The 56,066-nt window shown below is 72.4% G+C and carries 51 protein-coding genes (1 of these 51 cut by a window edge); 27 read left to right on the top strand and 24 right to left on the bottom strand.

Going from position 1 to position 56,066, the window contains the following annotated elements; all coding sequences use genetic code 11:
• Positions 1-280 precede the first annotated feature (280 nt).
• Positions 281-466 (bottom strand): hypothetical protein, encoded by a 186-nt coding sequence (locus LXM90_RS18160; RefSeq protein ID WP_042672044.1) that lies wholly within the window; start codon positions 464-466, stop codon positions 281-283.
• A gap of 223 nt (positions 467-689) precedes the next feature.
• Here LXM90_RS18160 and LXM90_RS18165 point away from each other — a divergent pair, with 223 nt between their 5' ends.
• The 5 genes from LXM90_RS18165 to fdhE all read left to right on the top strand — a co-directional run bounded on the left by LXM90_RS18165 (position 690) and on the right by fdhE (position 7,084).
• The gene (locus LXM90_RS18165; RefSeq protein WP_091682271.1) at positions 690-1,031 is read left to right on the top strand and encodes a hypothetical protein; all 342 of its coding nucleotides are present in this window, start codon (positions 690-692) and stop codon (positions 1,029-1,031) included.
• 153 nt (positions 1,032-1,184) lie between these two features.
• A complete protein-coding gene (gene fdnG / locus LXM90_RS18170; protein ID WP_091682269.1) occupies positions 1,185-4,265 on the top strand; it encodes a formate dehydrogenase-N subunit alpha in 3,081 nt (1,026 codons plus the stop codon).
• A gap of 15 nt (positions 4,266-4,280) precedes the next feature.
• Positions 4,281-5,213 carry a formate dehydrogenase subunit beta gene (fdxH, locus tag LXM90_RS18175; protein ID WP_020092426.1) on the top strand — a complete coding sequence of 311 codons (933 nt, stop codon included), beginning with the start codon at positions 4,281-4,283 and terminating at the stop codon, positions 5,211-5,213.
• 148 nt (positions 5,214-5,361) lie between these two features.
• Positions 5,362-6,084: a formate dehydrogenase subunit gamma gene (locus LXM90_RS18180; RefSeq protein ID WP_205833410.1), complete on the top strand. Its 723-nt coding sequence runs from the start codon at positions 5,362-5,364 to the stop codon at positions 6,082-6,084.
• Between the two features lie 4 nt (positions 6,085-6,088).
• Positions 6,089-7,084 (top strand): formate dehydrogenase accessory protein FdhE, encoded by a 996-nt coding sequence (gene fdhE, locus LXM90_RS18185; protein ID WP_103985473.1) that lies wholly within the window; start codon positions 6,089-6,091, stop codon positions 7,082-7,084.
• Between the two features lie 190 nt (positions 7,085-7,274).
• On the opposite strand, the gene LXM90_RS18190 is transcribed toward fdhE, so the two are convergent.
• The 4 genes from LXM90_RS18190 to LXM90_RS18205 all read right to left on the bottom strand — a co-directional run bounded on the left by LXM90_RS18190 (position 7,275) and on the right by LXM90_RS18205 (position 10,287).
• Positions 7,275-7,619, bottom strand: a complete 345-nt coding sequence (locus LXM90_RS18190) for a hypothetical protein (protein ID WP_103985472.1) — start codon at positions 7,617-7,619, stop codon at positions 7,275-7,277.
• Between the two features lie 199 nt (positions 7,620-7,818).
• On the bottom strand, positions 7,819-8,304 hold the full coding sequence (locus LXM90_RS18195; protein WP_234080989.1) for an SRPBCC family protein: 486 nt from the start codon (positions 8,302-8,304) through the stop codon (positions 7,819-7,821).
• A gap of 212 nt (positions 8,305-8,516) precedes the next feature.
• Complete coding sequence (locus tag LXM90_RS18200; protein ID WP_234080990.1) at positions 8,517-9,155, bottom strand: L,D-transpeptidase; 639 nt, start codon at positions 9,153-9,155, stop codon at positions 8,517-8,519.
• 145 nt (positions 9,156-9,300) lie between these two features.
• On the bottom strand, positions 9,301-10,287 hold the full coding sequence (locus LXM90_RS18205; protein WP_103985470.1) for an NAD(P)H-dependent flavin oxidoreductase: 987 nt from the start codon (positions 10,285-10,287) through the stop codon (positions 9,301-9,303).
• Between the two features lie 117 nt (positions 10,288-10,404).
• Here LXM90_RS18205 and LXM90_RS18210 point away from each other — a divergent pair, with 117 nt between their 5' ends.
• Together LXM90_RS18210 and LXM90_RS18215 are read left to right on the top strand one after the other, a co-directional pair.
• Positions 10,405-11,295: a LysR family transcriptional regulator gene (locus LXM90_RS18210; protein WP_103985469.1), complete on the top strand. Its 891-nt coding sequence runs from the start codon at positions 10,405-10,407 to the stop codon at positions 11,293-11,295.
• A 99-nt stretch (positions 11,296-11,394) separates the two neighbouring features.
• On the top strand, positions 11,395-12,687 hold the full coding sequence (locus LXM90_RS18215; RefSeq protein ID WP_234080991.1) for an ArgE/DapE family deacylase: 1,293 nt from the start codon (positions 11,395-11,397) through the stop codon (positions 12,685-12,687).
• A gap of 110 nt (positions 12,688-12,797) precedes the next feature.
• Here LXM90_RS18215 and LXM90_RS18220 read toward each other — a convergent pair whose 3' ends face one another.
• Together LXM90_RS18220 and LXM90_RS18225 are read right to left on the bottom strand one after the other, a co-directional pair.
• On the bottom strand, positions 12,798-13,859 hold the full coding sequence (locus LXM90_RS18220) for an SDR family oxidoreductase (RefSeq protein ID WP_103985467.1): 1,062 nt from the start codon (positions 13,857-13,859) through the stop codon (positions 12,798-12,800).
• 226 nt (positions 13,860-14,085) lie between these two features.
• Complete coding sequence (locus LXM90_RS18225; RefSeq protein WP_103985466.1) at positions 14,086-15,420, bottom strand: aspartate aminotransferase family protein; 1,335 nt, start codon at positions 15,418-15,420, stop codon at positions 14,086-14,088.
• 165 nt (positions 15,421-15,585) lie between these two features.
• Between LXM90_RS18225 and LXM90_RS18230 the strand changes: the two genes are divergently transcribed.
• From LXM90_RS18230 to LXM90_RS18240, 3 genes are all read left to right on the top strand, one after another.
• Complete coding sequence (locus LXM90_RS18230) at positions 15,586-16,146, top strand: cupin domain-containing protein (RefSeq protein ID WP_020092415.1); 561 nt, start codon at positions 15,586-15,588, stop codon at positions 16,144-16,146.
• 118 nt (positions 16,147-16,264) lie between these two features.
• Positions 16,265-17,584 carry an MFS transporter gene (locus tag LXM90_RS18235; protein WP_020092414.1) on the top strand — a complete coding sequence of 440 codons (1,320 nt, stop codon included), beginning with the start codon at positions 16,265-16,267 and terminating at the stop codon, positions 17,582-17,584.
• Between the two features lie 68 nt (positions 17,585-17,652).
• Positions 17,653-17,850 carry a hypothetical protein gene (locus LXM90_RS18240; protein ID WP_020092413.1) on the top strand — a complete coding sequence of 66 codons (198 nt, stop codon included), beginning with the start codon at positions 17,653-17,655 and terminating at the stop codon, positions 17,848-17,850.
• A 102-nt stretch (positions 17,851-17,952) separates the two neighbouring features.
• Here the strand turns inward: LXM90_RS18240 and LXM90_RS18245 are convergent, their stop codons facing one another.
• The 3 genes from LXM90_RS18245 to LXM90_RS18255 form a co-directional block, all read right to left on the bottom strand.
• A complete protein-coding gene (locus LXM90_RS18245) occupies positions 17,953-18,822 on the bottom strand; it encodes an amidohydrolase family protein (protein ID WP_234080992.1) in 870 nt (289 codons plus the stop codon).
• 2 nt (positions 18,823-18,824) lie between these two features.
• On the bottom strand, positions 18,825-20,129 hold the full coding sequence (locus LXM90_RS18250) for an MFS transporter (protein WP_026604804.1): 1,305 nt from the start codon (positions 20,127-20,129) through the stop codon (positions 18,825-18,827).
• A gap of 139 nt (positions 20,130-20,268) precedes the next feature.
• Positions 20,269-20,793: a hypothetical protein gene (locus LXM90_RS18255; protein ID WP_020092410.1), complete on the bottom strand. Its 525-nt coding sequence runs from the start codon at positions 20,791-20,793 to the stop codon at positions 20,269-20,271.
• Between the two features lie 223 nt (positions 20,794-21,016).
• Here LXM90_RS18255 and LXM90_RS18260 point away from each other — a divergent pair, with 223 nt between their 5' ends.
• On the top strand, positions 21,017-21,766 hold the full coding sequence (locus LXM90_RS18260) for a phosphodiester glycosidase family protein (protein ID WP_103985541.1): 750 nt from the start codon (positions 21,017-21,019) through the stop codon (positions 21,764-21,766).
• A 9-nt stretch (positions 21,767-21,775) separates the two neighbouring features.
• On the opposite strand, the gene LXM90_RS18265 is transcribed toward LXM90_RS18260, so the two are convergent.
• Positions 21,776-22,894 (bottom strand): NADH:flavin oxidoreductase/NADH oxidase, encoded by a 1,119-nt coding sequence (locus LXM90_RS18265; RefSeq protein ID WP_205833408.1) that lies wholly within the window; start codon positions 22,892-22,894, stop codon positions 21,776-21,778.
• Positions 22,895-23,081: 187 nt separating this feature from the next.
• On the opposite strand from LXM90_RS18265, the gene LXM90_RS18270 reads away from it, so the two are divergent.
• A complete protein-coding gene (locus LXM90_RS18270; protein WP_020092407.1) occupies positions 23,082-23,555 on the top strand; it encodes a hypothetical protein in 474 nt (157 codons plus the stop codon).
• A gap of 58 nt (positions 23,556-23,613) precedes the next feature.
• Here the strand turns inward: LXM90_RS18270 and LXM90_RS18275 are convergent, their stop codons facing one another.
• Entirely contained in the window at positions 23,614-25,542 is a 1,929-nt protein-coding gene (locus tag LXM90_RS18275) for a propionyl-CoA synthetase (RefSeq protein ID WP_234080993.1), read from the bottom strand.
• Between the two features lie 209 nt (positions 25,543-25,751).
• Positions 25,752-25,934, bottom strand: coding sequence for a YdcH family protein (locus LXM90_RS18280; protein ID WP_012318068.1), 183 nt, complete (start codon positions 25,932-25,934; stop codon positions 25,752-25,754).
• Between the two features lie 131 nt (positions 25,935-26,065).
• Between LXM90_RS18280 and LXM90_RS18285 the strand changes: the two genes are divergently transcribed.
• The 4 genes from LXM90_RS18285 (at position 26,066) to LXM90_RS18300 (ending at position 29,219) form a co-directional block, all read left to right on the top strand.
• Positions 26,066-26,326, top strand: coding sequence for a YdcH family protein (locus LXM90_RS18285; protein ID WP_081636461.1), 261 nt, complete (start codon positions 26,066-26,068; stop codon positions 26,324-26,326).
• A gap of 78 nt (positions 26,327-26,404) precedes the next feature.
• On the top strand, positions 26,405-26,905 hold the full coding sequence (gene purE / locus LXM90_RS18290; protein ID WP_020092404.1) for a 5-(carboxyamino)imidazole ribonucleotide mutase: 501 nt from the start codon (positions 26,405-26,407) through the stop codon (positions 26,903-26,905).
• On the top strand, positions 26,902-28,014 hold the full coding sequence (locus LXM90_RS18295) for a 5-(carboxyamino)imidazole ribonucleotide synthase (protein ID WP_020092403.1): 1,113 nt from the start codon (positions 26,902-26,904) through the stop codon (positions 28,012-28,014). The genes purE and LXM90_RS18295 overlap by 4 nt, the downstream gene beginning before the upstream one ends.
• 332 nt (positions 28,015-28,346) lie before the next feature.
• Positions 28,347-29,219 (top strand): tetratricopeptide repeat protein, encoded by an 873-nt coding sequence (locus LXM90_RS18300; protein WP_020092402.1) that lies wholly within the window; start codon positions 28,347-28,349, stop codon positions 29,217-29,219.
• Between the two features lie 114 nt (positions 29,220-29,333).
• On the opposite strand, the gene LXM90_RS18305 is transcribed toward LXM90_RS18300, so the two are convergent.
• The 4 genes from LXM90_RS18305 to LXM90_RS18320 form a co-directional block, all read right to left on the bottom strand.
• Positions 29,334-30,488 (bottom strand): acyl-CoA dehydrogenase family protein, encoded by a 1,155-nt coding sequence (locus tag LXM90_RS18305; RefSeq protein ID WP_020092401.1) that lies wholly within the window; start codon positions 30,486-30,488, stop codon positions 29,334-29,336.
• Between the two features lie 74 nt (positions 30,489-30,562).
• Positions 30,563-31,759: an acyl-CoA dehydrogenase family protein gene (locus tag LXM90_RS18310; RefSeq protein WP_020092400.1), complete on the bottom strand. Its 1,197-nt coding sequence runs from the start codon at positions 31,757-31,759 to the stop codon at positions 30,563-30,565.
• A gap of 2 nt (positions 31,760-31,761) precedes the next feature.
• Positions 31,762-32,946, bottom strand: a complete 1,185-nt coding sequence (locus LXM90_RS18315) for an acetyl-CoA C-acyltransferase (protein WP_234080994.1) — start codon at positions 32,944-32,946, stop codon at positions 31,762-31,764.
• A 14-nt stretch (positions 32,947-32,960) separates the two neighbouring features.
• On the bottom strand, positions 32,961-35,030 hold the full coding sequence (locus LXM90_RS18320; RefSeq protein WP_205833407.1) for a 3-hydroxyacyl-CoA dehydrogenase NAD-binding domain-containing protein: 2,070 nt from the start codon (positions 35,028-35,030) through the stop codon (positions 32,961-32,963).
• A 337-nt stretch (positions 35,031-35,367) separates the two neighbouring features.
• Between LXM90_RS18320 and LXM90_RS18325 the strand changes: the two genes are divergently transcribed.
• Genes LXM90_RS18325 through LXM90_RS18340 form a run of 4 tightly spaced genes read left to right on the top strand, consistent with a single transcriptional unit; the run spans position 35,368 to position 39,201 of the window.
• Complete coding sequence (locus LXM90_RS18325) at positions 35,368-36,396, top strand: NAD(P)H-dependent flavin oxidoreductase (protein ID WP_181049179.1); 1,029 nt, start codon at positions 35,368-35,370, stop codon at positions 36,394-36,396.
• On the top strand, positions 36,393-37,130 hold the full coding sequence (locus tag LXM90_RS18330) for an enoyl-CoA hydratase-related protein (protein WP_020092396.1): 738 nt from the start codon (positions 36,393-36,395) through the stop codon (positions 37,128-37,130). The genes LXM90_RS18325 and LXM90_RS18330 overlap by 4 nt, the downstream gene beginning before the upstream one ends.
• Complete coding sequence (locus LXM90_RS18335) at positions 37,127-37,981, top strand: IclR family transcriptional regulator (protein ID WP_234080995.1); 855 nt, start codon at positions 37,127-37,129, stop codon at positions 37,979-37,981. The genes LXM90_RS18330 and LXM90_RS18335 overlap by 4 nt, the downstream gene beginning before the upstream one ends.
• 11 nt (positions 37,982-37,992) lie before the next feature.
• A complete protein-coding gene (locus LXM90_RS18340) occupies positions 37,993-39,201 on the top strand; it encodes a CaiB/BaiF CoA transferase family protein (protein WP_042669979.1) in 1,209 nt (402 codons plus the stop codon).
• Positions 39,202-39,233: 32 nt separating this feature from the next.
• On the opposite strand, the gene LXM90_RS18345 is transcribed toward LXM90_RS18340, so the two are convergent.
• The gene (locus tag LXM90_RS18345) at positions 39,234-39,611 is read right to left on the bottom strand and encodes a PH domain-containing protein (RefSeq protein WP_020092393.1); all 378 of its coding nucleotides are present in this window, start codon (positions 39,609-39,611) and stop codon (positions 39,234-39,236) included.
• A gap of 74 nt (positions 39,612-39,685) precedes the next feature.
• On the bottom strand, positions 39,686-40,141 hold the full coding sequence (locus tag LXM90_RS18350) for an Rrf2 family transcriptional regulator (protein WP_020092392.1): 456 nt from the start codon (positions 40,139-40,141) through the stop codon (positions 39,686-39,688).
• 88 nt (positions 40,142-40,229) lie between these two features.
• Between LXM90_RS18350 and LXM90_RS18355 the strand changes: the two genes are divergently transcribed.
• Positions 40,230-41,009 (top strand): class I SAM-dependent methyltransferase, encoded by a 780-nt coding sequence (locus LXM90_RS18355; RefSeq protein ID WP_020092391.1) that lies wholly within the window; start codon positions 40,230-40,232, stop codon positions 41,007-41,009.
• A 27-nt stretch (positions 41,010-41,036) separates the two neighbouring features.
• Here LXM90_RS18355 and LXM90_RS18360 read toward each other — a convergent pair whose 3' ends face one another.
• Positions 41,037-42,065 carry an NAD-dependent epimerase/dehydratase family protein gene (locus LXM90_RS18360; protein ID WP_020092390.1) on the bottom strand — a complete coding sequence of 343 codons (1,029 nt, stop codon included), beginning with the start codon at positions 42,063-42,065 and terminating at the stop codon, positions 41,037-41,039.
• 26 nt (positions 42,066-42,091) lie between these two features.
• Positions 42,092-43,330: a complex I NDUFA9 subunit family protein gene (locus LXM90_RS18365; RefSeq protein ID WP_020092389.1), complete on the bottom strand. Its 1,239-nt coding sequence runs from the start codon at positions 43,328-43,330 to the stop codon at positions 42,092-42,094.
• Between the two features lie 271 nt (positions 43,331-43,601).
• Here LXM90_RS18365 and LXM90_RS18370 point away from each other — a divergent pair, with 271 nt between their 5' ends.
• Positions 43,602-43,784 carry a hypothetical protein gene (locus LXM90_RS18370; RefSeq protein WP_020092388.1) on the top strand — a complete coding sequence of 61 codons (183 nt, stop codon included), beginning with the start codon at positions 43,602-43,604 and terminating at the stop codon, positions 43,782-43,784.
• Positions 43,785-43,793: 9 nt separating this feature from the next.
• Here LXM90_RS18370 and LXM90_RS18375 read toward each other — a convergent pair whose 3' ends face one another.
• From LXM90_RS18375 to LXM90_RS18385, 3 genes are all read right to left on the bottom strand, one after another.
• On the bottom strand, positions 43,794-44,735 hold the full coding sequence (locus LXM90_RS18375) for an MBL fold metallo-hydrolase (RefSeq protein WP_020092387.1): 942 nt from the start codon (positions 44,733-44,735) through the stop codon (positions 43,794-43,796).
• 205 nt (positions 44,736-44,940) lie between these two features.
• Positions 44,941-46,134 (bottom strand): L,D-transpeptidase family protein, encoded by a 1,194-nt coding sequence (locus LXM90_RS18380; RefSeq protein ID WP_020092386.1) that lies wholly within the window; start codon positions 46,132-46,134, stop codon positions 44,941-44,943.
• A gap of 170 nt (positions 46,135-46,304) precedes the next feature.
• Positions 46,305-48,890, bottom strand: coding sequence for an ABC transporter ATP-binding protein/permease (locus tag LXM90_RS18385; RefSeq protein ID WP_205833406.1), 2,586 nt, complete (start codon positions 48,888-48,890; stop codon positions 46,305-46,307).
• Between the two features lie 354 nt (positions 48,891-49,244).
• On the opposite strand from LXM90_RS18385, the gene LXM90_RS18390 reads away from it, so the two are divergent.
• The 5 genes in view from LXM90_RS18390 to LXM90_RS18410 are tightly spaced (at most 2 nt apart) and all read left to right on the top strand, a layout consistent with a single transcriptional unit that may run on beyond the window.
• Positions 49,245-49,904: a cytochrome c3 family protein gene (locus LXM90_RS18390; protein ID WP_020092384.1), complete on the top strand. Its 660-nt coding sequence runs from the start codon at positions 49,245-49,247 to the stop codon at positions 49,902-49,904.
• Positions 49,901-52,873, top strand: coding sequence for a TAT-variant-translocated molybdopterin oxidoreductase (locus LXM90_RS18395; RefSeq protein ID WP_020092383.1), 2,973 nt, complete (start codon positions 49,901-49,903; stop codon positions 52,871-52,873). The genes LXM90_RS18390 and LXM90_RS18395 overlap by 4 nt, the downstream gene beginning before the upstream one ends.
• Positions 52,874-52,875: 2 nt before the next feature.
• Positions 52,876-54,873, top strand: a complete 1,998-nt coding sequence (locus LXM90_RS18400; protein WP_020092382.1) for a DUF3341 domain-containing protein — start codon at positions 52,876-52,878, stop codon at positions 54,871-54,873.
• Entirely contained in the window at positions 54,870-55,436 is a 567-nt protein-coding gene (locus LXM90_RS18405; RefSeq protein WP_020092381.1) for a c-type cytochrome, read from the top strand. Before LXM90_RS18400 ends, LXM90_RS18405 begins: the two co-directional genes overlap by 4 nt.
• Positions 55,433-56,066: the 5' portion of a hypothetical protein gene (locus tag LXM90_RS18410; RefSeq protein ID WP_020092380.1), read on the top strand. Its footprint extends 428 nt past the window's final position; the window shows 634 of its 1,062 coding nt (coding positions 1-634); the start codon lies at positions 55,433-55,435; its stop codon lies beyond the right edge, outside the window. The genes LXM90_RS18405 and LXM90_RS18410 overlap by 4 nt, the downstream gene beginning before the upstream one ends.

A 56,066-nucleotide genomic window follows, 5' to 3' on the forward strand; every position in this document is an offset into this window, starting at 1 on the left:
ACCCGCGTGATGCCGTAACGTGATCAGGATCGACGATCGTGCCGGAAATGCAAGATAACTCAGGGTGGTAGACGATTAGAACGCATGGATCTTCTCTGCGACGCCGCCGATGGAGAAGATTTCGTGCGCGGAATCGGGTTTCTCAGAACGAACGATCTTAAGTGCTCTAGCGCACATCGGGCGGCATTCTGCGGGCCGGCGATAGCCGTCGGCGGTTCGCGCCGCACGCGGTTGCCCGCAAGACGGCGATCCTCCGCTCCCCTGTCGGCGGCGGTCCGGGTCAGCGCTTCGGCTTGTCGAGCCGGGCGATCAGGGCCTCCAGCCGCTTGTCGACCGGGGCCGCCAGCGTGTCGGTGAAGAGCGCGCGCAGGTTCTGGCCGAGATGGCGCCGGATGTCGGAGCTCAGCGGCGGCGCGTCGACCGACCGCTCGGTCTCGCAGGGGCGTTCGGGATGCGGCTTCGACATGACCGGGAAATCCTCGCACCTGTGGACACGTACGGTTGCAAGGTTTGGTTAAGGAGCCGTCACCGCCGCGGCCGCGCTTCCGCCACGCGACCCCGGTGCCCCGTGCCGGGTCGGTGTCGCAGGCCGGAACTGCCGCCGCGAAGGCTACGTTGCCCGGGCATTCCCCGCTGTTCATCCCCTGCTGCCATTCTCCCGCATTCCCCCTGCTGCCAGGAGGCGCCCCGTGTCCCGCTCGATTCCCCTGATGATGTCGCTGCTCCTCGGTCTCGCGACGGTGGCGTCGCCCTGTCTCGCGCAGACGAAACCGGGCGAGATCAAGGGCGTCGACGCGATGGGCGACAAGTCCCGCAGCGCGCAGGACGGCTGGAGCCAGGCCCCGGTGCCGCGGGAGCAGTCGGCCGCCAAGGACGCGCCGGACCCGGGCGGCAACTCGATCAAGGAGAATGCCGACCGTCCCGTGCCGCCGGCCCAGCCCGGCGGCACCTCCGCCACCGAGCCGCAGGCGCCCCTGGAGCACCGCACGGCCGGCCCGTCAGGCGCCAATCCGGCCAATCCCAGCAAGTAAAAAAACCGTTCTCATGCAGGATGATGCCGGTGCGACAAACGTGTTGCTTCGGCTGAGACACGGCAACTTGCTGTGTCACGCAACCGCACTTGCCTCGCGCACGCTTTTTTGGGACAGCTTGGAATTATACCAGATCGCTTTTACGGAGCGGAGATGACGGTCCAGGTCTCAAGGCGTGGCCTGCTCAAGGGGGCCGGCGCCGGCCTCGCTGGCGGCTCGCTGGGCGCGCTCGGATTCGGCGGACTCGAGCCCGCCATGGCCGCCGCGGTGCGGCCGTTCAAGCTCGCGCAGATGCGCGAGACCCGCAACACCTGTCCGTACTGCTCGGTCGCGTGCGGCGTGATCCTCTACAGCCTGGGGGACCGTTCGAAGAACGCGCGCTCCTCGGTCATGCACATCGAGGGCGACCCGGATCATCCGGTCAACCGCGGCACGCTCTGCCCGAAGGGCTCGGCGCTGCTCGACTTCGTGCACGCCGAGACCCGCACCAAGTACCCGCTCCACCGCGCCCCGGGTTCCTCCGAGTTCAAGCGCGTGTCCTGGGATTTCGCCCTCGACCGCATCGCGCAGCTCATGAAGGAGGACCGGGACAAGAACTTCGTGGCCAAGAACGGCGACCTCACGGTCAACCGGTGGACCACGATGGGCTTCCTCGGGGCCTCGGCCACCACCAACGAGACGGCCTGGCTGACCTACAAGACAGTCCGAAGCATGGGGGCCCTGGTCTTCGATAATCAGGCCAGAGTTTGACACGGTCCGTCGGTCGCCAGTTTGGCGCCCTCCTTCGGACGCGGTGCGATGACCAACCTCTGGATGGACATCAAGCACGCGGACGTGATCACCGTGATGGGCGGCAATGCCGCCGAGGCTCACCCCTGCGGCTTCAAGTGGGTCGTGGAGGCGAAAGCCCATAACAATGCCAAGCTGATCGTCGTCGATCCGCGCTTCACCCGTACGGCGTCGGTGGCCGATCTCTACTGCCCGATCCGGCAGGGGACCGACATCGCGTTCCTGTCGGGGGTGGCCAAGTACCTGCTCGACAACGACAAGCTGCAGCACCGCTACGTCTCCGCCTACACCAACGCCGGGTACGTGGTCCGCGAGGGCTACGACTTCAGCGAGGGGCTGTTCACGGGCTACGACGCCGACAAGCGCGACTACGACAAGACCACCTGGGACTACGAGATCGGCCCCGACGGCTACGCCGTGGTCGACGAGACGATGCAGCATCCGCGCTGCGTGATGCAGCTCCTGAAGAAGCATCTCGCGATCTACACGCCCGAGATGGTCGAGAAGATCTGCGGCTCGCCCAGGGAGACCTTCCTGAAGGTCTGCGAGCTGATGGCGACGACGGCTTCCCCCGAGAAGTCGATGGCCTCGCTCTACGCGCTCGGCTGGACCCATCACTCCAAGGGCTCGCAGAACATCCGCTCGATGTGCATCGTGCAGACGCTGCTCGGGAACATCGGCGTGCTCGGCGGCGGCATGCAGGCCCTGCGCGGTCACTCCAACATCCAGGGGCTGACCGATATCGGGCTGATGTCGAACCTCATCCCCGGATACCTGAACATCCCGGTGGAGAAGGAGCCCGACTACGCGAGCTACATCGCCAAGCGGCAGTTCAAGCCGCTGCGTCCCGGGCAGACGAGCTACTGGCAGAACTACAACAAGTTCTTCGTCTCGTTCCAGAAGGCGATGTGGGGCGACAAGGCCACCAAGGAGAACGACTGGGCGTACGACTACCTGCCCAAGCTCGACGTGCCGACCTACGACGTGCTGCGCGGGTTCGAGCTCGCCAAGCAGGGCAAGATGACCGGCTACGTCATCCAGGGCTTCAACCCCCTGCTGTCGTTCCCCAATCGCGCCAAGATGACGGAAGCCTTCTCCAAGATGAAGTTCATCGTGGTGATGGATCCGCTCAAGACCGAGACGGCCCGGTTCTGGGAGAATCACGGCGAGTACAACGACGTCGATCCGACCAAGATCCAGACTGAGGTGTTCGAGCTTCCGACCACCCTGTTCGTGGAGGAGGAAGGCTCGCTGTCGAACTCCAGCCGGTGGCTGCAGTGGCACTGGCAGGCGCAGGAGGCGCCGGGCGAGTGCCGCTCCGACATCGAGATCATGTCGGAGATCTTCCTCCGCATGAAGGCGGCCTACAAGAAGGATGGCGGGGCCTTCCCGGACCCGATCGTCAATCTGAAGTGGGATTACGCGATCGCCGAGGCGCCGACGCCGACCGAGCTCGCCCGCGAGCTGAACGGCTACACGCTGGCGCCGACGCCGGACCTCAACGGGACGATCATCCCGGCGGGCAAGCAGGTCGACGGCTTCGCCCAGCTCAAGGACGACGGGACGACCGCCTGCGGCTGCTGGATCTACTCGGGCTGCTACACCGAGAAGGGCAACATGATGGCCCGCCGGGACAACACCGACCCCGGCGACCGCGGCATCGCGCCGAACTGGGCCTTCGCGTGGCCGGCCAACCGGCGCGTGCTCTACAACCGCGCCTCGTGCGACCCCGAGGGTCGCCCGTGGTCGGAGAAGAAGAAGCTCATCGAGTGGAACGGCAAGCAGTGGATCGGCTTCGACGTGCCGGATTACGGCGTCACCGTCGCCCCCGATAAGGGCGTCGGCCCGTTCATCCTGAACCAGGAGGGCGTCGCCCGCCTGTGGACCCGCGGCCTCATGCGCGACGGGCCGTTCCCGACGCACTACGAGCCCTTCGAGTCCCCGGTGGCCAACCTCGCCTTCCCGAAGATCAAGGGCGCGCCCGCGTCCCGCATCTTCAAGGACGACCTCGCCGACCTCGGCGACGCGAAGGAGTTCCCCTACGCGGCGACGAGCTACCGCCTGACCGAGCACTTCCACGGCTGGACCAAGCACGCCCGGATCAACGCGATCCTCCAGCCGGAGGCCTTCGTGGAGATCTCGGAGGAGCTCGCCAAGGAGAAGGGCATCGCCAAGGGCGGCTGGGTCCGCGTCTGGTCGAAGCGCGGCTCCCTGAAGGCCAAGGCGGTGGTGACCAAGCGGATCAAGCCGCTGATCTGCGACGGCAAGCCCGTCCACGTCGTCGGCATCCCGCAGCACTGGGGCTTCATGGGCCACACCAAGAAAGGATGGCACCCGAACTCGCTGACGCCCGTCGTCGGCGACGCGAACACCGAGACGCCGGAGTTCAAGGCCTGGCTCGTGAACATCGAGCCGACCACGCCTCCGTCGGACGCGGTCGCGTAAGGGGGAGCGGCAGACATGGCTGACTACAGCTCCCTCGACATCCGCCAGCGCTCCGCCTCCACGGAGACGCCGCCGGAGATCCGCCGTCAGGTGGAGGTCGCCAAACTCATCGACGTGTCGAAGTGCATCGGCTGCAAGGCCTGCCAGTCGGCCTGCGAGGAGTGGAACGACCTGCGCGACGACATCGGTGTCAACACGGGCACCTACCAGAACCCCCACGACCTCACGCCGAAGTCGTGGACCCTGATGCGGTTCACCGAGTACGAGAACCCGGAGACCAACAACCTCGAATGGCTGATCCGCAAGGACGGCTGCATGCACTGCACCGAGCCGGGCTGCCTGAAGGCCTGCCCGTCCCCCGGCGCGATCGTGCAGTACTCCAACGGCATCGTCGACTTCATCGAGGAGAACTGCATCGGCTGCGGCTACTGCGTGAAGGGCTGCCCCTTCAACATCCCGCGCATCAGCCAGACCGACCACAAGGCGTACAAGTGCACCCTGTGCTCGGACCGGGTGGCGGTGGGTCAGGCCCCGGCCTGCGCCAAGGCCTGCCCGACCGGTTCGATCATGTTCGGCACCAAGCAGGCCATGATCGATCAGGCCCACGACCGCGTCGAGGACCTGAAGTCGCGCGGCTTCGCCCATGCCGGCCTCTACGACCCGGCCGGGGTCGGCGGCACGCACGTCATGTACGTGCTGCACCACGCCGACCAGCCGAACCTCTACGCGGGCCTGCCGAACGACCCGAAGATCTCGCCGCTGGTCGCCTTCTGGAAGGGCGGCGCCAAGGTGTTCGGTCTCGCCGCGATGGGCTTCGCGGCGGTGGCGGGCTTCTTCCACTACGTCACGGCCGGCCCCAACGAGGTCGTGCCCGAGGAGGAGGAAGAGGCGGTCGAGTACGACGAGGCCAAGCGCCGGGAGAATGGCGGGGAGGCCCGGCCGCACTGAGACGCGACGGTCTCCCTCCCCCGCGGGGGGAGGGAGCGCCGCGCCGAACGGTTTCGGCAGGGCGGAGACGGCTCGGGCGCCCGACCCGATTTCGAGTTTCACGGCCCGCCCGCCGCGACGGGCGGCCCCGTCAGGCGAGTGAAGGCCGATGACGATCCAGAACGATGTCCGGGACGGCGATTCCCGCCCCCTCCACCACGCCAAGTCCGAGGCGCCGGAGGTGATGTACGTCCCGCGCTACACCGGCGTGCAGCGCGTGAATCACTGGATCACCGCGATCCTGTTCACGCTGCTGACCCTCTCGGGGCTGGCGATGTTCACGCCCTACCTGTTCTCGCTGACCGGCCTGTTCGGCGGCGGGCAGGCGACCCGAGCGATCCACCCGTGGTTCGGCGTGGCGCTGGCGATCAGCTTCCTCTTCCTGTTCGTGCGCTTCTGGCGGCTCAACATCCCCAACAAGGACGATGTCGAGTGGTCGAAGAAGATCGGCGACGTGGTCACCAACCGCGAGGACCGGCTGCCGGAGCTCGGCAAGTACAATGCCGGCCAGAAGGGCGTGTTCTGGGGCCAGACCGCGCTGATCGGCGTGATGTTCGTGACCGGCCTCGTGATCTGGAACACCTATTTCGGCGGCCTCACCTCGATCGAGACCCAGCGCTGGGCGCTGCTCGCGCACTCGCTGGCCGCCGTCATCGCCATCGCGATCATCGTGGTGCACGTCTACGCCGGCATCTGGGTGCGCGGCACCGGCCGGGCGATGGTCCGCGGCACGGTCACGGGCGGCTGGGCCTACCGGCATCACCGCAAGTGGTTCCGTCAGATGGCCGGCGGCCCGGCGCGCCGCGGCTCGGTGGACAAGCGCGGATCCTGATCGCGTGGCCAACTTCTTCAGGCGGAAACCCGCGGCTCCGGCCGCGGACAAGACCCCGAAACCCGCCGAGGCCCCGAAGCCCCGCCGCCGGGATTTCAGCGAGCTCAAGCCCGATCCCGACAAGATCGGGATCTCGGGCTCGGTCCCGTTCGTGCGCCTGCCCGATCCCGCGACGCTGTTCGCCGACCGGGCCGCGCGCCTGGCGGAGGCCGCGCCCGGGCACCCGCTGGAGGCCTATCTCCGGTTCGTCGGTGAGGTCGCCCGCGCCCAGGCGGCGATCCAGGCACGGTTTCCGGCCCCGCCGGCGCCGGATCCCGCCGATCAGGCGCTGCGGAGCGAGCACGGCATGCCGCCGCTGTCGCGGCACAGCCTCGAGGCCGACCAGGATTTCGACGCGTGCCTCCTGGCGCTGCTCGACGCGCTGGATCTCGCGACCGCGCCCGAGGCCTCGGCCGCGGCGCGGGATGCCCTGCGGGCCGCCGCGCCGGAGGAGCGCCGCGATCTCGCCGTGCAGGTTTTTGAGGGCGCGCTGCCGGTCGACCGGATCGCCGAATGCCTGTTCGTCTCAGCCGCGTTGCAGGTGCGCTTCGCCGAGCGGGCCGCGCGCCTCGACACGCGGACGCTGAAGCCCGTCGCGGACGGCGTCTGCCCGTGCTGCGGCGGCGCGCCGGTGGCGAGCGTCATCGTCTCCTGGACCCCGGCCGACAAGGCCCGGTATCTCAGCTGCTCAGTCTGCGGCACGTACTGGAACCACGTCCGGATCCGCTGCACCGCCTGCGGTGACGGCGAGAACGTGAGCTATTACGGGCTCGATGAGGTCTCGAAGGACGTTCAGGTCGAGACCTGCACGACCTGCCACAGCTACATCAAGCACCTCCACCAGCACCGGGCGCCGGCCCTCGACCCGGTGGCGGACGACATCGCGTCCTACGGGCTCGATCTGAAGATCGCCGAGGACGGGTTCCGGCGCGCCGGATTGAACCTGCTGTTCGTGATCTAGCGCGGGATGCGCCTGTCCGAACCGACGGCCGCATCCTGAGGTGACCGCGTCGGCGGGCCTCGACGGAGAGCGCCGGCGATCGCGAGGCCTCCGCTGCGCTCCGGCACCTCACGATGAGGGGATGGGTTGGACGCGCCTGCAGGATCGAGAGCGCGACGCTGCGACGCGGCGAAACCGGCGAACCCCGCGCTCAGCGGTACCCGTAGCGGCTCTTGGCGGCGGCGAGCAGGTGCAGGGCCTCGCCTGACTTGCCGGCCGAGCATTCCGCGGCGGCCTGGGCGAGGTCGGCGCTGAAGCGGTCGCCCACCGGCTTGTTGAGGTTGCCAGTGGCCACGTCGCTGTCGACGATAGCCTTCGTGCGGGCGATCTCCGGGCCGCAGCCGCTGCCCGTGGGCAGGGCCAGGGGCGCCGGCACGATCGGCGAAGGCTCCGTCACCGCGGGCGTGGCGCGCTGCTGGCAGGCGCCCAGCGCCGCGACGGCGAGGGCGACGAGGCTGAGGCGCATCGGGAGGCGGGACGCGGGCACGGCGATCATCCTGTTGGGGCGCGAGGGGCCGCGCCGCCGAGGTTCTGGGCCGAGCTTGGCAAGGGGTCAATCGCCCCGGCGACATGCCGAAGGGGCGCGCAGCGCGGGACGCGGTTCGCCGCGAACGCGCGATTCCGCTGTTGCCGGAGGGACTTGGAGCGCGCCGCCGGCATCCGGCGTCGGCGGCGCGCTCCGAATCGTGACGGGCTTACTTCGCCTTGTCGGCGAGCGCCTTCAGGCCGGAATCGTAGATGCCCTGGATCGCGTCGGTGGCGACCGTGTCCGGCGCGCCCTTGGCGTTGAAGGTCCCGGTCCAGGTCACCTTCGAGCCGGAGCCGGCGGGGGCGACCGAGAGGGTCGACTTGTAGTCCGAGACCGGCAGCGGGCTCTCGAGGATCGTGTAGGTGTAGCTCATCACCTTGTCGTCGCGGGAGACCTGCTCCTCCTTGATGGTGCCGCCACCCTTGAGGCTGAGGGTGCGGACCTTCATACCGTCCTTGTCCGACAGGGCGCACTTCTCGATGGCGGGGTGCCAGTCGCCGATGCCGCAGAACTCGCCGATGGTCTGCCAGACCTTGGCCGGCGGCGCGGCGATGTCGGCCGAGCGCGTCACCTCGAGGGCGTAGCCCGGCACGGTGGCCGCGGCGAGCGCCAGGGCGGCGAGGGGAAGGGACCGGCAGAAAGCGAAGGGCATCTCGGGGTGTCTCCGTCCGTCTCAGGTCGCGGCAGGGGCCGCGCAGGCTCTGATGGCCGCGCAGGAGCTAGGCCGGGAGGGCGCGCTCGGCAATGGGCGGGAGCGGCGGCACATGACTTTCGCGGTCAGACGACGCGGTCGGTGATCGTCTGCGCGCAGTGGCCGTCGTGGCGCCGAGCGGCCGATACTCGCGACCTGGGCCGCGATCCGGCCTACCAGCCGTCCGTCTCGTCGGCGTCGGCCGGGTAGCCGTAGACCGTCGCGGGCGCGTAGGCCGGCCGGGCCGCCGGGCGGTAATAGGCCGGCACCGACCGGCGCCCCATCTGATCGCTGTTTGCCAGCAGATCGTCCGGCTCGTAGGGGCTGCGGTTCCGGGCGAGCCGGGTGCCGCGCCGGCCACGGTCCGCCATCGGGACATCCGCCCCCTCGATCACCACCCGCGTCCGGCCCATGCCCTGGCTCTTCACGAGGTTGAACAGGGTCGCGGCGTTGCGCACCGACAGGCGCACGCAGCCGTGCGAGGCCGCGCGCCCGAGGCTCCGGACGTGGTTGGTGCCGTGGATGGCGTGGCCCTGGGTCGTGAAGAACATCGCGAAGGGCATGGGCGCGTCATCCCACTCCTTCGAGAAGTGCGTGCGCTCCAGACGGAACGGGCGGTAGGCGCCGGACGGGGTGTCGTAGCTCGCGACGCCGGTCGAGACCGGCCAGGAATAGCGCGGCTGGCCGTCGACGGAGACCTCCATGCGCTGGGTGGTCTTGTCGACGTTGACGAGCACGTCCGCGTTGGCCGTCGCGGGGATCCCCGCGCACAGGAGCAGCCCGGACAGGACGGAGATCAGACCGATACGCATGAGCGACTCCGACTCGAGACGCGCCTCGAGAAACCGCGACGGTTTGCCGTCACGCTAAACCGTCGGCAACACCGAGGTTCCGGTCCGCGGCAACCCTGCGTAGTCACGCTTTGCTGAGCACCCTCACAGCACCCTGGCGGCGCCCTCACGGCGCCGCCGCGGCCATGCCGGAGATCCGGCGGATCGCGGCTTCGGCCTCCTCGGCGATGCGTAGGACGAGGTCGCCGGCGCCCGGCAGGTCGGCGATGAGCCCGACGGCCTCGCCGACCGTGACGTTGGCGACGTCGTAGTCGCCCGCCGCGTCGGCATCCTCCACGTCCCGGCGCCGCTCGGCCGAGGCCGCGCGCAGCGCGTCCTCGCGGCCGTGCCACGTCTCGATGAAGGCGTTGCGCAGGAGTCGGCCGGTATAGGGCTTCGGCCAGGCCCGCTGGCGGGCGATGTCGTAGACCTGCGTGCGGATCGTGTCGTCGCCGGTCGCGGCGAGAACCCGCTGCTTCGCGGCCGGGTGGATCAGCGCCTCCCGGCTGGCCCAGAACCGGGTCCCCATCAGGACACCGTCGGCCCCCAGCGCCAGGGCGGCGGCGAGGCCGCGCCCGTCCGCGATGCCGCCCGCCGCGAGGAGCAGCGTCTCGGGGCGCTCGCGGGCGATCAGGTCGGCGACCGCCGGGACGAACGCCGCGGTGCCGCGGGCGGTGAGGCCGTGGCCGCCGGCCTCCGTCCCCTGCGCCACCACCGCGGCCGCGCCGACCTCCAGGGCACGCCTCGCATGCGCCAGGGTGTGCACTTGGCAGATCAGCGGCACGCCGGCGGCGCGGATCCGGTCCGCGAACGGCGCGGGATCCGCGAAGGAGAGCATCAGGGCCGCGGGCGACCGGGCGAGCGCCGCGTCGAGGAGCGACGGGTCCCGGGCCATCGACCACGTGATGAAGCCGCAGCCGACCCGCTGATTGCCCGCGCGGGCGAATTCCCGGTCGAGCGTCGCGTGGTCGCCGTAGCCGCCGCCGATCAGGCCGAGGCCGCCGGCGGCGCTCACCGCCGCCGCGAGGGCACCCCCCGAGGCCGGGTCCATGGGGGCTAGCACGATCGGGTGTCGCAGCCCGAAGGCGTCGGTGAGTCTGGTCCTCAAGGCCATGGATCCCCTCCCCCGGGTAGCGTCTCGGTTGCGCGCGCCGCCCGCCAGGGATTAGCGCTCGCGCGATGGCGGAAAAAATGATTCCTTCTGAAGGAAGGCATCGGAAAAGCAGATGACATGAACAGCACCGACCTGATGTTCTTCGCGGCGGTGGCCGAGACCGGCGGCATCGGGCGGGCGGCGGCGCGGCTCAACACCGTCCAGTCCAACGTCACAGGCCGGATCCGCGCCCTGGAGCAGGCCCTGCGCGTGCCGCTGTTCCACCGCTGCAGCCGCGGGGTGACGCTGACCCGGGCGGGGGAGCGGCTCCTGCCCTACGCGCTCCAGGTCGGGCAGCTGCTCGCGGAGGCGCGCCACGCCCTGCTGGCCGAGGGCGAGCCGCGCGGACCCCTGCGGATCGGCGCCATGGAGACGACCGCGGCCCTGCGCCTGCCCGGCCCGCTCGCGGATTTCGCCGCGGGTCACCCGGAGGTGGACATCGAGCTGGAGACCGGCCCGACCGAGCACCTGATCGCCCGGGTCCTCGACCGGAGTCTGGAGGGGGCCTTCGTGGCCGGCCCGGTCGCGCAGGCCGACCTCGTCGGGATCCCGGTCTTCACGGAGGAGCTGGTGCTGGTGGCGCACCCGGCCGTCGGCGACCTCGCGGCGCTGCTCGACCGGCTGGCCCGGGCGCGCGACGCGAAGGTGCTCGTGTTCCGGGCCGGCTGCTCGTACCGGAGGCGCCTGGAGGCGTTCCTGGCCCGCCAGGGCCTCGTGCATGTGCGACGCATGGAATTCGGGACCCTCGACGGCATCCTCGGCTGCGTGGCGGCCGGCCTGGGCGTGACCCTGGTTCCGCGGGCCGTGGCAGAGCCGGCGCGCCGCGCGGGCCGGGTCTCGGTTCACCCGGTGCCCGACGGGGACGGGCACGTCCCGACGCTGCTGGTCCACCGCGCCGACGACCGGCCGAGCGCGGCCTTCGCGCGGTTCGCCGAGCAGGTGCGGACGGCGCTCCCGGATGTGACCTAGGATCCCGGTTCCGGCACGCGCCATGCTCTCGGCAACCGCCGGTTGACAGCGGCCCGGGCCCGGGCGCTTCCTCCCGGCCGCAGACGGTTCGGAGTTTCCATGGCCCTCGACCCCACCCTCGCCGCCGAGATCGAAGCCTCCGTGGCGGAGGGCTTCGCCGATCAGGTCGCCCACACGCAGGCGCTCGTCCGGTTCGCGTCCCTGCGCGGGGCGGAGCATGCCTGCCAGGACTACGTCTTCGACCAGTTCCGTGCCCGCGGCTACGCCACCGAGCGCTTCGCCATGGACCGGGACGCCATCGCGGCCCATCCGGGCGGCTCGAAGATCGACGCCGCGCACCATTCTGACGCGCCGATCGTCGTCTGCCACCACAGGCCGGGCACCGAGACCGGGCGCTCGCTGATCCTGCAGGCCCATGTCGACGTCGTGCCGCCGGGGCCCCTCGACCTCTGGACCCACCGGCCCTTCGATCCGGTGATCCAGGGCGACTGGATGTACGGCCGCGGCGCCGGCGACATGAAGGCCGGGCACGCCGCCAACCTGTTCGCCCTCGACGCCCTGGCGCGCCTCGGCCTGCAGCCGGCGGCCTCCGTGACGGTGCAGTCGGTGGTCGAGGAGGAATCCACCGGCAACGGCGCCCTGATGACCCATCTGCGCGGCTACCGCGCCGACGCCGTGCTGATCCCCGAGCCGGAGGACGAGAAGCTCGTGCGCGCCAATACCGGCGTGCTCTGGTTCACCGTCGAGGTGCGGGGCGTCCCGGTCCATGTCCGCGAGATGGGCGCCGGCGCCAACGCCATCGACGCCACGTACCGGGTGATCGGCGCGCTGCGCGATGTCGAGGCCCGCTGGAACGCCGAGAAGGCCGCGCACCCGCATTTCGAGACCGAGGACCACCCGATCAACCTCAACATCGGCAAGATCGAGGGCGGCGACTGGGCCTCCTCGGTCCCGGCCTGGTGCCGGATCCACTGCCGGGTGGCGCTCTACCCCGGCGTCACCGCCGCGCAGGCCGCCGCCGAGATCGAGGCCGCGGTGGCGTCCTTCTCCCGCACCGACCCGTTCCTGGCCAACAGCCCGCCGCGAGTGGTGTTCAACGGCTTCTTCGCTGAGGGTTACGTGCTGGAGGAAGGCTCTGAGGCCGAGGCGGTGCTCGGCCGCGCCCACGAGCGGGCGATCGGGTCGCCGCTCCAGAGCTTCATGACGGCGGGCTATCTCGATACCCGGGTCCACGCCCTCTACGACCGGGTTCCGGCGCTCTGCTACGGCCCGACCTCCCAGAACATCCACGGCTTCGACGAGCGGGTCAGCCTCGCCTCGGTGAAGCGGATCACGACCACCATGGCGCTGTTCGTGGCCGAGTGGTGCGGGACGGAGCGGAAGGCGGGGTGAGCCGCCGTCCTTGCGAGCGTAGCGAAGCAATCCAGGGCAGCGCTGCGCTCACGGGCATCGTGCATCCCTGGGTCGCGTCGCTTCGCTCGCGATGACGGCGGTGCTCGCCGTCAGGGGATCAGCCGGTCCGCGCGGAGCTGGGCGAACAGGTCGTAGAACGCGTCGTCGGTCGGCTGGTAGGTCGTGAAGCCGAGGCGGCGGTTCTTGCTCATGTCGGTGACGACCTCGATCGGCCGCCCGAGATCGGCATCCGTGTGCCAGGGAGAGGCCAGCTTGGTGAGATCCGGCTCGGCGAGGCCGTGGCGCGCCGCGATCTCGGCCCAGGCCGGGCCGTCCTGCGCCATCCGGGGCTCGAGCGGCCGGTGCGTGCCGTCGAACGGCACCGCCTCGATCCCGAACCAGGCGGCGATCCGGCCCCACATCCAGCTCCAGCGGAAGACGTCGCCGTCGACGACGTTGAACGCCTCGTTGGCGGCCCTCGGCTCCGTCGATGCCCAGAGCAGCTGGCGGGCGAGGAGCCGCGCGTCGGTCATGTCGGTCAGGCCGTTCCACTGCGCGGCCGAGCCCGGGAAGACGAACGGGCGTCCCAGCTCCCGGCACAGGGTGGCGTAGCAGGCGAGCGTCGTGCCCATGTTCATGGCGTTGCCCACCGCCTTGCCGATGATCGTGTGCGGGCGGTGGACGCTCCAGGTGAAGCCGTCGCGGGCGGCGGCCGCGAACACGGCATCCTCCTGCGCGTAGTAGAAGTTCTCGATGTCGAGGCGGCCCTGGTCCTCGCGGAACGGCGTCTGCGGCAGGGTGCCTTTGCCGTAGGCCTCGAACGGGCCGAGATAGTGCTTCAGCCCGGTCACCAGGGCGACGTGGCGGACGCTCTTCTTGGGGCGGAGCGCGTCGAGCAGGTTCTCCACCATCGCCCGGTTGACGCGGATCATCTCCGCCTCGGTCGGGCGCCGCTGCCAGGTCGCGAGGAACACGTGGCTCGGGGCGAGGTCGGAGAGCGCCTCCGCCAGGGAGGCCGGATCCTGCAGGTCGCCGGCCACCGGCACGACGCCGTCCTGCCGCACCGGGTGACGGGCGAGGCCCGCGACCGTCCAGCCTTCCTGGGTCAGCAGCGCCGCGGTGGCGCTGCCGACGATCCCGCTCGCGCCGACGATCAGGGCGGTGTTCGACATGGAAACCCTCGTGCCCGGCCCAAATCCGGGTCCGGGGCAGATGGGCGCGGGTGGTGTCGCGACAACCCCGCCGCGCGGCGGGGACGCCTGTGCGGCGCGCAAGGGTTGTGTGATCGCGAGCCCCACGTCATCGCGAGCGTAGCGAAGCGACCCAGGGCAGCGCGCGGTTTCGAATCATGGCGCGACCCTGGATTGCTTCGCTCCGCTCGCAGAGACGGGAGCGCTCTCAGGCGACCCGGTCGATCGCGGCGCCGAGGATGTCGACGATCTCGCCGATCTGGCCGCGCTCGATGATCAGCGGCGGCGACAGGGCGATGATGTCGCCGGTCACCCGGGTGAGCAGGCCGCGCTCGAAACAGTCCACGAACACGTCGTAGGCGCGCTTGCCCGGCGCGTCCGGGCGCGGCGCCAGCTCGACGCCGGCGACGAGCCCGATGGTCCGGATGTCGATGACGCCCTTGCGCCCGCGCAGGTCGTGGATCGCCGCCGCCCAGTCGTCGGCAATGTCGGCGACGCGGGTGAGCAGACCCTCCTCCCGGTAGATGTCGAGCGTCGCGATGCCGGCCGCGCAGGCGATCGGGTGCCCGGAATAGGTGTAGCCGTGGAACAGCTCGATCCCGTCCGGGCCCTGCATCAGCGCGTCGTGGACCGCGCGGCTGGCGAAGACCGCGCCCATCGGCACCGTGCCGTTGGTCAGGCCCTTGGCGCTGGTCACGAGGTCGGGGACGACGCCGAAGAAGTCGGTCGCGAACGGCGCGCCGAGGCGGCCGAAGCCGGAGATGACCTCGTCGAAGATCAGCAGGATGCCGTGCTTGGTGCAGATCTCGCGCAGGCGCTCGAGGTAGCCCTTCGGCGGGATCAGCACGCCCGTGGAGCCCGCTACCGGCTCGACGATGCAGGCCGCGATGGTCTCGGCGCCGTGCAGCGCCACCAGCCGCTCCAGATCCTCGGCGAGCTCGGCCCCGTGCTCGGGCTGGCCCTTCACGAAGGCGTTGCGGGCCGGATCGTGGGTGTGGCGCAGGTGGTCGGTGCCGTTGAGGGTCGGGAAGACCCGCCGGTTCGACACGATGCCGCCGACCGACAGGCCGCCGAAGCCGACGCCGTGATAGCCGCGCTCGCGGCCGACGAGCCGGGTCCGCGTGCCCTGCCCGATCGCCCGCTGGTAGGCGAGCGCGATCTTGAGGGCGGTGTCGACCGATTCCGAGCCGGAATTGGTGAAGAACACCCGGTCGAGGCGCTTGTCGGGACCGCCCGGGGCGATCTCGGCCAGCCGCTCGGCGAACTCGAAGGCGACGGGGTGGCCCATCTGGAAGGTCGGGGCGAAGTCGAGGGTCGCGAGCTGGCGCTCCACCGCGGCGGCGATGCCCCGCCGCCCGTGGCCGGCATTGACGCACCAGAGCCCCGCGGAGCCGTCGAGGACCTTGCGGCCGTCATCGGCGGTGTAGTGCATGCCCTCGGCCGAGACGAGCAGGCGCGGCGCCGCCTTGAACTGGCGGTTGGCCGTGAACGGCATCCAGAAGGCGTCCATCGCGGGCGTATTGCGGAGCGGATGGTCGGTCATGGGCGGTTCTCCGGGACGGGCGACGCGGATCGGCGGCGGGACCAGGGGACACCTTCACCGATCGGGCAACAAGTCCTTTTCTGGTCGCCGCCAACCCCTTGCAGGATCGGGGCCGCGGGTGGCACCGTTGCGGGATCCGCAACACCTGAAACGGGCCCTGGCCGGATGAGCATCGATGTCGGCGCGCGCCTGCGCTTCGTTCGGGCCCGCCACGGCCTGTCGCAGCGGACCCTCGCCAAGCGCGCCGGCGTGACCAACTCGGCGATCTCGCTGATCGAGGCCAACCGGGTGAACCCGTCGGTGGGCGCCCTGAAGCGGATCCTCGACGGGGTGCCGATCGGCATGGCCGAGTTCTTCGCCCTGGAGCCGGAGCCGGAGCGCAAGGCGTTCTTCGCCGCCGAGGACCTCACCGAGATCGGCCGCCGGGCCGCCAAGGGGGCGATTTCGTACCGTCAGGTCGGCGACAGCCTGTTCGGGCGCAAGCTCCAGATCCTCAAGGAGCGCTACGAGCCGGGCGCCGATACTGGCCGGGTGCCGCTCTCCCACGAGGGCGAGGAGGGTGGCATCGTGCTCTCCGGGCGCCTCGAGGTCACGGTGGATGCCGAGCGCCGGATCCTCGGCCCCGGCGACGCCTACAGCTTCGACAGCCGCCGCCCGCACCGGTTCCGCTGCGTCGGGCCCAACCCCTGCGAGGTGGTGAGCGCCTGCACGCCGCCGAGCTTCTGAGACGGAGCCCGGCTGCGGCGGATGAAACGCCCGCCCTGTCGCGTGCAGGCGTTGCGGTCGGCCAGCAGAGTGGCGCATGCAGGGCGGCGTTTGAATTCATAATGCCGCGCGAGGATCGATGGCCGTCACGACCGCAAGCCCGGCCGCCGGGCCCGGACAGAACCAGTCGGCGCGCGCGGCGCTCGCGGCCTTCGTGGGCACCACGATCGAGTGGTACGACTTCTTCATCTACGGCACGGCGGCGGCGCTGGTGTTCGGGCCGCTCTTCTTCACGGCGGAATCGCCCTACATCGCGACGCTCTCGGCCTTCGGCACCTTCGCGGTCGGCTTCCTCGCACGACCACTCGGCGGCCTGATTTTCGGCCATCTCGGCGACCGGTTCGGGCGCAAGCGCGCCTTGGTGGCGACGCTCGTGATGATGGGCATCGCCACCTCGTGTATCGGCCTGCTGCCGACCTACGCGTCGGTCGGCCTCTGGGCGCCGGTGATGCTGGTCGTCTTGCGGCTGATCCAGGGGCTCGCGGTCGGCGGCGAGTGGGGCGGCGCGGTGCTGATGGCCGCCGAGCACGCGCCGGCCGGGCGCAACACCTTCTTCGCCTCCTTCGCGCAGCTCGGCAGCCCGGCCGGGCAGATCCTGTCGCTGCTGGCCTTCCGGCTCGCGGGCCTCCTCGACAAGGAGAGCTTCCTGACCTGGGGCTGGCGGGTGCCGTTCCTCGTCAGCATCCTGCTGCTCGGCGTCGGGCTCGCGATCCGCCTCGGCGTCGCGGAATCCCCGGCCTTCGAGAAGGCCCGGGCCGCCGGCGGGCCGCCGCCGGCGCCGGTGCGCGAGGTGCTGACGACCTGCCTGAAGCCGGTGCTGCTGGCGGCGGGGGCCAACACCTTCGCGATCGCCTCGGTCTACCTGTTCAACACCTTCATGATCGCGTTCACCACGCAGTATCTCGGCATCGCGCGGGCGACGATCCTCGACGCCCTGCTGATCGCCGCCGTGGTCCAGCTGGTGATGACCCCGGTGGGCGCCCGGATTGCCGAGCTGATCCGCAATGAACGGCTGTTCCTCCAGGGGACGCTGGTCTGGGCGATGCTGGCCCCCTACCCGCTGTTCTGGCTGGTCGAGACGCAGTCGGTGCCCCTGATCGTGCTGGGGCTCGCCCTCAACGTCATCGGCAGCGCGACCTTCTACGCGGTGATCGCCGGCTACCTCGCGGGCGCCTTCCCGACGCGGGTGCGCTACACGGCGATCTCTATCGCGTACCAGTTCTGCGGGGCGCTCGCCGGCGGCCTGACGCCGATCGTCGGCACCGTGCTGGCCGAGCGCTTCCAGGGCCACTGGTGGCCGATCGCGGTGTTCGGCACGGCGCTGGCCGGCGTGTCGTTCCTGTGCGTCACGGCGATCGGCGGCTACCGGGCGCGGCAGCGGGGTTTCCTCGACGGGTGAGCGCGACCGGTCAAAGGCGCCGGATCCGGGTAACGCGGGATTCAGACCGGTGGTCCAGGATCGGCGGCATGGATTCGATCGCCGCAGCCGCCGTCCAGATGCTGGGTTCGTCCCAGAACCAGCAGATCGGCATCGCCGTCGCCAAGCAGCAGCTCTCCGCCGACAAGGCGGTCGCCGGGCTGGTGGCGGACAGCGCCGCCGAGGCGGCGAGCGCCGGCCCGCCGGCCCCTCCCGGACAGGGCCAGAGCGTCGACCTGCGGGTGTGACGGAGACGCCGCGCTCCGCTTTCCGGGCCTCGCGCGAACCTGGGGTGCTTCGCTGCGCGCGCGATGTCGGCGGGCTCTCCGGCGGCCGTTGAACGGCCGCCCCTACCCGAAGCCGTAGAGCCGCCGTGGGTTGTCCACGAACACCATCCGGCGCCGATCCGCGTCCGGCACCCAGTCGGCCATCAGGTCGAGGAGTTCCCGCGTCCGCGGCGGCCCGTCCCAGGCGGCCACGTGCGGCCAGTCCGAGCCCCAGAGGCAGCGGTCCGGCGCGGCGTCGTTGAGCGCCCGGGCGAAGGGGATCGTGTCGGCGTAGGGGGGCCCGGTCACGGAATCCCGGAAGGCGCCCGAGAGCTTGACCCAGTTGCCGTCGGCGACGAGGCCGAGCAGTGCCCGGAACCCCGGATGGTCCACGCCCGCCGAGGTCGGCATGTGGCCCATATGGTCGAAGACCAGCGGCACGGGCAGCCGCGCCAGGCGGGCGGCGATCGGCGGCAACTCGCGGGCATCGAGCAGGAACTGGAGGTGCCAGCCCATCTCGCGGGCGAGCGCCCCGTAGGACTCGACCGCGTCGAGCCCGACCCCGCCGCCGAACAGGACGTTGAGGCGCAGGCCGACCACGCCGGCCTCCTTCAGCGCGGCGAGCTCCGCGTCGGGCAGGCCGAGCGGGATCACCGCGACGCCGCGCAGGCGCTGTCGGTGGGCGCGCAGCGTCTCGACCATCAGCCGGTTGTCGGTGCCGTGCACGCTGACCTGGATCAGCACGCCGTTGGCCATGCCGGTCCCGTCGAGCATCGCCAGATACCGCTCGGCCGGCGCCGCCGGGGGCGTGTAGCTCCGGTCCGCCACCAGGGGATAGTCCGGCGGCAGGCCGATGACGTGGGCGTGCGTGTCGACCGCGCCCTCCGGCACGGCGTAGCGGGTCGGGCCTTCCGGATGCGGGTCCGGGGCGGGGCAGTCTCGGATCTCGGGCATGATCAGGAATCCGCGTGGAGGACCTTGCCGCGCGTCTCGGGCAGCGCGAAGGCCGCCAGGAAGAAGATCCCGTAGGCGACGGCCGCGAAGATCGCGATGGCCGAGGCGAGACCGGCGCGCTCCGCGAGGTAGCCGACCAGCGCCGGGAACAGGGCGCCGATGCCGCGGCCGAAATTGTAGCAGAACCCCTGCCCCGAGCCGCGCAGGCGGGTCGGGTACAGTTCGGTCAGGAAGGCGCCCATGCCGGAGAAGTAGCCGGAGGCGAAGAAGCCCAGCGGGAAGCCCAGCACCCAGAGCACGCCGTTCGAGAGCGGGATCTGCGTGTAGGCGACGATCACCGCGATGGCGCCCAGCGAGAAGATCAGGAAGAGGGGCCGCCGGCCGAGCCGGTCGGCGAGCCACGCGCCCACGAGGTAGCCGGTGAACGAGCCAATGATCAGGGCCGCGAGGTAGCCGGTGGAGGACACGATCGACAGGTGGCGCTCGGTGGTCAGGAAGCGCGGCACCCAGGTGGTGATTGCGTAGTAGCCGCCCTGGCAGCCCGCCGCCGCCAGGGAGGCGAGCAGGGTGGTCTTGAGGATCGGACCGGAGAAGATCTCCCAGATCTGCGGCCGGTCGCCCGTGGCGGCGGCCCGGGCACGGGATTCGGCGGCGACCTCCGGCTCCTTCACGTAGCGGCGCAGGTAGAACACCAGCAGCGCCGGCAGCGCGCCCACCGCGAACATCCAGCGCCACGCGGTCTCGGGCGGCAGAAGCGAGAACAGCACCGCCTGCGACAGGACCGCGAGGCCCCAGCCGATCGCCCAGCCGGACTGGACCGAGCCCACCGCCCGGCCGCGATACTCGGCCCGGATCGTCTCGCCGATCAGCACGGCGCCGGCCGCCCACTCGCCGCCGAAGCCGAGGCCGAGCAGCGCCCGCGCGATGAGCAGCTGCTCGAAGTTCTGCACGAAGGCGCAGAGGAGGGAGAACAGCGAGAACCAGAGGATCGTGATCTGCAGCGTCAGCACCCGGCCGATGCGGTCGGCGACGAAGCCCGCGAGCCAGCCGCCGAGCGCCGAGGCCAGCAGCGTCACCGTGGCGGCGAGCCCGGCCGTGCCGGCATCGACGTGCCACAGCGCCATGATCGTGCCGATCACCAGCGGGTAGATCATGAAGTCCATGCCGTCGAGGCACCAGCCGGCGGCGCACGCCCAGAAGGTGTGCCGCTCCGGCGGCGTCATCGATCGGTAGAAGGCGGTGAGGCTGGCGTCGCGGATCTCGACCGCGTCCACGCCCGTGGGCCCCTGCCCGGTTGCTGAACTCATCACCGCCTCCCGCCGCCCGATACCAGTATCAGCGTCCCGGGCCGAGCTGTCCAACGATGCGGCGGGTCACGCAAGCAACCGGAAAGGAAAAGGCCGCCCGGAGGCGGCCTGTCCCGTTCTTTTCACGCTCGATCGACGCTCAGTAGCAGCGCTCGACCAGAACCCGGCGGTAGCCGTAGGGCGTCCAGCGCACCCGCGGGACCGTGTAGCAGCCGCCGCCGTAGCCGTAATCGTAGGCCGCCGGGGCGTAGTAGCCGCCGTAGCCGTAACCCGGATAGCCGTAGCCACCGTAGCCGCCGTAGAGGCCGCCGGCCGCGAGGCCGAGCCCGACACCGAGGCCCAGGCCGCCGAGCCCGTAGCCGTACCCGCCGCGGTAGCCGTAGCCGCCGCGCCAGCCGTAGCCCCGGCCGTAGAAGCCACGGCCGTAGCCGAAGCCGCCCGGACGGAAGCCGACGCCGCGGAAGCCGCCTCCGAAGCCGCCGTTGCGGAACCCGCCGAACCCGCCGCCGCGGAAGCCGCCGCCGAACCCGCCACCGTGGAAGCCGCCGCCGAAACCGCCGCCATGGAAGCCGCCGCCGCCGAAGCCGCGCGCGTCCGCGCTGGCCGGCGCCAAGGCCAGAGCACCCGCCGCCAGCAGGGCCGAGCCGAGCACTGCACCCTTCATCACGTCATCTCCGTGGAAACACGCCCTCTGCGGCTAAGAACGCTCGAACCGGTAAAACGGTCCAGCCCCGGCCGCGGCGCGCGGTCGCGAGACGCACCCGGCCGCGTCCGGACCCATCCGGGCGCGGCTCGGACACGAAATTCGCCGCTTTCCAGGGCGAAGGGCGGGCCGAACGAGCTTCGCCGTCCCCGACTCGCCGTCCCCGAGCTGCCTGGAACGAATGATGATGCTGCGCCCGGCTCACGCCCTCTTGATCACGCTGCTCGCCCTCGCGGCCCCGGCCCGGGCGGCCGCCCCGGCCGCGACGGAGCCCTGTCGGGCGGTCGAGGCGCAGGGTGAGACCTTCACGGTCTGCACCATCGACCTCCGGAAGCGGCGGCTGCGGCTGTTCTGGCTCCAGGACGACGGCAAGCCCTACGGCGCCCTCGGCACCCTCGCCGAGAAGCAGGGCGGTCGCCTCGCCTTCGCGATGAACGCCGGCATGTACGACAAGGACCAGGCGCCGGTCGGCCTCTACGTCGAGAACGGGCACGAGCTGAAGCGCGTCTCCACGGCGGACGGGCCGGGCAATTTCCACCTGAAGCCCAACGGGATCTTCTGGCTGAAGGGTGAGCGCGCCGGGGTGGTCGACACGTCCCGCTACCTGCGGGCGAAGATCCGGCCGGATTTCGCCACGCAGTCCGGGCCGATGCTGGTGATCGACGGCCAGATCCACCCGAAGATCGCCGCCGACGGGCCGAGCCAGAAGATCCGCAACGGCGTCGGCGTGCCCGGCGACGGGCACGTGGCGATCTTCGCGATCTCAGAGCGCCCGGTGACCTTCGGCGCCTTCGCGCGGCTGTTCCGCGACGATCTCGGCTGCCGCAACGCCCTGTTCCTCGACGGCTCGGTCTCCAGCCTCTACGCGCCGAACCTCGGCCGCACCGACATCAGCCGCCCTCTCGGGCCGCTGGTCGGCGCGCTGCCGCGGTGAGGGCCGCCCTCAGCGCTGGCCGAAGGCCGTGTCCTTGAACAGGTCCTTGTACTCCCGCGGCTGCGAGCGCCAGTACTGCTTGGGGGCGCGCACCCGGGCACCGAGCTCGGCCGCCGCGTGCCAGGGCCAGCGCGGATCGTACAGCATGGCGCGGGCGAGCGAGATCGCGTCCGCCCGGCCCTCCTGCAGGATCGTCTCCGCCTGCCGGGCCTCGGTGATCAGCCCGACCGCGATGGTGGTGAGCCCGGTCTCCGCCTTGATCCGCTCGGCGTAGGGCACCTGATAGCCCGGCCCGAGCCTGATCGCCTGCTTCGGCGAGACGCCGCCCGTGGAGACGTGGATCGCCGGCGATCCCGCCCGCTTGAGCGCCTGGGCCAGCTCCACCGTCTCGTCGAGATCCCAGCCGTCCTCGACCCAGTCGGTGGCCGAGACCCGCAGCCAGACCGGGCTGCCGGCAGGCACGACATCCCGCACCGCGTCGTAGACCTCGAGGGGGAAGCGCATGCGGTTGGCGAGGCTGCCGCCGTATTCATCTGTCCGCTTGTTGGCGATCGGCGACAGGAACTGGTGCAGCAGGTAGCCGTGGGCGCCGTGCAGCTCGACGGCCTCGATACCGAGGCGCACGGCCCGCTTGGCGGTGGCCACGAACTGGTCGCGGACGCGCTTCAGGTCGGCGGCGTCGAGGGCGTGGGGCGGGACCTCGCCCTCCCCGTGCGCGACCGCCGAGGGCGCCTCGGTGCGCCAGCCGTAGGCGTGCTCCGGCGGGATCTGCTGGCCGCCGGCCCAGGGGGCCTCGCTGGAGGCCTTGCGCCCGGCATGGGCGATCTGGATGCAGACCGGGATCGGCGCGTACTCGCGCACGGCGTCGAGCACCCGGCCCAGCGCCCGCTCGCAGCCGTCGTTGTAGAGGCCGAGATCCCAGGCGGTGATCCGCGCCTCCGGGGAGACCGCGGTGGCCTCCAGGGTCAGCAGGCCAGCCCCCGACATGGCGAGCTGGCCGAGATGCATCATGTGCCAGTCGGTCGCCTCGCCGTCCCGCGCCGAGTACTGGCACATCGGCGCGACGAGGATGCGGTTCTCGAGCGTCAGCGCGTCGAGCGTCAGCGGTTCGAACAGGCGAGCGGTCATCGGCAACTCCTGGTGGAGGGTTCACTCTGGCCCAGGACGGGCGCGGCGGCCAGTGCGGTGCGGCAGAGCACCTCTGCGGGCGGGCGTTGCGGGAACTTGCGGATGTGGCCGCCCGTTTCCTGGCCTGTCGCCGCATCGCGGCAATCGACGCGAACCGCCTGAGGGGGCGAGATCGCCCGAGGTCCAGATGATGCTCACCAGACTCGCCGTCCCGCTCGCCCTGGCCGCCGGCTGCGCCGCCCTCGCGGGCACCGCCCAGGCCCAGCCCGCCGCCTTCGGCGGCCCCAAGATGCTGATCCACGGGAATTACTGCGGACCGGGCAACAACGCGCCACTCCCGCCGATCGACGCCCTCGATGCCGCCTGCGCCCGCCACGACGCCTGTACGCCGAACGGAGGCCTGCCTTCGGAGGCCTGCAATCTCCGCCTGCAACAGGAGGCGACGCTGATCTCGCGCGATCCGCGGCAGCCGCAGGATGTCCGGTCCCTCGCCGGCCTCGTGGCCGCCACCGCGACGCTGATCCCGTCCGAGCCGAACGCCCGGCGCGTCCCGGCCTCGGTCACCACGGGTCCGACCGCGGGGACCTACGCGCCCGCCCTGACGCAGCCGGCGCCGACGGTCGATATCGACACCGACGACGACGGCGCTGACGCGGATTGAGGCGGATTGAGGCGGGCCGCGATCGCCCGTCAACGCGCAAGCGGCGCGGTCCGGCACCCTACCGGTCCGCGCCGATCCCCCGGTCCTTCAGGCTGTCGCCGATCTCGTCGAGGGCCGCCGCGTCGTCGATCGTCGCCGGCATCGTCCAGGGCTCGTGATCGGCGATGCGCTTCATGGTGGCCCGCAGGATCTTGCCCGATCGGGTCTTGGGCAGCCGCGGCACGGTCAGCGCCAGCTTGAAGGCCGCCACCGGGCCGATCTCGTCCCGCACCTTGGCGACGAGTTCCCGCTCGATCGTCTCGGTCGGCCGGGCGACGCCGGCCTTCAGCACCACGAACCCGCAGGGCACCTCCCCCTTCAGCGCGTCGCGGATGCCGATGACCGCGCATTCCGCCACGTCCGGGTGGCTCGCCAGCACCGCCTCCATGCCGCCGGTGGACAGCCGGTGGCCCGCGACGTTGATGATGTCGTCGGTCCGTCCCAGGACCGTGATGTAGCCGTCGGCGTCGATCACCCCGGCATCCGACGTGTCGTAGTAGCCCGGGAAGGTGGCGAGGTAGCTCGACCGCATCCGGTCGTCCGAGCCCCAGAGCGTCGGCAGGCAGCCGGGCGGCAGGGGCAGGCGGATCGCGATGGTGCCCATGGTGCCCGCCGGAACCGGCTTGCCGCCCTCGTCCAGCACTTCGACCCGGTAGCCCGGCATCGGCACGCAGGTGCTGCCGTGCTTCACCGGCAGGAGGCCGAGGCCCATCGGGTTGCCGGCGATCGGCCAGCCGGTCTCGGTCTGCCACCAATGGTCGACCACCGGTCGGCCCAGCACGCGCTCGGCCCAGGCGACCGAGTCGGGATCGGCGCGCTCGCCCGCCAGGAACAGGCTGCGGAAGGCCGAGAGGTCGTGATCGGCGATCCGGGCGCCCTTCGAATCCTCCTTCTTGATCGCCCGCAGGGCCGTGGGCGCGGTGAACAGGCAGACCACCCCGTACTCGGCGACCACCCGCCAGAAGGCGCCGGCATCGGGCGTGCCGACAGGTTTTCCCTCGTAGAGGACCGTGGTGCAGCCGTGCAGGAGCGGCGCGTAGACGATGTAAGAGTGGCCGACGACCCAGCCGATGTCGGAGGCGCAGAAGTAGGTCTCGCCGGGCTGGACGCCGTAGAGGTTCGGCATCGACCAGGCCAGGGCGACGAGGTAGCCACCGGTATCGCGGACCACGCCCTTCGGCTTTCCGGTCGTGCCGGAGGTGTAGAGGATGTAGAGCGGGTCGGTGGCGGCGACCGGCACGCACGCCGCGCTCCGCCCCGCCGTCCGGGCGGCCGCCACGGTCTCACCCCAGTCGCGATCCCGGTCCGCGACGAGGGTCGCGGGCCCTTGCGGGCGCTGGAGGATCAGGCAGGCCTCCGGCTTGTGCCGCGAGGCCGCGATCGCCGCGTCGAGGAGCGGCTTGTAGGCGACCACGCGGTTCGGCTCGATCCCGCAGGAGGCGGCGAGCACCACCTTCGGCGCCGCGTCCTCGATCCGCACCGCCAGCTCGTTGGCGGCGAAGCCGCCGAACACCACCGAGTGGACCGCGCCGAGCCGGGCGCAGGCCAGCATGCCGAACAGCGCCTCGGGCACCATCGGCATGTACAGGATCACCCGGTCGCCCTTGCCGACACCGAGGTCGGCCAGCACGGCGGCCAGCACCGCCACCTCGTCGCGCAGCGCCCGGTAGGTGATGCTGCGCTTGGTCCCGGTCACGGGCGAGTCGTAGCGGATCGCCACCTGATCCGCCCGGGCCCCGTCCGCGTGGCGGTCCACCGCGTTGTGGCAGGCGTTCAGGGTGCCGTCCGGGAACCAGCGTCCGTAGGGGCCGGAATCCGGCGCGAAGGCCCGCTCCGGCGCCCGCGCCCAGTCGAGGGCCCGCGCCGCACCGAGCCAGAACGCCTCGGGGTCGCGGCAGGCCGATTCGTAGATCTCCGGGTAGCGGCCCGGCAGGCTGGCTCTCGTCATCGGTTGGGCGTTTCCTCGCGGACCGCTCTCCGGCGGCGGGCCGCAGAGTAGCCCATTCTGGCGCGCGCGGGAGTGACCACCGGAGAGAAGGCCGCGCCCAGGTCGCGGTGGCCGAGGCCGGACGTCCGCCAAAAGAAAACCGCCGCACCGGGGCTCCCGATGCGGCGGTCGTCAGCTTGAATTCGCTATCGGATTGGACGTCTCAGGCGTCAGTGCAACGTGTCGTTGCCCGCCTGAAGCTTGTTGATCTCGTCCTTGAGGAGGAGTTTCCGTCGCTTCAGCTCGGCGATGTGGAGGTCGTTCGCCGAAGGTCTGTGGATCGCTTCCTGAATCTCGCGCTCGAGGGCTTCGTGCTTCCGGGCGAGTTGGTTCAGATGCGTCTGCAGCGACATGAGTCGAATCTCCTGTCATCGTTTCGACACAACGAGATTGGCACAGGATGCCGGACCTGTCGAAGCGTTTTCTGCTGCTAAGTCTGATGATTGCTTACCGCGCCGCCTTGTCCGGCGCCGGAGCGTGACGCATGCTCTCGGGCGACGAACGGTCTTCGGGTTCTCAGGTGACGATGGCGGACGAGGCGGGTGAGGGTGCGCAGTCGGACCTCCTGGGCGAACTGGCGCGGCTGCGCGAGGAGCACCGGGATCTCGACAGCGCCATCGAGGCGCTGGAGCGCAGCGTCGCCGGGGACCAGCTCCAGATCCAGCGCCTGAAGAAGCGCAAGCTCACGCTGCGCGACCGCATCTATCACATCGAGGACGCGCTCACGCCGGACATCATCGCCTGATGCCGGTGGACGCCCTCCGGCCCCGCCTTGCCGCGGGCCCGCGCCGCCTGTAAGCGCCCTCTTTTGCCGGGATCAACGATGGCGTCGCCTCCTCCGGTCGCGATCATCATGGGCAGCCAGTCCGACTGGGCGACCATGCGTCATGCCGCCGAGACGCTCGACGCGCTCGGCGTACCGTACGACGCGCGCATCGTGTCGGCCCACCGCACGCCGGACCGGCTCGTCGCCTTCGCCAAGGGCGCGGTCGCAGCTGGCCTCAAGGTGGTGATCGCCGGTGCGGGCGGCGCCGCGCACCTGCCCGGCATGGCGGCCGCGATGACCCGCCTGCCGGTCTTCGGCGTGCCGGTGGAGTCGAAGGCCCTCTCCGGCCAGGACAGCCTGCTCTCCATCGTCCAGATGCCGGCCGGCATCCCGGTGGGGACCCTGGCGATCGGCCGGGCCGGGGCGGTGAACGCGGCCCTGCTCGCCGCCGCCGTCCTGGCGCTGACCGATCCGGACCTGGCGGAGCGCCTGGAGGCGTGGCGCGCGGCCCAGAGCGCCTCGGTGGCCGAACGGCCGGTGACGGAAGAGAACGCGTGACGGACAAGATCCTCGGCCCCGGCTCCATCCTCGGCATCGTCGGTGGGGGCCAGCTCGGGCGCATGATCGCGCTCGCGGCGGCCGATTACGGCCTCAAGGCGCATGTCTACGCGCCCGACGCGGACAGCCCCGCCTTCGACGTGGCCGCCCGGACCACCTGCGCGGCCTACGACGACGCCGCGGCGCTGGCGGATTTCGCCCGCGGCGTCGACGTCGTGACCTACGAGTTCGAGAACATCCCGCACGCCACCGCCGACGTCCTCGCCCGGCACGCCGCCCTGCACCCGAACGCGCGCGCGCTCTCGACCACGCAGGACCGGCTCTCCGAGAAGGAGTTCATCAACGGCCTGGGCATCCCGACGGCGCCGTTCCGGGCGGTGGACACGCCCGACGACCTCGACCGGGCGATCGAGGTGATCGGCCTGCCGGCCGTGCTCAAGACCCGCCGCTTCGGCTACGACGGCAAGGGGCAGCGCATGCTCCGCGAGCGGGCCGAGGGCGACCGCAACGCCCTGTTCGCCGAGTTCGGCGGCGCGCCGCTGATCTTGGAGGGCTTCGTGCCGTTCGAGCGCGAGGTCTCGGTGGTGGGCGCGCGCGGGCGCGACGGCAGCTTCGCGGCCTACGATCTCTGCGAGAACGAGCACCGCGACCACATCCTCGCGCTGACCCGGGTGCCGGCGCCCGGCGTGTCCGCCGAGACGGGTCGCGCCGCCGTCGAGATCGCCCGGCGGATCGCCGACGCCCTCGACTATGTCGGCGTGCTCGCCGTCGAGATGTTCCTCGTCCGCGAGGACGGGGCGGAGCGGCTGGTGGTCAACGAGATCGCGCCCCGGGTGCACAATTCCGGCCACTGGACCAGCGAGGGCGCGCTGACCTCGCAGTTCGCCCAGCACGTCCGCGCCGTCTGCGGCTGGCCGCTGGGCGATGCGGGCCGGGTCGGCGGTTTGCCCGTCGAGATGCGCAACCTGATCGGCGCCCAGGCCGACGACTGGCACGCCCTGCTGGCCGAGCCCGGTGCCCACCTGCACCTGTACGGCAAGGGCGAGGCGCGCCCCGGCCGCAAGATGGGCCACGTCACGCGCTTCGGGCCGGGTCCGACCGGATCCTGAGGCTTCGAGGGCACACCCGCGTCGCCGCGTGATCGCCGGAGGGCCGTCCGCGGCCCCGCGGAACGGTCGAGCCATACCTTCGCCACATCCCGCCGCTTCCACGACAGTGTGGTCGGTTCCGTATGCTGTCGCTCGAACCCGCCCGCACCGCTCGGTCCCGCCGGGACCGGCGGGGGCCGGATCACGACGCGGCGCTTCTTAAGCCGGCCTTCACCGTGATGCGCGACGGTGCCCCGAACTCGGGCGTGCCCGGCGCTCGGCGCGGGCTCTTGGACTGTGAGGGGCGGGGCGGGCGCGCGCGGAGCGGGCGACGCCTCGGGGAGAGTGGGGCAATGAACGTACGCAACCGGCTGGGACGGAAGACGGCACTGATCGGCGCGGCCTTGGTCTCGGCTGCCGGCCTCGCGGGCTGCGAGACCGTCGGCAGCGCGGCCGGTCCGCGGCAATACGCGGTCCTGGAGAAGGACACGACTGGCGCCACGAACGTCAACATCGCCTCCCTGACCGAGGTCGTGCAGCGCAACCCGAACGACGCGGCGGCCTACAACACCCGCGGCGCCGCCTACGCCCGCGCCGGCCAGTTCAACGACGCCATCGGCGACTTCACCAAGGCGATCCAGCTCGATCCGAACTCCGCCTCCGCCTACAACAACCGCGCCCTGGCGAACCGCCAGATCGGCCGCGACGGCCCGGCGCTGCAGGACTTCTCCAAGGCGATCGGGATCGATCCGAATTACGGGCCGGCCTATATCGGCCGGGCCAATGTCGAGCGCGCGCAGGGCAACCTCGACCAGGCGCTGAACGACCTCAACGTCGCGATCCGCCTGAGCCCCGAATCCGCGCAGGCGTACCATGCCCGCGGCCTCGTGAAGCAGAAGCAGGGCCAGGACACCCAGGCGATCGCCGATTTCGACGCCGCCATCGACCGCGACCCGTTCGTGGCCGCGCCCTACGCGGCCCGCGGCCAGAGCCTGATCGCGACCAACCAGTACGCGAAGGCGATCGAGGACTACAACGCCGCGCTCAACGTGAACGCCAAGGACGCCACCTCCTGGGCCTATCGGGGCCTCGCCTACGAGAAGCAGGGCCAGCGCAAGGAGGCGATGGAGAACTACCAGCGCGCCTCGACGATCGACCCCAACAACACCGTCGCGCGGGCCGGCCTCGGCCGCGTGCAGGGCGGTGTCGGCACGCTGTTCAACTGATCGCTCCGTCATCGCGGGGAGCGGAGCGACGAAGGGCAGCGCGACACGTTCGAGCGTGGCGCCGCCGGATCGCTTCGCTCCGCGAGCGGAGACGGTGCCAGCGCCCGAGGCGAACTACGCCGCTAGCAGGCCGTTCTCGTCCTGCGTGATCCGGCGCAGGTGGTGGGCGGTGTCGCCGAGCTGGTACTCGATCATGGCGAGCCGCTTGAAGTGGTGGGCGCCGATATACTCGAGCGTCATGCCGATGCCGCCGTGGAGCTGGACCGCCTCCTGGCCGACGTAGCGGCAGGCCTTGTTGATCTGCACCTTCACGGCCGAGAGGGCCGCGGCCCGCGCCCCCGCGTCCGGCGTGTCCACCATCATGGCGGCGTAGAGCGCCATGGAGCGGGCCTGCTCAAGCTGGATCAGCATGTCGACGGCGCGGTGCTGCAGCGCCTGGAACGAGCCGACGCTGACGCCGAACTGCTTGCGGGTCTTGAGGTACTCCACCGTGAGCTTGTGGAGCGCGTCCATGGAGCCGACCGCCTCGGCGGCGAGCGCCGCGATCCCGTGCTCCACCACGCGCTCCAGGAGCGGCAGGCCGCCCTCCGGGTCGCCGAGCGCGGCGTCGGCCGGGAGCGTCGCGTCGGAGAAGGACACCTCGGCGGCCCGGCCGCCGTCCTGGGTCGGGTAGGCCTCGATGGCGACGCCCGCCGCGTCGGTCGGGACGAGGAACAGGCCGATCCCGCTCGGGTCGCGCCGCTCGCCCGAGACGCGGGCCGAGACCACCATCAGGCCGGCCGCGTCGGCATTGGGCACGACGCTCTTCGCCCCGCTCAGCACGTAGCCGTCGCCGCTGCGACGGGCGGTCGTCGCCACGTCGGCGAGGTCGTAGCGGGACTGGCGCTCGGTGTGGGCGAGGGTCAGGCGGAGGTCGCCGGCGACGAGTCCCGGGACGAGGCGCTCCCGCTGCGCGGCGCTGCCGCCGAGCCGCAGGGCCGTCGAGCCCAGCACGAGGCTCGCGAGCAGGGGCTCGACCACGAGGTTGCGGCCCACCGCCTCCATGACCAGCATGGTCTCGACCGGGCCGCCGCCGAGGCCGCCCTCGTCCTCGGAGAAGGGCAGGCCGGCGACGCCGAGTTCCGCGAAGGCCGCCCAGCCGTCCTCGGGGAAGCCGAGGGGCGCCTTGAGCCGCGCCTGCCGGCTCTCCAGCGACGGGTAGAGGTCGGCGGCCAGCCGCTCGACGCTGTCGCGCAGGAGCGACTGGTCCTCGTTCAGGTCGAAATCCATGGTGTTCCCTCGCGGATGTCGTCGGAGGCGCCCGGCACCTCAGGATGAGGGGGAGGACGGGGCGAGGCGACCGCTCACAACCCCAGGATGCCCTTGGCGATGACGTTGTGCTGGATCTCGTTCGAGCCGCCGTAGATCGAGACCTTGCGGTTGTTGAAGTAGCTCGGCGCCGCCGCGTCGACCCAGTCGAAGCCGCCGGGCAGGTTGTTGGCCCCGGCCCCGCGCGCGGGCGCCGCCAGGGCGAAGGGCCCGGCGAGCTCCACCAGCAATTCTGTCGCCGCCTGCTGGAGCTGCGAGCCGCGGATCTTGAGGAGCGAGGAAGCGGGGTCCGGCTCCACCGAATCCGCCCTTCCCTGCTTGGCCGCCACCCGCATCTGGGTGATCTCCAGGGCCTTCAGCTCGACCTCGACCTCCGCGACGCGGGCGCGGAAGGCGGGATCGTCCCACATCGTGCCGGACCCGGCCGGCATCTCGCGGGCCAGCCGCTTGATGCGGGCGATCCGCTCCTTGGTCAGCCCGATCCGGGCGATGCCGGTGCGCTCGTTGGCGAGCAGGAACTTCGCGTAGTCCCAGCCCCGGTTCTCCTCGCCGACGAGGTTCTCCACGGGCACGCGCACGGCGTCGAAGAAGACCTCGTTGACCTCGTGCCGCCCCTCCAGCGTCAGGATCGGCCGCACGGTGATCCCGGGCGTCGTCATGTCGATGAGCAGGAAGGAGATGCCGCGCTGCTTCTTGGCCTCGAAGTCGGTGCGCACCAGGCAGAAGATCCAGTCGGCGTGCTGGCCGAGCGTGGTCCAGGTCTTCTGGCCGTCCACGACGTAGTGGTCGCCGTCGCGCACCGCCCTGGTCTTCAGCGAGGCGAGGTCCGAGCCGGCGCCCGGCTCCGAGAAGCCCTGGCACCACCAGTCGTCGAGGTTGGCGGCGCGCGGCAGGAAGCGCGCCTTCTGGTCCTGCCGCCCGAAGGTCGCCAGCACCGGGCCGAACATGTAGCAGTTGAACTGCTGCGGCAGCGGCACCGCCGCCTGGAACAGCTCCTCGGTGTAGATGTAGCGCTGGATCGGGGTCCAATCCCGGCCGCCCCATTCCTGCGGCCAGTGCGGCACCGCCCAGCCCTTGGCGTTGAGGATCCGCTGGCTCGTGACGTAGTCCTCCTTCGAGAGGCTGCGCCCCTCCGAGACCTTTTTCCGGATCTCCGCCGGGATTTCTTCGCGGCAGAAGCTCCGGACCTCGTCGCGGAACGCGATCTCTTCCGGCGTAAAGCGGAGATCCATCGTCAGCCTCCGATCTCGAACAGGCCGGCGCAGCCCTGGCCGCCGGCGACGCACATGGTCACGACGGCGTAGCGCGCGCCGCGGCGGCGGCCCTCCAGCAGGGCGTGGCCGACAAGCCGCGCCCCCGACATGCCGAACGGGTGGCCGACCGCGATGGCGCCGCCGTTGACGTTGACCTTCTCGGGGTCGATCCCGAGCGTGTCCCGGCAGTAGACAGACTGGGACGCGAAGGCCTCGTTCAGCTCCCACAGGTCGATGTCGGCGACGCGCAGGCCCTGGCGCTCGAGGAGCCGCGGCACCGCGAAGACCGGGCCGATGCCCATCTCGTCCGGCCCGCAGCCCGCCGAGGCGAAGCCCCGGAAGATGCCCAGCGGTTCGAGGCCGCGCCGCGCAGCCTCGTCGGCCGACATCAGCACGCTGGCCGAGGCCCCGTCCGAGAGCTGGCTGGCATTGCCCGCCGTGATGAAGGCCCCCTCCCCGCGCACGGGCTTGAGCTTGGCGAGACCCTCCAGGGTCGTGTCCGGGCGGTTGCCCTCGTCCCTGGCGAGCCGCGTCTCGACCTCCCGGGTCTCGCCGGTGGCCTTGTCGGTCACCGCCATGACGGCGCTCATCGGGACGATCTCGTCGTCGAACAGCCCGCGTTCCTGCGCCGCCGCGGTCCGTCGCTGGCTCTCCAGGGCGAAGTGGTCCTGCGCCTCCCGGGAGATCCGATAGCGCTCCGCCACGATGTCGGCGGTCTCGATCATCGGCATGTAGATCGCCGGCAGATGCGCCTCCAGCCACGCGTTGCGGGTCAGCTCCCGCTGGACCTTCGGCTGGACGAGGCTGATCGACTCGACGCCGCCGGCCACTGCCACCGGCACACCGTCGAGGATGATCCGGTGCGCCGCGCTGGCGATCGCCTCCAGGCCCGAGGCGCAGAAGCGCGAGACGGTGACGCCGGCCGACTCGACCGGGATCCCCGCCACCAGGGCGGCGTGGCGGGCGACGTTGCCGCCCGTGGCATTCTCGGGATAGCCGCAGCCGAGCACCACCTCCTCGACGGCCGCGGGCTCCAGGGACGCCCGGTCCAGGGCGCCGCGGATCGCGTGGGCCGCGAGGTCGGCGCCGCGGGTGAGGTTCAGCGCGCCGCGATGCGCCTTGCCGATGGGCGTGCGGGCAGTCGAGACGATCACCGCGTCGGTCATGATCGCTCTCCCGCTCAGGCGTTCTTCAGGCCGGCGAAGCTGCCGCCCTCGGCGGCGAGCTTCTTCAGGAGCGGCGCCGGCTCCTGGCTGTCGTCGCCGGTCTCGGCCGCGAAGCGCGACAAGGCTTCGACGACGGTCTTCAATCCGACCGTGTCGGCCCAGTGCATCGGGCCGCCGCGCCAGGCGGGCCAATTGTAGCCGTTGATCCAGATCGTATCGATGTCGCCGGGCCGGGCCGCGATGCCCTCCTCCAGGATCCGCGCGCCCTCGTTGACCATCGGGTACATGAGCCGCGCGACGATCTCGTCGGCCGTGAAGCTGCGGCGCGCGACGCCGTGCTCGGCGGCGACGCGCGCGATCAGCGCCTCCACCTCCGGGTCGCGCGTGCCGGCGCGGGCGCCGTCCGGGTAGAGATAGAAGCCGCGGCCGGTCTTCTGGCCGAACCGGCCCTGCTCGGCGAGCGAGTCCGCCACCGGCGCCCGGCCGCCGAAATCCTTGCGCGAGCGCCAGCCGATATCGAGCCCCGCGAGGTCGCTCATGGCGAAGGGGCCCATCCGGAAGCCGAACCCGGTCACCGCCGCGTCGACCTCGTGCGGCAGCGCGCCCTCGAGCAGCAGCCGCTCGCCGGCCCGGCTGCGGCGCTCCAGCATGCGGTTGCCCACGAAGCCGAAGCAGACCCCCACCGTCACCGGCAGCTTGTTGAGGCGCTTGCCCAGGTCGAGGGCGGTGGCGAGGACGTCCGGCGCGGTTCTCTCCGCACGGACCACCTCCACGAGGCGCATGACGTTGGCCGGGCTGAAGAAGTGCAGGCCGAGCACGTCCTGCGGCCGGTTGGTCACCGCCGCGATGGCGTTCACGTCGAGGTAGGAGGTGTTGGTGGCCAGGATCGCGCCGGGCTTGGCGACCTGGTCGAGTTTGGTGAAGATCTCGCGCTTGACGCCCATGTCCTCGAAGGCCGCCTCGACGACGATGTCGGCCTCCCCGGCGTTCTCCAGGCCGAGCGCCCCCGTGATCCGGCCGACCCGCTCGTCGCGCTGGGCCTCGGTGATCGAGCCGCGCTTGGCCGAGCCGGCGTAGAGCCCCCTCACCCGGTCGAGGCCACGCGCCAGGGCGCCCTCTTCCGTCTCGATCACCGTCACGGGGATCCCGGCATTGGCGAAGCACATGGCGATGCCGCCGCCCATCGTGCCGGCGCCGATCACCGCGGCCGTGCGGACGGGGCGGCGCGGCGTGTCCTTCGGCAGGCCGGGCACCCGGCCGGCCTCGCGCTCGGCGAAGAAGGCGTAGCGCAGGGCCTTCGAGCGCGGATCCTCCACCAGGGTGCGGAACTCTGCCCGCTCTACCGCCACGGCGGCATCGAAATCCTGCTCCAGGCCCGCGCGCACCGCCCGCGCCAGGGCGTGGACGTTGGTGGCGTCGGGATCGCGCTTCACCGCCTCGGCGGCCTGCGCCTCGAATTTTTCCCGTGCTTCCGGCGTCAGCGTCTCGGACCGGTCGCGCGCGCGTGGCAGGGCGCCGGAATCGGCGAGTTCCAGGGCGCGGGTGCGCGCTTCCGCGACGAGGTCGCCGAGCACCACGGCGTCCACGATGCCCAGCGCCGCCGCCGTCTCGGCGGAGACCGGCTCGCCGGTGAGCATCATCGGGAAGGCGGCGTCGGGCCCGATCAGGCGCGGAAGGCGCTGCGTGCCCCCCGCCCCCGGGATGATCCCGAGCTTGATCTCCGGCAGGCCGATCCGGGCCGACGGGGCCGCGACGCGGCCGTGGCAGGCCATCGCCAGCTCCAGGCCGCCGCCGAGGGCCGCGCCGCCGATCGCCGCCACCACCGGCTTCGGGCTGGCATCGAGCCGGTCCAGGATGTCCGGCAGGCTCGGCGGGCGCTGCGGCTTGCCGAACTCGCCGATATCGGCGCCGCCGACGAACACCTTGCCCTCCGCGGCCAGGACGACGGCCCGGACCGACGCGTCCGCGATGGCGTTCGTCAGGGCCTCGTCGAGGGCCGCCCGCAGCGCGGCGCCCAGCGCGTTGACCGGCGGGTTGGCGAGCGTGAGCACGGCCACGCCGCCGTCGACCTCCTGACGAACCACCCGATACTCCCTGTTGTTCTGCAATGCAGAATAAATGTCCGCATTTCGGCGGGATGTTGGTCCGAGTGCCCGCCAGCGTCAAGGATGGGCAGGGTCTGTCATCGGGGTGCAGCCAACTGTTCTGCAGTGCAGAAAAGCGTCGCCTCGGCCGTTTGACCCGCGGCCCGGGGCCATGCCATCACAACGGCCCTTAACGAGACTCGGTTGCGGATGCCGCCCGGCGCGCGAAGGCCGGGCCGCCGGAGGCACGGGGGAGGATCGCGGTGCGCGGCAAGGATCGGGGCGAGCGGCCCGGGGGCGCCTGTCCGGCGCGGGTTCCGGCAGCGGGGAGCGGGCGGTGAGCGACGGTCCCGAGCGCGACCCGGGCGGGCGCCTGCCCGAGATCCTGCGCGGCCGGCTCGCCCTGCCGGTGATCTGCGCCCCGATGTTCATCGTCTCCGGCCCGGAGCTGGTCATCGCCCAGTGCCTGTCCGGGGTCGTCGGCTCCTTCCCCGCGCTGAATGCCCGGCCGGCCGAACTCCTCGACGCGTGGCTCGCGCGGATCACGCAGACGCTCGCGGAGGCCCGCGCCGCCGACCCGTCGCGGCGGGTCGCGCCGTTCGCGGTGAACCAGATCGTCCACGCCTCCAACGACCGGCTGGCGCAGGATGTCGAGGCCTGCGTGCGGCACCGTGTGCCGATCATCATCACCTCCCTGCGGGCGCCGGACGCGGTGATCCGCCCGGTCCACGCCTATGGCGGGGTGGTGTTCCACGACGTCACCAATGTCCGCCACGCCGAGAAGGCGCTGGAGGCCGGCGTCGACGGGCTGATCCTGGTCTGCGCCGGGGCGGGCGGCCACGCGGGGACACTGAGCCCCTTCGCCCTGGTGGGCGAGATCCGGCGGTTCTACGACGGGCCGCTGATCCTGTCGGGGGCGATCACCTCGGGCTCCGCGATTCTGGCGGCCCAGGCCATGGGTGCCGACCTCGCCTACATGGGCACCCGCTTCATCGCCACCCGGGAGGCGAACGCGGCGGCGGCCTACAAGGACATGATCGCCGGCAGCGCGGCCGCCGACATCCTCTACACCCCCTACTTCACCGGCGTTCCGGGCAACTACCTGACGCCGAGCATCCGCGCCGCCGGGCTCGATCCCGAGGCCCTGCCGGTGCGCGACAAGACCGCGATGGACTTCGGCAGCGCCAGCGTGAAGGCGTGGCGCGACGTCTGGGGCGCCGGCCAGGGTGTCGGCACCATCGCGGACGCGCCGGCGACCGCCGACCTCGTCGCCCGGCTCGCCCGGGAATACGCGGCGGCGCGGGCGCGGACGGCCGGCCAGTCCGCGGACTACGTTGCGGACCGCGACGGCGGTGCCGTTCCGTGAGCGTCCGCCTCGCCGATCCGGAGCCCGGGATCCGGCTCGTCACGATCGACCGGCCGGACCGGCGCAACGCCCTCGACCGGGCGACCTACGCGGGCCTGACCGACGCCCTGGAGGCCGCGGGACGGGACGCGGAGGTGCGCGCCCTGGTCCTCACCGGCGCGGGCGGCTGCTTCACCGCCGGCAACGATCTCAAGGATTTCCAGGACGTCGAGACCGGGGGCGACAGTCCCGGCCTCACCTTCCTCAAGGCCCTGCGCGCCTGCCCGCTCCCGGTCGTGGCCGCCGTGGAGGGCCACGCGGTCGGCATCGGCACGACGCTGCTGCTCCACTGCGACCTCGCCTACGCGGGGGACGGGGCACGGTTCCGCCTGCCCTTCACGGCCCTGGGCCTCAGCCCGGAGGGCGGGTCGAGCTACCTTTTGCCCCTGGTGGCGGGATCGAAGCGCGCCGCCGAGCTGCTGATGCTCGGCGAGCCCTTCACGGCCGCGGACGCCGCCGCGGCCGGCCTGATCAACGCCGCCGTCCCGGCCGGGACGGCCCTGGAGACCGCGCTCGCCAAGGCGCGCGCGCTCGCCGTCCTGCCTCGGGTCTCGATCGCCGCCACCAAGCAGGCGCTGCGGCGCGGCCACGACGACAGCGTCGCCCGCGCGCTCGACGCCGAGGCGGAGGTCTTCCACGCTCTCCGCCGCGGTCCGGCGGCGCAGGCGGCCTTCGCGGCGTTCCTGCGCCGATGAGCGGGCGGATGGAGGTGGAGGCCGGCCCGCGCGCCGGATCCGACATCGGGCTCGACACGGCCGAGCCCGACGCGGCCGGCGCCGGCGCGAAGGAGGACCGGCACTTCGTCACGGCCCTGGCCCGGGGGCTGTCGGTGCTCGCCTGCTTCGGCCCGGGGCGCACGAGCCTCGCCAACCACGACATCGCGGAGGCCTGCGGCCTGCCGCGCTCCACCGTGTCGCGGCTGACCTACACGCTGACCAAGCTCGGCTACCTGCAGCACATGGCCGAGCTCGGCCGCTACCGACTCGGCACCGCCACCATCGCGCTGAGCTCGGCCGCCCTGGGCGGCCTCGACGTCCGCGCCATCGCCCGGCCGGTGCTGCGCGCGGTTGCGGAGGCGGCCAACGCCTCGGTCGGCCTCGGGGTGCGGGACCGGCTCAGCATGCGCTACGTCGACTGCCAGCGCGGCCCGGCGGCGATCTCGCTCAACCTCGACACCGGCTCGCGCATCTCGCTGGCCCGCAGCGCAATGGGCCGCGCCTACGTGGCGGTCTGCCCGGACCGGGAGCGCGCGGGCATCTACGAGGACCTGAAGGCGCTGGATCCCGTGGCCTGGCCGGTGCTGCGCGCCGGCCTCGACCGCGCGGTGGAGGAGCACCGGGAACTCGGCTGCTGCACCTCGTTCGGCGAGTGGCAGGAGACGGTCTGCGCCATCGCGGTGGGGTTCCATCCCGGCGGCGGGCTGCCGCCCATGTCGGTCAATTGCGGTGCCCCCACCGTCATCACCGACGCGCGCTTCCTCCTGGAGGTGGCGCGCCCGAGACTGATCGACGCCGTGCGCAGCCTCGACGGCGTCATGGGAGCCTGAGGACCATCGCGATGGATGCCGTTGCCGACCTGCCGCTCGCCGGAATCCGCGTCCTCGACCTGTCCCGGGTCCTGGCGGGACCCTGGTGCGCGCAGGTGCTGGGCGATCTCGGCGCCGACGTGATCAAGGTGGAGCACCCGGAGCGCGGCGACGACACCCGCGACTGGGGCGTGCCGACGAGCCCCGGCAACACCTCGTATTTCGACAGCGTGAACCGCAACAAGCGCTCGATCGGCGTCGACCTCGCCACGCCGGAGGGGCTGGCGATCGTCAAGGCGCTCGCCCGCGAGAGCGACGTGCTGGTCCAGAACTTCAAGACCGGCGGGGCCGAGAAGCTCGGCCTCGGCTACGCGGACCTGTCGGCGGAGAATTCCGGCCTGATCTACTGCTCGATCGCCGGCTACAGCTCCGACGGCTCCGAGGCCGGCCGGCCCGGCTACGACCTCGTGGTCCAGGGCGAATCCGGCGTGATGGCGCTCAACGGCGAGGCCGGGGGACCGCCCCTCAAGTTCGGGGTCGCGGCGGTCGACCTGTTCACCGGCCAGTTCGCCGCCCAGGCGGTGCTGGCGGCCCTGTACCAGCGGGAGCGGACCGGGCGCGGCCGGACCGTCGACCTCGCCCTGTTCGATTGCGGCGTGGCGCTGACCTCCTATTACGGCCTGGAGGCGCTCGCCCGGGGGATCGATCCGCCCCGCTACGGCAACGCCCACCCGTCGATCGTGCCCTACGGGGTGTTCGAGGCCGGCGACGGGCCGGTGGTGATCACGGTCGGCAACAACGGGCAGTACCGCCGCTTCTGCGAGCAGGTGCTGGAGCGGCCGGACTGGGTCGCGGACCCGCGCTTCGCCACCAACCTCGACCGGTCGCGCAACCGCGCCGCCTTCATCCCCGTGCTCGAGGCCGAGCTCGCCAAGTGGGAGCGCGCGCCGCTGATCGCCCGGCTCCGGGCGGCGGGCATCCCCTGCGGCGAGGTGATGGGCCTGCGCGAGGCGCTCACCTGCGACCGCGCCCGGGAGGCCGGGCTGGTGGTCGCGGCACCGGGGACGGCATCCGCGACCGCCCACGTCATCGCCCCACCCTACCGGCTCGACGGCCGCCGGCTGCCGGTGCGGCGCATGCCGCCGGGCCTCGGGGATTCGAGCGCCGAGATCCTGGCGGAACAGCTGGAGTATCCCGAGGACGCGCGCGACGCGCTGCGGGCCAAGGGCGTGGTCCGGTAGTCAGGCCGTCGCCGGCCGGCGCGTGACGTGGGCTAGCGCAGCACGCCCTCGGCGAGGGCCCGCTGGATGCCCCGGACATCCGCGCCCTTCTTCAAGGTCCGCTGGATCGGCTCCGCCGCCCCCGAGACCCAGATCTTCAACTCGGCGTCGAGGTCGAACGTGCCGGCGGTCTCGACCGAGAAACGCACGATCGCGCGGTACGGCACCGACAGGAACTCGACCTTGCTGCCGGTCACGCCCTGGACGTCGATCAGGATGACGCGGCGCTCGGTGAACACGAACACGTCCCGGATGATCTTGAAGGCGAGCCGCGCCGTCTCGCCCTCGATCAGGATGCCGTCGAGCCGGCGCTCCAGGGAGGCCGCGTCGACGGCCGAGCCGTGTCCGAGCAATCCGTCCAGTAGGCCCATGGCCGCTCATCTCGTGCTGGTCCGCGTCGATGCCGAGGATGGCGCCTGAGCGTCGCCGCGGCAACCGCCCGCCGTCAGGCGCAGGTCGAGGCGTCCGACGGCCTGTCGGGCCGGCACCGGGCGTCGAAGCTTCGCGCGAGCTCGGCGAGGCTGACGGAACCGAGCCGCGCGACCAGGAGCGCCTCGGCCTCGCGCAGCGTGTCCTCGACCGCCGCGTTGACGACCTTCTCGACCGCGCAGGCCGGGTTCGCGCGATCGCTGCCGATCGCGAAGATGCGGGGGCCGCCGACCGCGCGGTGGACGTCGAGCAGCGAGACCGCGTTCAGGTCCGCCGCGATGGACCATCCGCCGCCGTGCCCCTTCTCGGATTTCACGTAGCCCGCGTTCCGGAGCCCGGCCATCGTCCGCCGGACGACCACCGGGTTCGTCCCGAGCATCCGCCCGATCGCCTCGGACGTCATCGGTCCGTCGTGGCGGGCCATGTGAAGCAGCACATGGAGCGTCCGGGAGAGGCGGCTATCGGTGCGCACCCGCCGATCCATCACACCGGGCCCGGGATTGGCAACCGTGCCGCATCACGATACTTATCAAGTTACGTGATAGAGCGGAGCCGAAGCGGTGCGCGAGTTCGAGAACCCCGATCGGTGGGACAAGGTCGCCGAGCACTACGAGACGACCGCCCACCCGTTCACGGCGCGCTTCGCCGAGGCGGCGCTCGCGCGGGTGCGGCTGACCGAGAGCAGCCGCGTCCTCGACGTCGCGGCCGGCACCGGCGCCCTCGCGCTGGCCGCGGCGCGGACGGGGGCGCAGGTCCTCGCGGTCGATTTCGCGCCCGGCATGGTCGCGCGCATCGCCGGCGCGGCCCTGCCCAACGTCGACGCGCGGGTCATGGATGGCCAGGCCCTCGACCTGCCCGACGGCGGTTTCGACGCGGTGTTCTCGATCTTCGGGGTGATCATGTTCCCCGACTGGCGGAAGGGCCTCGCCGAGATGGCGCGCGTGACGCGACCCGGGGGACGGGGCGTCGTCGCGACGTGGCAGGATCAGGGCGCGGCGACGTTCCTGCTGCTCGGCGAGATCCGCCGCCGGCTGTTCCCCGAGCGCGAGAGCCGGGCGATGCCCGACGGGGTGCGGGCGCTCGGCGATCCGGCCGGCTTCGCCCGGGAACTGGTCGCGGCCGGGTACGCGGCCCCGCGGATCGACCGCGTGACCTTCGACTACGCGCTCGACGTCGCCCTGCTCGACGACCCCGACACGGTGTTCGGCCTGTCGCCGGACTGGGTCGACCTGAGCGCGGACGACCGGGCCGCGGTGATCGCGGAGGCGCGGCGCATGGCGGCCGGACGACCCGTCCTGCCGATCCCCTCCACTGCCCTGATCGGCGTCGCGGAGCGCTGAGCGCCGCTTCGCGCGGGGCCCGGCGCCTCAGCGGGTCTCGCGCGCGTCCGCGAGCCGCGCCCGCGCGTCGTCCAGAACCCGGGTCAGGGCCGCATCCCACGTGACCCGCGGCTGCCAGCCGGTGGCGGCGTGGAGGCGGCCGGCATCGCCCGCGGCCAGGGGGATCTCGGTCGGCCGTACCCGCTCCGGGGCGATGCGGATCTCGAACGGCACCCGGGCCCGGGCGCGCAGGTCCTCGAGGACGCTGGCGATCGTCCGCGGCTGGCCCGAGCTGATGTTGAACACGCTCCCGTCCGCCAGGGAGTCCGCGCGGCCGATCAGGTCGGCGTAGGCGTTCGCCACGTCGGCGACGTCGAGGAAGTCGCGGTAGGACGAGAGGTTGCCGACCTCCAGGCAGGGCGGCACGAGGCCGGCCTCGATCCGGGCGATCTGTCCCGCGAAGGAGGCCACGACGAAGCGTTCATCCTGGCCGGGACCGATATGGTTGAACGGCCGCAGCACGACGAGCTTCACGCCGATGCGGGGCAGCAGGTCGCGGAGCAGCTGCTCGCCGACCCATTTCGACCGGGCGTAGGTGTTGCGCGGCAGCGGCTCGACCGCCTCGCTGAGGGCGTGGCCGGCGAGGAACGCGCTGCCGTAGACCTCGCCGGAACTGACGAAGAAGAAGGTGCAGCCCGGCACCGCCTCCACCGCGGCCACGAGGTTCATCAGGCCGTTGACGTTGACCCGCCACGTCTGGCCCGGGCCGCTCGCGGAATCCGCCACCGAGGCGAGGCCCGCCAGGTGCAGGATCGCGGTCGGCCGGAACCGCGCCACGAAGCCGCCGAGCGCGGCCTCGTCGAGGAGGTCGATCGCCGCGTAGGTTACGCCCTCCGGCAGGCGCGGCGACCGCCCCCGCCCGATCCCGGCCACGCAGTCGCCCGCCCGCGCCGTCGACCCCGCCGTCGCCCCCGCCAGGAGCGGCAGGACGTGGCCGCCCACGAAACCGGCCGCCCCGGTGACGAGGACGCGCCGCGGGGCCGGGCCGCCGGACCCGTGGGGAGAGGGCGCGCTCACGGCGCGATCCGGGCGGGGAGCGTCACCTAGCCCGGGTTCCGGGTTCCCCAGCGCACGCCCATGCTGCCCTGCCCGGCCCCCGGCGAGCTGCCGGCATCGGCGCCGATCGCCGGGCCGGAGGCGGTCTTCGGCCGGTGCTGCGAGCCGGCCGCCAGGGGCTGCGACGCCAGCGTGTCGGGCACCTCGGACAGGACTTCCTCGTCGCGATCGGTGGCGAACTGGCCCGCCTTGCGGAAGGTCCAGAGATAGCCCGGCACCACCGCCTCCGCGGCGGTCGGCGTGATCCCGATTCCCTCGAAGGTCCGGCCCTCGGCCTTGGCGGCCTCCGAGACGACGTTGTCGTTCTGGAGCAGCGTGACCTGATCGCGGGTCAGCTTCAGCGAATCCGGCAGCAGGCCGAAGGTCAGCGTGTCGGCGATCTCCAGCATGCGGGCCTGGAGCTTGGCCGCCGGCACGGGCAGGTCCACGACGACCCGCTTCCGCCGGATCGTCTTCAGCATGTAGCGCACGAAATGCTCCAGCGTGCCCACCTCCGGGCCGCCGAGCTCGTAGACCTTGCCGGGCGCCAGGGTGCCGTCGACCGCGCGGGCGATCGCCTCGGCGACGTCGCCCACGAAGGCCGGCTGGAAGCGGGACTGGCCGCCGGCCAGCGGCAGGACCGGGAGCGCCCGGGCGAGGCCGGCGAAGCGGTTGAAGAAGCTGTCACCCGGCCCGAAGATCAGCGAGGGCCGGAACACGACCGCGTCCGGGCAGGCGGCGAAGACCCGCGCCTCGCCCTCCGCCTTGGTGCGCGCGTAGAGCGACGGCGAGGCCGGATCGGCGCCGATCGCCGAGACCTGGATCATCCGGGCGCCCTGGCGCGCCGCGGCGCGGGCGATCGCCTCGGCCCCGTCGACCTGCAGCCGCGCGAAGCTCTGGGAGCCGGTCTCCTGCAGGATGCCGACGAGGTTGATCAGCACGTCCGACCGCTCGGCGGCCCGGGCCACCGAGTCCGGGTAGCGCAGGTTCGCCTGGACGGCGACGATCTGGTTGACCTTCCCGAGCGGCTGCAGGAACAGCGCGAGGTCCGGCCGGCGCACCGCGACGCGGATCCGGTAGCCGCGCTTGGCCAGAGCCCGCACCACGTGCCGGCCCAGGAAGCCGGAGCCGCCGTAGATGGTCACGAGCTGGTCCTGCGGGCGCAGGGGGCCCGGGGCGGCGGCGGAATGCGTCTGCTCGCTGGTGTGCGCCGTCGCGGACGCCGTCGTGTTGTCTTGGCCGCTCATCGCCGTGGTCTCGAGCTCCTCGCGCGCCTCGGGGCGCCGTCAGGCGGCCTACTTAGCCTAACTTCGGCGCGATGGGAGCCGCCGAATGCGCCGCCGCGCCATTCCGGTGAACAGCGCTGGGCGGATGATCGCGGCCGAGGGACCGCGCGCCGGCTCGCGGGAGGCTGATCACGGGGCTGGAACGGGTGCCGCTGCCGTGCATTCTTCCCCACCATACGGCCCTGCCGAATCGCGCGGATGGGACGCGCCGGGGACTTCGATGATTGTAGGGATGCTCGTTTCCGCGGCGATCGCGGTGCTCGGTCTGCTGGTGGCGCTCGGGTACGTCGGCCACCCGATCGACGCGCAGCTCGTCAGCAACTACGGCTGGAGCATCCTGATCATCGGTGTCGCGCTGTTCGTGCTGTTCACCTGGGCCCGGTACAGCCGGACGCGCCGACGGCGCTCCGTCTGACGCCCGGCCTCAGGCGACCTTGATCCGGCGGCGCATCTCCCGCGCCACGGCCGGGCGCGCGCTCGGCCGGCCGCTGACCGCCCGCGGGGCACCGACGATGAGGCTCTGGCGCTCGCGCGCGATGAACGCCGTCGGCATCTCGGCCTGGAGGTCGGCCTCCATGTCGCGCAGCGCCGTGTCGGAATGGGCCGGGTGCAGGTGGATGATCCCGAGCGCCTTCACGCCGGCGTTCCGGGCGAGCTCCACGCCCTTCTGCCAGGTCGAGTGCCCCCAGCCCCGGCAGGTCGGATATTCCCCGTCGGTGAACATGCCGTCGTAGACCATCAGGTCGGCGTCGGCGACGAAGGCGGCGAGCTCCGGATCCGGCCACGGGTCGCTGTGCTCGATGTCACTGATCAGGCACAGGCGTCGGCCGCCGTGCTCGAACCGATAGCCGACCGATCCCTGCGGATGGTTCAGCAGGATCGTGGCGACGCGCGTGCCGTCCGGGAAGGCCAGGGTCTGACCCGCCTCGAAGCCGTGGTGGTGAAAGGTGCAGCACAGCTTGTCGAGCGTAACCGGGAAGAGCGGCGGCGCGAACAGGCGGTCGAGGGTCGGCCCGGCCGATTCGCCGCCGAGGTTGCCGCAATAGGTGTTGATCACCCGGTCGGGATCGAGGACCGCCGGCTTGAAGAAGGGCAGACCCGCGGTGTGGTCGAGATGCAGGTGGCTGAACAGCAGGTCGACTTCCTGGGGCAGATCGGTCCGGTGACCCTGCCCGAGGTTGTAGATGCCCGAGCCCGCGTCGACGATGAACATGCGCTGGCCGCACCGCACCTCGATGCAGGGCGTGCTGCCGCCGAACTCGGCGTATTGCGGGCCGCTGACGGGCGTCGAGCCGCGGACGCCCCAGAAGCGCAGTGCGAGGTCCTGGTCGGCCGCCAGGATGGTCGGCTCGGAACTGTTCGACATGGCGATCACGAATCCGCGGACAGTCGGTCCCGATCACTTATGATCGAAACCCCGTCGCCGTTCCGGGAAGGTAGCTTTGAATACGGCAGGCCGACGGAGCAGGTGTACCGCTCATCCCCTGCCGTATCATGAATTGGTGTGCCGCACGCGGTCGTGATGTGCGTCCGCGCACACGCACGGGCCGCCGCGAAGGGCCTTCGCATGCTCAGAGGGGCTCCGCGGCGGCCAGGAGACCGGCCGGCGACCCGGCCAGAATCGGGCGGCCGGTCGCCGATCCGGCGAGTCCCGCGGCCAGCCAGGACGGGAGTGCGTCGCTGTACCGCGTCGGGAGCGGCGCGACCAGGGCCCCGAACGGGTCAGGCGCCCGCTCGTAGACCGGCACGAACCCCGCCATCTGCCGCGGCGACAGGCCCGATCCGGGCGCGGCCCAGCCGGCCCAGACCGTCTCGGGCACCGGGCGATGGACGCGATGGCCGGGCACGACCACCACCTCCTGCCCGGCGAAGGCCAGGGCCTCCGGCCGGCTGATGTCCCCCACCGCGCCGCCCCGGGCCGTGTAGGCCGCCCAGAAGGCGTTCTGCCCGCCGTCGGAATAGGTGGTGCGCACGGCGGGCTCGCCCGCCTCGGCGAGCGCGGCCATCCGCGCCTCCTCGACCGCCCGGCGGGTGGTGACGGCCGCCTCGACGGCGGGATCCCGGGCGGGCGCGAAGGCGTACCGGCCCGCGACGACCGAGACCTGCAGCTCCTCCCGGCTGGCCTCGAACCGGTCGGAGCCGGCCTTGAGCTCCCGCCAGAAGGCGATGTTGGGATCGGTCCGGTGGCGGGCCATGTTCTCGGCCGTCATCCGGAACGGGTAGGACTGGAACTGGAAGGCCGCCTGCCCGCCGTTCAGCGCGTCCCGGGCGATGGCGTAGATCTCGCCGACCGTGCCGTTGGTCATGGCGAAGCAGCCCATGGACGAGCAGATCCCGTGCACCATCACGGCGGAGCCGGTGCCGCCATGGGCCCGGTCGTAGGCGTTGGGATAGCCGACGTCGAAGGACAGATAGTAGTGCGAGTTCGGGTTCATCTGGCGCCGGGGCACGGCGTAGAACCCCTCCGGGGTCTGACGGTCGCCGGTCTTGCGCTTGGGCCCGAGCTGGCCGGACCAGCGGCAGATCGGGAAGGTCTTGATGTAGACGTAGCCCGCGGCGCCCTTCTTCCAGACCTCGATCTCCGATTCCTTCTTGTAGGCCCGGAACAGGACCGGCGAGGCGGCCGTCACGCCCTTCTGCGCCATCAGCGCGAGGGTCGCGGCCGGAATCGGCGCCTCGGCCTTGCCCGCCTGCGCGGCGGCCGGGCCTGCGAGGGCCAGCAGAACGAGGCCGGCGGCGAGGGGAAGCGAGGTCGACAGGGGCATGAACCGTCCGCGCTGGATCGGCCGGGATGGCTGCCGGACGGGCGCGGCCTCGCGACCTGACGGAGTATTGCGGCGGCCGTGAGGCTGCGCGTCCGGTCCGCCCGTCGCCCCGCCCGTCGCTCCGCGGAGGCGCCGCCTCCCCCGCGGACGGGCACCGCCGCCGGTTCCCCTCAGGCCGCGGGTTCCGGCTCCCGCTCGGCATCCGCCGGCACGGGCGCGACGACCGCGCTGTTCTCCACGGCGATCACCGCGTCGAACGGCGCGGCGCACTCGGCGAGGCCCGTCTCGGACAGGAAGACGATGAGGCCGCGCCCGGCCCGCGCCTGCCGCAGTTGGGCGAGACGCTCGCGCGCGCCCTCGGCCTTCCGCTCGTCCATCGCGACCGCCACCACGAGGATGTCGGGGTCGCGGGCGAGGCACCGGCTCAGCTCGATCGCCACCCGCTCGCGGGCGTTGATCGCGCCGTCCGCCAGCGCCCCGGTGCTGGGCTGGATCTCGACCTTGCTGTCGAGGCCGAGGCCGTAGACCGAGGCCTCGAGGCCCTCGTCGGCCAGCACCCGGCGCACCAGCTCGCGCACCCGCGGCTCGGCATTGGCCTCGCCGAGGCTGATCCGGCCGAACAGCAGGTTCTCCTCCAGGCTCGCGGCCGGATTAACCCGCGAGGGATCGTGGAAGACCACCGCGCCGGCGAGGTGGGCCGGCAGCATCCGGGCGAAGGACCGGCGCGCCTGCACGAGGCGCTCCTCGAACGAGCCGTCGATCAGGCCGAAGCGGTGGCGGGACTCGCTGTAGCGCAGCGCGAGGCCGATCAGCCGCGCGCGGTCGCGCTGGCCCGCCGGTCCCCGCCGCAGGCTCGCCGCCCCGGGCAGGCGCGCCACGAGATCCTCGAAATAGCCCCGCTCGGCCGCCTGGAACAGCGAGTAGGCGTCGAACAGGGGGTGGTCGTTGGGCAGGTCGGCGAAGATCTCCACCGTGCTGCGGGCCACCGACAGGCCGATCTCGGTGAGCGGCCGGACCAGCCCCTCGGCCTCCAGGACCGCCCGCAGGTAGGGGTGGCGCGCGAAGCGCAGGGGCGCGAAGGTGCCGCCCACCGGCTCGCCGAACAGGATGTTCTCGCCGATGCTCGCCTGATTGTTGTAGCGGTCGGGGTCGAAGGGCTCGACGAGGCGCTCGGCGCCCTTGGCGGCCAGCGCCACCCGCATGGTGCGGCGCGCGGCGACGATCGCGGCGGCGAGCCGCGGCTGGGCGGCCGGGTCGAGCCGCCCGGTCAGCCCGCGGGCGTACACGAAGCCGTCGAGGCCGGTGAGCCGGCTGATCCCGATCAGCGCGATGTCGTCGGGCGCGGTCGCCGGATCGGTGCCGTAGAGCAGGTTCTGCCGGAGGGAGCCCTCCATCAGGATCGCCTCGCCGGACGTGAAGGCGATCCGCCGGGCGCGCTCGGCGGCGTCGAAGTCGCGCAGGTCCGTGCCCGCGTAGGTGACGGCGCCGGCCGTCGGCTCGACCTGGCCGGCCAGCACCGCCGCCAGCGCGCGGGCGCCGCTGCCGCGGCTGCCCGTGATCGCCACGTGCCCCGGCATCGACACGGCCACGTCGACGCCGGTCAGGCGCTCGCCCGTGGCCGGATCGAAGGCGCCGACGCCCTCGGTGGCCAGGATTCCGGACCGGGGCAGCGGCAGGGCGGCGGCGCCGCTGCGGGCGGCCCGGGCCCGCCGCCCCTCGAGGGCCGCGATGGTGCGGGCGAGGTCGCGCAGGCGCGGGCGCACCGACCTGCGGACCATCCAGAGCCGCGCGCAGATCGCCGCGAGCCAGCCGGCGAGGCCGAAGGCGCCCACGGCCGCCACGAGGGCGGCCGGATCCACCGGGGCCGCGGGCGGCTGGCCCGGTCCCGAGCGCCACAGCGCGGTGCCGGCGGCGATCGCCGGAAGGATCACCGCCAGGGCCAGGGCCGGCGCCCGGGCATAGGCCAGCCGCGCCTCGGCCCGCCCGACATTGGCCCGCATCGCGGCGACGCGGGCGGCGATCCGGCGGCGCTCGATGGCCGCCGCGCCGTGGTTGCGCACGGCGGGCAGCCGCCGGACGAGGTCGTTCAGGCTCTCCTCGGCGCGCGCGCTCGAGCGCAGGCGCAGATCGTGCCGGTCGCGCGCGCGCTCGAGCACCAGCCCGTAGGCGAGGCCGATCGCCGCGAGGCCGATCACCGCCGCGGGGACCAGCCTGGGCGCGGCGAGCGCCGCGAAGCCGAGGGCCAGGATCAGGGCCGCGAGGGTCATCGCCGGCAGCACGATGCCGGCGGCCAGCAGGCGGTCGGCCCGGGCCAGTACCTCGCCGACGATCCGGGTGAGGCCGCGCGCCTCGTCCCGCGCGCCCGCGGGCGCGTCGAGGATCGCCTGCAGCACGCCCTCGCGGACGGCGTCCCCGGCCCTGTTCTGCGCCTTGAAGCACAGGCGCGCCACGAACCAGCCGACCCCCGCCAGCGCCAGCGCGCAGACCGCGATGCACAGGAAGGCCGTGAGTTCGAGTTCGGCGGGGCGCATCGGGATGCCGGGGACGAGCACCAGTTCCCGGCCCGGGAGCTCCGCCGCCACGCGCAGGAACGGGAGGACCGGCGCCTCGTCGCGCGGCAGGACCGCGATTAGGTCGCGCAGGCACAGGAGCGCGAGCGCGCAGAGCGGCGCGCCGACCCCGACCGCGAGGGCCGCCGCGACGGTGTGCTGCGGCCGCGCGGCGCGCCACGTCAGGAGGAGAGGATCGGATTCCATGCGTCTCCGGACAGCATCGGGCGGGTCCGCCGCGGTCCGCCGCCGTCCGCGGCATAGGCCTTCGGGGCCGCGGCGGAAAGGGCGGCCGGCGCGGCCCGGCCCCGTGCGACATGTCGGCCGGACTGATCCAAGTTCTAGCCCTGGTCTGGAAGCGCTCTAGGTTCGATTCTCTGCACGCGGCGCGATCTGGAGCGCGCCGCGAGGTCCGGTCGCCGCGTCCGCCCGGACCGCATCGCGTGGGCGTGCCGGCGCAGCCGATCTCGGGCGGGACCAGAGGATGGGGTGACGCGTGCGGCGAGGGGCTGAGCAGACCGAAGGGCACGGCACGGCCGGCTCGACGTCCGGGACGGCCTGATGGCGCAGCTGTTCACCCCCGGCGCCGACGCGCTCTACCGCCTCGCGCTGATGACCGGCGTGGCCTGCCTGGTGGGCGTCCCGGTCCTGGCGGCCGGGATCGTGCGCTCGAACTACGTCACGGGCGTCGGGATCGCGCCGGCCCAGCCGCTGCCGTTCAGCCACAAGCACCATTCCGGCGAGCTCGGCATCCAGTGCCGCTACTGCCACACCACGGTCGACCGGGAGGCCACCGCCGGCATCCCGCCGACGCACACCTGCATGACCTGCCACTCGCAGATCTGGACCGGCTCCGAGATGCTCAAGCCGGTGCGCGACAGCTACGCGCAGGACAAGCCGCTGGAATGGAAGCGGCTGAACAAGCTGCCGCAATACGTCTACTACAACCACTCCGTCCACGTGACGAAGGGGATCGGCTGCTCGACCTGCCACGGCGACGTCACGTCGATGCAGATGACCTACCGGGCCAACGCCTTTGAGATGCAGTTCTGCCTCGATTGCCACCGGGCCCCGGAGAAGTACGTCCGCACGCCGGATCAGGTCTGGAACATGACCTGGAAGCCGCCGGCCGACCAGGCGAGTCTGGGCCCCAAGCTCGTGGCCCAGTACCACATCCGCGGCGGGGAGCGGCTGACCGAATGCGGGATCTGCCACCGATGACCGGCGCCCCCGACATCGCGGCCCTGCGCGAAAAACTCGCCGGCGGCGACGGACCGCGCTTCTGGCGCAGCCTCGACGCCGTGGCCGACAGCCCCGAGTTCCGCGCCTATCTGGCGGCCGAGTTCCCGTCGGCGTCCCGGCTCGCCGCCGCCCCGGAGCGGCGCGGCTTCCTGAAGCTCATGGCCGCCTCCTTCGCGCTGGGCGGCCTCAACGCCTGCGGCGGGGGCAACGGCCGCGACTACGAGGTGCCCTACGTCAACCAGCCCGAGCGGATCGTGCCCGGCACGGACCTGTCCTACGCCTCCTCGGCGGTGTTCGACGGCTTCGGCAACGGCATCCTGGTCACCACCCGCAACGGCCGCCCCCTGAAGATCGAGGGCAACCCCGAGCATCCCTGGAGCCGCGGCGGCACCGACGTGCTGGCCCAGGCTTCGGTCCTCGGGCTCTACGACCCGTTCCGCTCCCAGGCGGTGCAGCATCTCGGGCGGCCGAGCTCCTGGCCGGCGTTCCGGGCGGATCTCCAGGCGCGGATGCCGGGCTGGCGCGAGAGCCGGGGCGAGGGTCTCGCCCTGCTCACCGGCCCGGTGACGTCGCCCGGCGTGGCGGCCCAGATCGTGCGGCTGCGGGCCGCCTACCCGGCTCTGCGCTGGTACACCGGCGCCGGGGCCGGCCGCGGCGGGATCTACGAGGGCGCCCGCCAGGCCTACGGCCGGCCGCTGGAGACCATCCCGGATTTCGGCCGCGCCCGCACCATCGTGGCGCTGGACGGCGATTTCCTGGACCTCGGGCCCGGCCAGGTCGGCCTGTCGCGGCGCTGGAGCGAGGCGCGGCGCGCGGCCTACGCGGAGGGGCGCCTCCTCACCCTCCACGCGGCGGCGCCGACGCCGACGCTGACCAGCGCCAAGGCGGATTACGGTCTCGCGGTCCCGGCCGGCCGGCTGGAGGACCTCGCCCGGGACCTCCTCGCCCTGGCTGCGGGCGGCGCGGCGCCGATGGGCGACGACCCCGTCGCGCGCTGGACGCGGGGCGCCGGCACGGCGCTCACCGAGGCCCGGGGAAGCGGCATCGTCACCGCCGGCCTGACCGCGAGCCCGGAACTGCATGCGCTGGTCCACCGCCTCAACGGCGCCCTCGGCAACACCGGCGCGACCCTGGTCCACACGGCGCCCGCGGAAGAGACGGGCGCCGGGACCCTCGCGGAGCTCGCGGAGGCCATGGATCAGGGTGCCGTCAAGGCGCTCGTCGTGCTCGGCGCCAACCCGGTCTACGAGGCGCCGGGCGCCCTCGACTTTGCCGCCCGGATGGCGCGCGTCCCGCTCAAGATCCACGCGGGACTCTACTACGACGAGACGGGCGCGCACGCCGACTGGCACCTGCCCGCTGCCCACCCGCTGGAATCCTGGGGCGACATCCGGTCCCTCGACGGGACCGTGGGGCTGATCCAGCCGACCGTCGCGCCCCTCTACAACGGTCGGACGCCCTCGGAGATGCTGGCCTTCCTGGCCGGCGGCGAGGGCGGGGAGAGCGGCCAGGACGCCCTCGACCTCCTCAAGGCGGGCGCGCGCAGCGCCGGCGAGGACGACGCGGCCTTCGAGGCCCGCTTCACCGAGGCCCTGCGCCTCGGCTTCTGGGCGGACAGCGCGCGTCCGGCCGAGACCGTCGCGCTGACGCAGGCGGCGGCCCCCGCGGCCGCCCCATCCCCCGCGTCCGCCGGCGAGGTCGAGGTGCTGTTCCGGCCCGATCCGACGATCTGGGACGGCACCCACGCCGACCTCGCGTGGCTGCAGGAACTCCCGAAGCCGCTGACCAAGGTGGTCTGGGAGAACGTGGTCGCGGTGAGCCCGCGCCTCGCCGAGCGCTCGGGGATCGCGACCGGCGACATCCTGCGGGTCGAGGCCGGCGGCCGCGCGGTCGAGGGGCCGGCCTGGATCCTGCCCGGCCAGGCCGACGACACCGTCACCCTCACCCTGGGCTACGGCCGCGACGTGCCGGACCACCTCGCCCGCGGCCTCGGCTACGATTCCGCGCCCCTGCGCCCGGCCGGTTCGACCTGGCGCCTCGCCGGCGCCCGGCTGACGAAGACCGGCCGCGTGCGCAAGCCGGTCACTACCCAGCATCTCGGCACGATGGAGGGGCAGGATCTCGTGCGCGTGCAGGCGCTCGGCGCCGCGCCCGCGGGCGACCCGAAGGGCGCGCCGACCCCCGCCTCGTTCTATCCGCCCCCGGAGAGCCAGGACCGCTGGGTCGCCGCGCAGTGGGGCATGGCCATCGACCTCGATGCCTGCATCGGCTGCAATGCCTGCGTCACCGCCTGCCAGGCGGAGAACAACATCCCGGTGGTCGGGCGCGAGGAGGTCGCGCTCGGCCGCTGGATGGGCTGGCTGCGGGTCGACCGCTACTACGCGGGCGGCCTCGACGCCCCGACCACGCATTTCCAGCCGGTGCCCTGCATGCATTGCGAGCAGGCGCCCTGCGAGCTCGGCTGCCCCGTCGAGGCGACGCTCCACGACAGCGAGGGCCTGAACCTGCAGGTCTACAACCGCTGCGTCGGCACCCGGACCTGCCAGAGCTACTGCCCCTACAAGGTCCGGCGCTTCAACTACCGCGACTATACCGGCGGCACGACCCCGGTGGAGCAGCAGCAGCGCAACTCCGAGGTCACGGTCCGGTCCCGCGGCGTGATGGAGAAGTGCACATACTGCATCCAGCGGATCACGGCGGCGCGGATCACCTCGGCCAAGGACGCCCACGCGCCGATCCCCGACGGCAGCGTCGAGACCGCCTGCCAGGGCGCCTGCCCGACCCGGGCGATCACCTTCGGCAACGTTGCCGACCCGGGGAGCCAGGTCTCGGCCGCCCGCCGGGACACGCGGGAATACGCGCTCCTCGGGCATCTCAACACGCGGCCGCGCACCACTTACCTCGCCGGGCTCGCCCCGGCCGCCGATCCCAACGGACGGGAGGGCTGAGCATGTCCGGCGCCCTGATCCGGCCCGACGCGACCCTCGAGGACATCGGCGGCGCGGTCGCGGAGATCCCGCTGACGCATCCCGGTAACCGCCGCTGGTGGATCGCCTTCGCGGGGGCGGCCTCGCTCCTCGGCCTGTTCGTCCTCACCCTCGGCTACCTGCTCTACGCCGGCCCCGGCATCTGGGCGAACAACAACGCCGTCGTCTGGGCGCTGGACATCGCGAGCTACGACTGGTGGATCGGCGTCGCCTCCGGCAGCCTGCTGGTCTCGGCGATCCTGCTCCTGCTCGGCGCGGAGTGGCGCGGGGCGGTGAACCGAGTCGCCGAGACCCTGGCGCTGCTCGCCACCGCGGCCGCCGGCCTCTACCCGATCATCCATCTCGGGCGGCCCTGGTTCTTCTTCTGGAACCTGCCCTACCCCAACACCTACGATCTCTGGCCGCAGTTCCGCTCGCCGCTCCTGTGGGACGCGATCGACATCGTGTCGTTCCTGGTGATCTGCGTCAGCCTCTGGTTCATCGGCCTGCTGCCGGACCTCGCGACGCTGCGCGACCGGGCCCACGTCGAGGCGCTCCGCCAGTTCGACGCGAAGGCGCCGACCCGCAAGCTCGCCCTCCTGCGCGCGCAGGTCTACGGCATCCTCGCCTCGGGCTGGCGCGGCTCGGCGGCCCACTGGCAGATCTGGGTCCAGGCCTACCGGACGGTGGCGCTCCTCGGCGTGCTGCTGGTGGTCTCGGTCCAGACCGGGGCCTCGGTCATGCTGGCGGGCTCGCTGATGCCCGGCTGGCACAGCACGCTGCTGCCGGTGAGCTTCCTGGTCAACGCGGTCTATTCGGGCGTCGGCGTCACGGCGGTGACCGTGATGCTGATCCGCCTCGTCTACGGCCTCGACGCCTTGGTGACGGACCGCCATCTCGACGTGCTCGGGCGGCTGCTGCTCTGCCTCGGCTGCGCCAGCGCCTACTGCTACGCGGCCGAGTACTTCGACACCTTCCTCAACGGCGACGCCGAGGGGCGCGGCGTCCTGGTCCGGCGCATGACCGGCGACCACGCCCTGGTGTCCTGGACGGCGGTCCTGTGCCTCGTCCTGCCCGCGCAGATCCTCTGGTCGGCCCGCGCCCGCACGGCGCCGCCGGCGATCGCGGCGGTGGGGCTGCTCGTGGCGATCGGTGCCTACGCCGACCACGTCATGGTCCTGGTCGTCACCCTGACGCAGGACTTCCTGCCCTCCTCGAGGCTGCCCTACACGACCGACATCTGGGGCATCGCCACCTTCGCGGGCTCGATCGGGCTGTTCCTGACCCTGCTGCTCCTGTTCCTGCGCTACCTGCCGGCCGTCTCGATCGTCGAGAGCCGCCGCCTCGCCCTGACGGCGTCGCCGGCCGCGCAGGAGGCCGCCCGCGCGGCCGCGTCCGGGGCCACGGGTCGCCCCGAGGAGAACCCGGTCACCGCGCCCCTGTGGGGCGTGTCCGCGACCTTCGCGAGCCAGGGCGACCTCGCTGCCGCCCTCCAGGCGGTCTCCGGGATCGGCCCGGACCACGTCCATCTCGACGGGCACGGACCGGTGCCGATGCCCCGCACCCTGCGGCCCCTGGGCCTGGAGGGGCGCTCGATCCTGCCCTACGCCCTGGCGGGCGCCCTGCTCGGCGGCTCCGGCTTCTTCGCGCTGTGCATCTACGCCACGGCCTACGACTACGTGTTCCTGATCGGCGGCCGCCCGCGCCTGTCCTGGCCGTCCTTCGTGGTCCCGAGCGTCTCCTTCGCGATGATGGCGGGCTGCGTGGCGATCCACCTCGCGCTCCTCGTGCTCAACCGCCTGCCCCGGCTGAACCATCCGGCCTTCAACATCCCGGGCTTCCTGCGCGCCTCGGAGGACCGGTTCTTCCTCTCCGCGGAGGCGCGGGGCGACCGGTTCGACGCGGCGCGGATCGAGCGGCGGCTCGCCTCCCTGCCGGCCGAGGCCGGGCGCCCCCTCGAGATCCGGCGGATCCCGCGATGAGGCGCGCCGTCCGCCGCGCCGCCCGCCGCGCCGGGCCACGCGCCCTCCTCGCCTGCCTGGCCCTCGCGCCGCTCGCCGCCTGCGGCGAGGCCGACATGGCCGATCAGGCCCGGGCCAAGACCTGGGACAAGAACCCGTTCTTCCCCCGCGAGATCACGATGCGCCAGCCGGTGGCCGGCACCGTGCCGCGGAGCGATCCGGCCCGCGCGGCGCCGCAGCCGCAGGCGATCAGCCGGGCGCTGCTCGACCAGGGCCGCGAGCGCTACGGGGTGTTCTGCACCCCCTGCCACGGGCAGGACGGCCGCGGCGCCGGGATGATCGTGGCCCGGGGCTTCCCGTCCGCCGGCGACCTCACCGCCGGGCCGGTGCGCGCGGCCTCCGCGTCCGACCTCTACGACGCCATCTCGAACGGCCGGAAGGCGATGTTCGGCATGGCCCAGATGATCCCCTCGGCCGACCGCTGGGCGATCGTCGCCTACGTCCGCGCCCTCCAGCTCAGCCAGGACGCTCCGGTGGCGAGCCTGCCCGAGGCGGATCGCGCGCGACTGGAGGCGACGCGGTGAGGCGCCCCGCCCTTCTCGGCCTCGCCGGCCTCGTCCTCTTGGCCGTCTGCCTGATCGCGGGCGGCTGGCGCGGGGCTGCGGCCTCGTATCTCGCGGCGTGGCTGGTCCTCCTCGCCCTGCCGGTCGGCGCCCTGCCGGTGGTCATCGTGGCCGAGCGCTTCGGCAAGCGGGTCCGCGAGCGCGGCGGCATCGAGATGCTGGCGGGCCTGCGCCGGCTGACGGCTCTGATGCCGGTCGCGGCCGTGCTGGCGCTGCCGCTGCTGGCCGCCGCGCCGCTGCTCTATCCCTGGGTGAGCGCCCCGGCGCGCACGCCGCTGGCCGCCCTGTGGTTCACGGTGCCGTTCTTCGCGGTCCGGGTCATCGCCTACCTCGCGGCCTGGACCTGGCTGGCGCTGCGCTTCGCCAGACCGTTCGACGCGCCCGGCGAGGGGCGGACCGTGCCGGCGGTGGGCCTGCACGCGGTCATCGGCACGCTGTTCGTCACCGACGTCGTCGCCTCCCTGGATCCGCGGCTCGACTCCACCCTCCTGGGTCTCCTGGTGATGACGGCGTGGAGCGGCCTCGCCTTCGCGGCGGCGATCCTGCTGGCCTGGGAGGAGCCGGAGCCCGTGGGGCGCGGCCGCACGGCCC

It is taken from the genome of Methylobacterium oryzae, assembly GCF_021398735.1.
GTDB lineage: Bacteria > Pseudomonadota > Alphaproteobacteria > Rhizobiales > Beijerinckiaceae > Methylobacterium.

Bases quoted from the DNA above. Each gene is read 5' to 3' on its own strand.
- LXM90_RS18280 (WP_012318068.1), bottom strand. From the start codon at position 25,934: ATGTCGCTGCAGACGCATCTGAACCAACTCGCCCGGAAGCACGAAGCC.
- LXM90_RS18375 (WP_020092387.1), bottom strand. From the start codon at position 44,735: ATGTCGAACAGTTCCGAGCCGACCATCCTGGCGGCCGACCAGGACCTC.
- LXM90_RS18210 (WP_103985469.1), top strand. From the start codon at position 10,405: ATGAACAGCACCGACCTGATGTTCTTCGCGGCGGTGGCCGAGACCGGC.
- LXM90_RS18400 (WP_020092382.1), top strand. From the start codon at position 52,876: ATGTCCGGCGCCCTGATCCGGCCCGACGCGACCCTCGAGGACATCGGC.
- LXM90_RS18370 (WP_020092388.1), top strand. From the start codon at position 43,602: ATGCTCGTTTCCGCGGCGATCGCGGTGCTCGGTCTGCTGGTGGCGCTC.
- LXM90_RS18190 (WP_103985472.1), bottom strand. From the start codon at position 7,619: ATGATCGCCGTGCCCGCGTCCCGCCTCCCGATGCGCCTCAGCCTCGTC.
- LXM90_RS18235 (WP_020092414.1), top strand. From the start codon at position 16,265: ATGGCCGTCACGACCGCAAGCCCGGCCGCCGGGCCCGGACAGAACCAG.
- LXM90_RS18300 (WP_020092402.1), top strand. From the start codon at position 28,347: ATGAACGTACGCAACCGGCTGGGACGGAAGACGGCACTGATCGGCGCG.
- LXM90_RS18315 (WP_234080994.1), bottom strand. From the start codon at position 32,946: ATGACCGACGCGGTGATCGTCTCGACTGCCCGCACGCCCATCGGCAAG.
- LXM90_RS18160 (WP_042672044.1), bottom strand. From the start codon at position 466: ATGTCGAAGCCGCATCCCGAACGCCCCTGCGAGACCGAGCGGTCGGTC.
- LXM90_RS18275 (WP_234080993.1), bottom strand. From the start codon at position 25,542: ATGACGAGAGCCAGCCTGCCGGGCCGCTACCCGGAGATCTACGAATCG.
- LXM90_RS18255 (WP_020092410.1), bottom strand. From the start codon at position 20,793: ATGAAGGGTGCAGTGCTCGGCTCGGCCCTGCTGGCGGCGGGTGCTCTG.
- LXM90_RS18230 (WP_020092415.1), top strand. From the start codon at position 15,586: ATGAGCATCGATGTCGGCGCGCGCCTGCGCTTCGTTCGGGCCCGCCAC.
- LXM90_RS18260 (WP_103985541.1), top strand. From the start codon at position 21,017: ATGATGCTGCGCCCGGCTCACGCCCTCTTGATCACGCTGCTCGCCCTC.
- LXM90_RS18195 (WP_234080989.1), bottom strand. From the start codon at position 8,304: ATGCCCTTCGCTTTCTGCCGGTCCCTTCCCCTCGCCGCCCTGGCGCTC.
- LXM90_RS18365 (WP_020092389.1), bottom strand. From the start codon at position 43,330: ATGAGCGGCCAAGACAACACGACGGCGTCCGCGACGGCGCACACCAGC.
- LXM90_RS18345 (WP_020092393.1), bottom strand. From the start codon at position 39,611: ATGGGCCTACTGGACGGATTGCTCGGACACGGCTCGGCCGTCGACGCG.
- LXM90_RS18305 (WP_020092401.1), bottom strand. From the start codon at position 30,488: ATGGATTTCGACCTGAACGAGGACCAGTCGCTCCTGCGCGACAGCGTC.
- LXM90_RS18380 (WP_020092386.1), bottom strand. From the start codon at position 46,134: ATGCCCCTGTCGACCTCGCTTCCCCTCGCCGCCGGCCTCGTTCTGCTG.
- LXM90_RS18215 (WP_234080991.1), top strand. From the start codon at position 11,395: ATGGCCCTCGACCCCACCCTCGCCGCCGAGATCGAAGCCTCCGTGGCG.
- LXM90_RS18385 (WP_205833406.1), bottom strand. From the start codon at position 48,890: ATGGAATCCGATCCTCTCCTCCTGACGTGGCGCGCCGCGCGGCCGCAG.
- LXM90_RS18395 (WP_020092383.1), top strand. From the start codon at position 49,901: ATGACCGGCGCCCCCGACATCGCGGCCCTGCGCGAAAAACTCGCCGGC.
- LXM90_RS18310 (WP_020092400.1), bottom strand. From the start codon at position 31,759: ATGGATCTCCGCTTTACGCCGGAAGAGATCGCGTTCCGCGACGAGGTC.
- fdxH (WP_020092426.1), top strand. From the start codon at position 4,281: ATGGCTGACTACAGCTCCCTCGACATCCGCCAGCGCTCCGCCTCCACG.
- LXM90_RS18220 (WP_103985467.1), bottom strand. From the start codon at position 13,859: ATGTCGAACACCGCCCTGATCGTCGGCGCGAGCGGGATCGTCGGCAGC.
- LXM90_RS18335 (WP_234080995.1), top strand. From the start codon at position 37,127: ATGAGCGGGCGGATGGAGGTGGAGGCCGGCCCGCGCGCCGGATCCGAC.
- purE (WP_020092404.1), top strand. From the start codon at position 26,405: ATGGCGTCGCCTCCTCCGGTCGCGATCATCATGGGCAGCCAGTCCGAC.
- LXM90_RS18265 (WP_205833408.1), bottom strand. From the start codon at position 22,894: ATGACCGCTCGCCTGTTCGAACCGCTGACGCTCGACGCGCTGACGCTC.
- LXM90_RS18405 (WP_020092381.1), top strand. From the start codon at position 54,870: ATGAGGCGCGCCGTCCGCCGCGCCGCCCGCCGCGCCGGGCCACGCGCC.
- LXM90_RS18270 (WP_020092407.1), top strand. From the start codon at position 23,082: ATGATGCTCACCAGACTCGCCGTCCCGCTCGCCCTGGCCGCCGGCTGC.
- LXM90_RS18180 (WP_205833410.1), top strand. From the start codon at position 5,362: ATGACGATCCAGAACGATGTCCGGGACGGCGATTCCCGCCCCCTCCAC.
- LXM90_RS18285 (WP_081636461.1), top strand. From the start codon at position 26,066: ATGCTCTCGGGCGACGAACGGTCTTCGGGTTCTCAGGTGACGATGGCG.
- LXM90_RS18200 (WP_234080990.1), bottom strand. From the start codon at position 9,155: ATGCGTATCGGTCTGATCTCCGTCCTGTCCGGGCTGCTCCTGTGCGCG.
- LXM90_RS18340 (WP_042669979.1), top strand. From the start codon at position 37,993: ATGGATGCCGTTGCCGACCTGCCGCTCGCCGGAATCCGCGTCCTCGAC.
- LXM90_RS18240 (WP_020092413.1), top strand. From the start codon at position 17,653: ATGGATTCGATCGCCGCAGCCGCCGTCCAGATGCTGGGTTCGTCCCAG.
- LXM90_RS18390 (WP_020092384.1), top strand. From the start codon at position 49,245: ATGGCGCAGCTGTTCACCCCCGGCGCCGACGCGCTCTACCGCCTCGCG.
- LXM90_RS18205 (WP_103985470.1), bottom strand. From the start codon at position 10,287: ATGGCCTTGAGGACCAGACTCACCGACGCCTTCGGGCTGCGACACCCG.
- LXM90_RS18250 (WP_026604804.1), bottom strand. From the start codon at position 20,129: ATGAGTTCAGCAACCGGGCAGGGGCCCACGGGCGTGGACGCGGTCGAG.
- LXM90_RS18225 (WP_103985466.1), bottom strand. From the start codon at position 15,420: ATGACCGACCATCCGCTCCGCAATACGCCCGCGATGGACGCCTTCTGG.
- LXM90_RS18245 (WP_234080992.1), bottom strand. From the start codon at position 18,822: ATGCCCGAGATCCGAGACTGCCCCGCCCCGGACCCGCATCCGGAAGGC.